This window comes from Serratia sp. CY43202, from assembly GCF_052168755.1.
GTDB lineage: Bacteria > Pseudomonadota > Gammaproteobacteria > Enterobacterales > Enterobacteriaceae > Serratia > Serratia bockelmannii.
The window spans coordinates 115,343-172,470 of record NZ_JBJNMB010000010.1; the positions used below are offsets into that span (position 1 = coordinate 115,343).

The window sequence follows — 57,128 nt, forward strand, 5'->3', positions numbered from 1 at the left end:
GCGAGGCACAGCAGCTAGGCGATCGTTTTGACACCATTCGCAGCAACTGGTGGGCAATTATGCGCATCACCCGGCGGCTGAACATTGCCACCAACTTCTACAGCCAGTTCGCCATCGTGTTTCCCCTGCTGGTGGCCGCGCCGCGCTATTTCTCCGGCGCCATTCAGATGGGCGGCCTGATGCAGATCGCCTCGGCCTTCGGCCAGGTGCAGGGGGCGCTGTCGTGGTTTATCGACGCGTTTAACGACTTGGCGACCTGGAAAGCCTGCGTTAACCGTTTGGCCGGCTTCAACGCCGCCGTCGATCAGGTTCACCATCAGCCGCGCGGCATTCAGCTGCGGGAAGAGGCCGCCCATCCGTTAACGCTGGATAATCTCAGCCTGAACTTACCCGACGGCCAGCCGCTGCTGGCCGGCGCCAAGATGACGCTGCAACGCGGCGATCGCCTGCTGATCGTCGGCCCTTCCGGCTGCGGCAAATCGACGCTGCTGCGGGCCATCGCCGGCATTTGGCCTTACGGCGCGGGCGCCATCGGGCTGCCGGCCAACGCCAATACCCTGTTCCTGCCGCAGCGCAGCTACATTCCGATCGGCACGCTGCGCGAGGCGCTGAGCTACCCGAGCCAGGCGACACAATACAGCGACGAGCAGCTGATGCGGGTGCTGGAAAACTGCCGCCTGAAGCACCTGCAGCGCTGGCTGGATACCGCCGCCAACTGGAGCCACCGCCTGTCGCCAGGCGAGCAACAGCGGCTGGCGTTCGCCCGCGCCCTGCTGATTCGCCCGAGCATCCTGTTCCTCGACGAAGCCACCAGCGCGCTGGACGACGAAACCGAGCAGCTGATGTACTGCCTGCTGGTGGATGAACTGCCGGACGTGACGCTGATCAGCGTGGCGCACCGTAACAGCGTGGCGAAGTACCACCAGACCTGCTGGCGCTTCAGCCGCAGCGAAGATCAACCGGCGCGCCTGGCGCTGAGCCCGCTGCCGGTATAACCCGCAGAGCCGGGCGCTACCGCGCCCGGCGTTCGTTCAGATGCCGTCGGTCTGCACGTCTTCGCACTTCACTCGGCGGCGCTCATGCCACAGGCTGGTCAGGCCCCGTTTGCCGCACGCCAGCGCCACCTCGCGAAACTCATCCAGGCTCAACCCGTCGCGCTCCAGCATCATTTCCGCCGCCAGCTGCATATTGACGCCGGTGAGCACTTCGCAATCGCCCTGCTCATCCGCCAGTTCGCAGGCGCTGCGAAACGGCGAACCGCCGAGCATATCGGTCAGGAACACCACGCCGTCCGGCTGCATCACCGCAGCCAGCGCCGAGCGTAGGGCGTCCCTGAGCTGCGCGGTACTCATCTGTTCGGGGAAATCAACCGCCGCGCAGTGCCGCTGCGGCCCCACCACCTGTTCCACCGCCTGCAACAGCCCGGTGGCAAAACCGCCGTGGCCGGTAATCACAATGCCTGGCATCGCTCGCTCCTCACAAAATGCCGATAAATTTGCCTACTACGCCGATCGCTACGGTGACGCCTATCAGCTTCACCGGTGAGAATCCGCGCTTCATCAGGAAGAAAATAAGCAGCGTGAAACACAGCGGCAATAAATTGGGCATCAACTTGTCCAGCACGTCGGTCTGCAAGGCCACGCTGGCCTTGCCGGCATGCATTACCAGCGGCGTGGACAGGTGCACATACGACGCCACCAGCGCGCCGATCACCGTCATGCCAACGATCGACGCAGCGTGAGAAATGCGCCGGGTGTGGGTCTTCAGCAGCGCCAGCGCGCTGGTGCCGGCCTGATAGCCGTAGTGCGCCAGCCCAAAACGCAGGCCGAAATGAAACAGGTTGAACAGCAGCAGGAAGACGATAGGCCCGAACAAGCTCCCTTCCAACGCTAGCGAAGCGCCTATCCCGGCACAGATCGGCAGCAGCGTCAGCCAAAATAACGCGTCGCCGATACCGCCGAGCGGCCCCATCAGCGCCACTTTCACCGCGCGAATGGTGGAGATTTTCTCCTTGTTCTGCTCCATCGCCAGCACCAGGCCGGACAGGAAGGTGACGTCGAACGGGTGCACGTTGATAAATTCCATGTGCATCCTCATCGAGTTGGCCAGATCCTGCGGGTTGCGGTGGATCTTGCGCAGCCCGGGGATCAGCTGATACAGCCAGCCGCCCGCCTGCATGCGTTCATAGTTGAACGACGCCTGCAGCAGCAGCGAACGCCAGGCCATGCGGTTGATGTCGCCGCGCGTCAGCGCCTCGGCGGGCTGGCTGTCCAGATAGTCGTCCTGCTCCACCTGGCTGGTGGCCAGCGCCTGCGCCATGCGCTGCTCGGCCTTTTGCGCCAGCAGATCGTCGGAATCGTTAAATGCCATCTTCGGCGTCCTCCTGCGGAGCGGGCCGGGCGGTCGCCTCTGCCGCGCCGCGTTGCGTGTTGAAGAAATCAATCAAAGCGATCGCCAGGGCGCCCAGCGCCACTGCCAGGATCGGCAGCTTGAGGAACGTGACCGAGATGAAACCGAGGATAAAATAAGCCACGTAGGTTTTTTTCATCATCACCTTCATCAGCAGCGAGAAACCGATCGCCGGCATCATGCCGCCCGCCACCGCCAGCCCGTCCAGCAGCCAGCCCGGCGCTTTCTGCACCATGGCGCTGGCCGCGTCGGCGCCGAAGTAAATCGGTAGGAACGCCACCACGAAATAGAAGATGAACAGGATGCTGATGCCGAGATAGTTCACCCGTTCGATGCCGCGCCAGTTCAGCTCTTTCACCATGCGATCGCAGCGGTGCATCATCGGTGAGAACAGCGTAAACAGCAGCGTGATGCAGCCCTGCACCGCAATCGAGAACGGCACTGCCACGCCGATCGCCACTTTAGGATCGGCCTTGGTCAGAATGGCGAACGCGGTGCCGATCACCCCGCCGATCACCACGTTCGGCGGTTGGGCGCCCGCCAGCGGCACCATCCCCATCCACACCAGCTCCAGCGTCCCGCCCACCAGCAAGCCGGTGTAGACGTCGCCCAAAATCAGCCCCACCAGCGGCCCCATCACCACCGGCCGGTGGAAGTGGGTTAGACCGTCGAACAGGTCAACCCCCGCCAATCCGGCCAACAGCGCAATCAATAACGCATCCGTCAACATGCTTCCCCCCAGGCTCAAAAGAGCAATTTGCCGATCGCCTCGCCCGCCTCATCCGGCACCCGGCGCACTTCGCACTCCACGCCCAGCGCCGCCAGCGCGCGGAACGCGGCCACGTCGCCGTCGTCCAGCGACACCGTTTTGTGCACCTGCCGCTTCCCCTCGGCGAAGTGCATATTGCCGACGTTGACGAAACGGATCGGCACCCCGCCGCGCACCAGCGTCAACACGTCCTGCGGTGTTTTGCACACCAGAAAAATCTTCTGCCTGTCCGCCGCCTTGTGGATCACGTCGATGGTTTTCTGCAGCGTGAAGTAGCGGGTCTGCACCCCTTCCGCCACCACCATGTCCATCAGGTTCTGCTGCACCGGATCGGCGGCGGCCTCGTCGTTGGCCACCACCACCAGGTTGGCGCCGAGGGTATTGGTCCAGGTCACACCCACCTGGCCGTGCACCAGGCGATTGTCGATGCGGGTCATTAAAATGTTCGGCATGTCAGCGGCCCTCCGGGTAACAGGCGGCGTGGTAATCGTCGAGCACCTGCGTCACTTTATGCAGCACCCACTCCTGCGGATCGGCGCTTAATTCGCCGGCGTTCAGCGCCCGCGCCTGATCCGGCAGGTACTGGCTGAGCAGCGCCAGCGGTGCCGGGCTGCGGCGCAGGTTGTCCAGCAACCCGTCGACGGCCTGCTGCACCTGCGGCTGCGGCCAGTAGTAACGCACCCGATCGCTCAGGCTGTAGTGGCGATCGAGATACTGCTGGTGCGGCGTGCCGTGGTAATAGCGGCTCCACTGCTGCGGCTGCTCGCGCATCACCTGCTCCAGCGTGGCGCACAGCTGCGCCGACTGGCGTTCCCCCAGCCATTCACGCTCGATGCGATCGAGGGCGAACAGCGCTTCGCGCAGCGCGAAGGTCAGCGCCGGCCCCACCTTCAGGATGGCGAAGTGATCGCGCACCAGTTGGCGGTAGGCCTGCGGTGGTTGGTAGTCCGTAGAGTGCGCTTCATAGATCATGCCCGGCTGCCTTTCGATGAAGTGGCTCAATGCGTCGGCGCGCTGCGGTTGGTAATGCTCAACGCTGTGGTGATCGAACTCGACGCCCGGCTGTACCACCAGCGCGATAGTTCGCTGCCAGGCATCGTTCAGCTCGGCTTTTTGCCAGGCGATGCGGTGCGTTTCCAGCGTTTGCGCCACCGCCTGCGGCGTGGTGACCTGCAGACCCGCCAGCGCCTCCTGCGCGCCGCCCGGGACCGGCACTTCGGTGCCGATTACATAGACCGGCGCTTCGCCGCCGCTCTGCGCCCAGGCCCACTCCGCCACCGCGCACAGGCGCGCCGCACGCTCGGCGACCGTGGCATCCCCCAGGGGCGAGGGATCGCCGGCGCACGACATGGAACAATCGAGGTGAATTTTGCGAAATCCGGCGCGAACGTAATCGTCGATCAAGGTTTCCGCCAGCGCCATCGCCTCCTGAGCCGGGCGATCTTGCCAAGCGTTGGGCCCCAGGTGATCGCCACCCAGCCACACGCGCTCGCGCGCCAGGCCCACTTCATCCGCCAGGCGCCACAGCGCATCGCGGAACTGGGCCGCCGTTTGGCCGGTATAGCCGCCGAATTGATTAACCTGGTTGGACGTCGCCTCCACCAATACCGGCGTGCCGCGCGCTTTGGCCTGCCGCAGCGCGGCCTTCAGAACCCAGGGATGGGCGGAACAGACGGAAAAGATCCCGACCGGCATACCGGCCTTGTGCTGCTCGACAAGCTGTAACAACTGCTGCATGAAGCCCCCATGCAGGCGCCCTGCTACCGATCGGCGATGATGACCTCCACGCCCAGCTCGGTTAACGCCCGCTCGTAATCGTCCGGAAGACGGCTGTCGGTGATCAGCCGATGGATTTGTCCGGCTTCGCGAATCATGCAAAAGCTCTTGCGACCGAATTTGCTGGCATCCGCCACCGCGATAATCTCGCGCGCCACCTCGCACATCACGCGATTGAGGTGCGCCTCACCGGGGTGAGGCGTGGTGATGCCGGCGCTCAGATCGAACCCGTCGACGCCCAAAAACAGTTTGTCGAAGCGGTACTGACGCAATTGCTGCTCGGCAGCCGGACCGTAGAGCGAGTAAGAGTTGCGGCGCACGCTGCCCCCCAGCACCATGACTTCCACCCCGTCGTTTCCCGAAAGCTCGTAGGCAATGTTCAGCGCATTGGTCATCACCACCAGATCGCGCCGCCCCTTCAGGAACGGCACGATCTGCGCGGTGGTGGAACCGGAATCGAGGATCAACGCATCGCCATCGCGCACATAGCCGGCCGCCGCGTTGGCGATCAGCGTTTTGACGTCGCGATTCAACCGCCCTTTGTCCCGTAACGGCCGATCGAAAGCGAATTGCTGATTGAGCATTGCGCCGCCGTAAGCGCGCAGCGCACACCCTTTTCGTTCCAGAAAGCGCAGATCGTTGCGGATCGTCACCGTGGATACCGCAAACTGCTTACTGAGCTGCTCCACGCGCACGCTGCCGTGCTCGCATAACAGATCGATAATGTGTTCACGTCGCTTTGCGGTATTCACTGGCATGAGCTGCGGTCCTCAGGTTTCCGGCATCGCCGGGGAGAAGATGGCTTTCGCTCTACTGCGCTGGCATTACAGCAAAGCGAAAGCAATGAAATTGTGATCGGGCTTACAGCCCCGTTTTAGCAAAAAAACCGCCAAAAAACCTTTCGAATCGAAACGAATCGAAAAGCAAAAAGTGGAATGGGAGAAAAATGAAATGCCATGACGAGCGCTAACCCCCGGAGCGCTGAGACGTGGGCTGCACGGAAAGCGAAAGCGGCGCATGGTGCGCCCCACGCCATGACTTTTAGTTCACTCAGTGACCAGGATCACATAATGATAATTATCCTGCGGCCGGCGGGGATTAACCGCCACCATCCCGCCGGGCCATCCCCTTGTCAGTACGAGCCATCTTCCCTACACTTGCGATCAGATATCGGCCCCTTGTCGGTACGTAAGCGTTAACGTCAATCAACGCATCACGCCATGCAGCGCTGATTGACTGCATGCCCTGGTGCGAGGAACTCATGCCGCAACCCGCTTCATCCACCGCGACCCCGCGTCGCCGGTTACACCGCCCTATTTTGCTGATCGTCGGCATTATGCTGATCGCGGCCAACCTGCGCGCCGCCCTGACCAGCGTCGGCCCGCTGCTGGAGCAGATCCAGCAACAGCTGGCGTTGTCCGCCACCGCCGCCGGCCTGATCAACTCACTGCCGCTGATCCTGTTCGCCATTCTCTCGCCGCTGACCCCAGCGCTGGCGAAACGCATCGGCATCGAGCGCACCCTGGGCCTGGCCCTCGCGCTGCTGGTCTGCGGTATCGTGCTACGTTCCCTGCCGCAAGACGCCATGCTCTGGCCGGGCAGCGTCCTGATCGGCGCCGCCATCGCCTTCGCCAACGTGGTGCTGCCAACGCTGGTGAAAAGAGATTTCCCACATCGCGCCGCCGCGATGATCGCTGCCTATGCGGCGGTGATGTCACTGGTTGCCGCCATCGCTTCCGGCCTGGCCGTGCCACTGGCCTCCCTGGCCAACCTCGGCTGGCGGTTCTCTTTGCTGTGTTGGGGTTTGCCCGCGCTGCTGGCGCTGTTGGTGTGGCTGCCGCAGCTGCGGCGCTCCGCCACCCCCGTCGCCAAAGAGCCGCAGCCAACAGAGCTGCAACGCTATCGCTCTCCCTGGGGCAGTGCACTGGGTTGGCAAGTAGCGATGTTCATGGGGCTGCAATCGATCGCCTTCTACACCATCATCGGCTGGTTCAGCGCCTTTGCCGCCAGCCACGGCACCTCCGCTCAGCAGGCGGGTTTCGAACTGTTCGTTTACCAGGTGGTGGCAATCGTCGCCAACTTTGTCATGGTGGTGATTTTGCCGCGTGCGCGCGATCAGCGGGCAATAGCGTTGGGCAGCTCGCTGCTGATCTTCATCGGCGTCGGGGGATTATTGGTGCAACCCGCCAGTTCACTGGTGTGGCTGACGTTTGCCGGGTTGGGGGCGGGGAGTTCGCTGGTGCTGGCGCTGTCGTTCTTTGGATTGCGCAGTCAGCATCATCATCAGGCGACGCTGCTGTCGGGTATGGCGCAATCCGTCGGTTATCTGTTAGCGGCGCTGGGGCCCACCCTATTTGGCTTACTGCACGATCTGACGGAAGGCTGGCGCTGGCCGTTGATCGCCCTGCTGTGCCTGACCGTCTTGCAAATGCTGTTCGGCGCGTTGGCCGGCCGCAGCCGCGTGATCAGCTAACGCTGCGGCGCGATGGGGGCCGCGCCGCCTCAGAGTCGGTGTCCTGCCATAAATCTTCAATAAAGGCGCGCTGCTCATCGCTCAGCACCCATGACGGCGGAATTTTGGACGGTGCGCGACGCTCAGCGCCCTCACGGTTTTTAGCCTGCTTTTTGTTCACGACTCGCCTTCCTGCTTAACCTGCTAACTCAGTAACCAGTAAATCACGGCGGCGGTTAACAGCCAGAATAGCCCGCTACCGATAAACACACACAGCCATGCTCTACGTTTGATATCAGATCCATCCTTGCTCACCACAGCGCCCTCAACCAATAGATTAAACCATTCAAACATTAATTATCGATCTGTTTTAACGATCAATAAAGTCGTTTTTTCCTATGGAAATTTAAAAAACAGCTGCTAGCCATAGATCTGCATTACCGCCCTGGTAAGAACGGCACCGTGGATATCACTGTTATCGGCAGGCGATAACTTGAATTGATAGGCGAACGAACGTGCAGTGTGTCATACCTTGAAAGGTCAAAATTAAACCACTGGTAAATAATTCAACTATCAATTATTTGACTGGCCGTAAGCCAAATCGACAACAGACAGCGCTAAAGGCGGGGGATAAAATGAAACGACATACTGGGATCATACGAAGAGAAGCACCGGCCCGCTTTGGTCTCGCCCGGGCCGGCGTGAGTTAACCGATTCTGCTGACGGAATCCCGGCTGGCATGTTCACGCTCGCTGCCGGTCAGCTCACGTAAATGACCCGAGCGCATCTCAAGCAACCGATCGGCGTATTCGAAATAGTGATCGTCATGGCTGATGGCAAACACCGTTTTGCCCAGCGCACGCAGTTCTGGCAATAGTTCACGATAGAAAATGCGCCGGAATTGCGGATCCTGATCCGCGGCCCATTCATCCAACAGCAAGATATCGCGTTGTTCCGCCACCGCCAGCAGCAAAGCCAGACGCTTGCGCTGCCCCTGCGACAGTTGCGGATTGGTCACCCTGGTGCCGTCGAACTGCAGTTTGCTTTTCATATTCAACCGCTCGAGCCAGGCGGCGACCAGCTTCGCATCGGGTTCACCGCCTTCCGGCCCTTGTAAACGATCGAACTGATGAAAATCGGTGAAAATCGCCGAAAATAGCCGGCGGTAGTCCGGCATATCCGCCGCGGTCTGGGCGACGCCATCCAGCACGATGTGGCCGCTCACCGGTCGGTACAATCCGGTCAACAGCATCGCCAGCGTTGACTTGCCGCTGCCGTTGCCGCCGATCAAAAAGACCAGCTCGCCACGCCGCAGCGTCAGATTAAGCGGCCCGACGGCAAAACCGGGCTGCTGTTCCTTATCTGCATAGTGAAAAACCACGTCACGCAGCTCCAGCGTCTGCCAGGAACGGCAGGCGGCGACAGGGAACGCCGGTTGGTACTCGGCCAAGTGCAGCGTCTTCAGCTTGTTGAAGGCGACTTCGGCGCTGACCAGCGTCGGAAACGCCCCCACCGCCTGCAGTAATGGCGTGCGCAAGAACAGCAGCGTCAGGGAATAGGTGGCAGCCACCGCCGAGTCCGCCCATCCCAGGCTGTTAGCCATAAAGAACACCAGCCCAATCGCGCCTAACATCATGATATTTGACCAGTTGAGCGCACTCAAATGGAAGGTATCGGCGCGAATGATATGGTGACGGTAAGCTTGCGCATCGGGTTGATAGGTCTGTTCGTACAGCGCCTGCGCTCGCTTGCGGTTTAACGTCAGTTCCTTGCGACCGTCAATCACCGATTCGTAATGATGATAGAGACGCTCTTCCGACTCGCGCAAACTGGCCATATGGCGATAAACCCGCGAGACCAGGCAGCCGCTGCCCACCACGGTGACGGCGACCCACACCGCCGTCACCGCCAACATTTTCGGCGATAACCACCCCAGATAGGCCGCCGACCCCAAGGTTAAAATCACCCCTTGCACCAGTTCGGGCAAGCGCACGAAGGCGACGGTGATATTGCGGACATCGCTGGACAGGCTCGCCAACAATGAGGCGCTGCCTAACTGTTCAAGGCGTTCAATATCGGTATCCAGGATGCGCTTCACTAACTGCCCGCGCAGGCGGTAGACGAAGTAATGGCCCAATGTCGTCAGCGCCAATTGCGATCCCAGCGTGACCGCCATCAGCAATGCCAGCAGGGCGAGAAACATTGGCAGTACGGCCAACGCATCGCCGCCGGCGTCCATCAGGTATTGATTGATAAACGCAATAATACCGATGCCTAAGCCGGCGCTGGTCATGGTCAATGCCATAACCGCCAGAAATGGCCAACGATACTGGTGATAAACCACCCGTAGCAGTTCCATGAAAAAACCTCTGAAGTCGCGATCTGGCAGGCATTGTAAGCGGCACGAGAATGAGATCAAGACGAATTCTCATTGCTCGCGCAGCCTCTGATTTCGACGCCAAGGGCATTTTGATGATTGCTTATTGAAACGAGAGACTTACACTGACGCCTCTATCCGCTGAAGGGAACAGCCGATTATGCTCGCCACTCACGAATACGCCAACGACCTGATTCTGTTCGCCCTGATTGTCGACTACGGCTCGTTCAGCAAGGCCGCGGAGAGCGCCGGCATCACCAGTTCGGTGGTCAGTAAACGCATCGGGCGGCTGGAGAAATCCCTGGGCGCCCGGCTGCTGTACCGCACCACGCGCAGCCTGACGCTGACCGAAAGCGGCCAGGCGCTCTACCAACAGGCCAAAGAGATCGGCGCCAAAGTGCAGGAGGCACTGTACGCCGTCAGCGAAAAAAGCGAAGAATTAACCGGTACCATCCGCATGTCGGTGCCGACCATTTCGGGCGAGCTGCTGCTGAGCGAGAGCGTGGCGGAGTTTTGCGCACTGCATCCCAGTCTAAAGGTCGAAATGCGGCTGGAAAACCGCTTCGTCGATCTGGTGGAAGAAGGCATCGATCTGGCGATCCGTACCGGCACTATGCCAGATTCGAGCCTGATTGCCCGGCCGATCTTCGATTCCCGCTGGGTGATCGTCTGCTCGCCGGGCTATTTGAAAAGCCACCCGGAACCGCGCAGCGCCGAAGACCTGCTCGGCCACAATTGCCTGACCTACACCTACCAGGAGAGCGGCACCGCCAACTGGCTGATGAAACGGCCGGGGCGCAACGAAATCTACGAGCTGCAGGTTAACGGCAACCTGTCGGCCAACAATGCGCGGGCGATCCGCAAAGCGGTGATCGGCGGCCACGGCATCGCCATGGTGCCGCGCTGCATGGTATATGAAGATTTGCAGGACGGCAAACTGACGGAGATCCTGGCCGGCCACTGCGGCAAGGTATTGGGTATTTATGCCGTTTATCCTTACACCCGTAATCTGCCGTTAAAAACTCGCCTGCTGATCGAACATATCATCGGTTCCTACCAAAATATCAGCCACTACTTCTGAATGGTCCTCTCTGATTATTTCCCCGCTGCCGCAAAAGACCGCGGGGATTACGGCATTTTTGGACATAATCTATTGAACATTAGCGCCTAATTAATGTGAGCTCGCGCACTCATCACACAGCAAAGATCCCTATCACACTGATTTTAAATCAATTAATTTAACCCCTTCTACCGGCGATTTTCTCACCGCCGACGCCGTTCGCCGATGTTAAAAAATTACCGCATGGCATCGTCACCAACGTTGTGATTAGAATGAAAATGTTGCGGTAATTAACCTTTCAGCTACATATCTCTGCCCATAAAAATAATAACCCTGAGGATCTTATGCCCCTGCTTTTTAGTATTGCGCCCATCGTCCTACTGATTTGGATGATGACCAAAAGGAATGGCGTGCCCTCTTATCTCGCCCTGCCGCTGACGGCCGCCGCGGTGTATGCCGTACAGCTCCTGTGGTTCGATGCCTCGCTGCGGCTGCTGCATGCCAATATCATCACCGCGCTGGTGTCGACGCTGACGCCGATCACCATCATCGCCGGCGCCATCCTGCTCAACAAACTGATGCAGGTAAGCGGCGCGGAAAACGTGGTGCGGCGCTGGCTGGAAACCATCAGCCCCAATCCCGTGGCTCAGCTGATGATTATCGGCTGGGCATTCGCCTTTATGATCGAGGGTGCCAGCGGCTTCGGCACCCCGGCCGCCATCGCCGCGCCGATTCTGGTCGGGCTGGGCTTCAACCCGCTGCGCGTCGCCCTGCTGACGCTTGTAATGAACTCGGTACCGGTCTCCTTCGGCGCCGTGGGCACCCCCACCTGGTTCGGCTTTGCCAATCTCGGCCTGTCGGACGCCAGCCTGCTGGAGATCGGCCGGCAAACCGCGCTGATCCACTTCATCGCCGGCTTCGTTATTCCTCTGCTGGCGCTGCGCTTTATCGTTTCCTGGCAGGATATCCGCCGTAACCTGCCGTTTATCCTGCTCAGCGTGCTGAGCTGCACCCTGCCCTATCTGCTGCTGGCCCAGGTGAACTATGAGTTCCCGGCGCTGGTCGGCGGCGCCATCGGCCTGGCGCTCTCGGTGCTGCTGGCACGCGGCGGCATCGGTCTCGCCCGCAGCGACAAACTGCAGAACGCCGGGCAGGCGGTGCCGTTCTTGCAGGTGGTCAAGGCCATGACCCCGACCCTGCTACTGATTGCTATTCTGATAGTGACGCGCGTGCATCAGTTGGGCCTGAAGGCGCTGCTCAACAACACCACGCTGCTGTGGCAGGAAAACCTCGGCTGGCTCGGGGAGCTGCGCATTAGTCAGGCGCTGATCGTCGAACTGCAGCAGGTACTGGGCACCTCCGCCGCCGCCGGCTACAAAACGCTGTATGTCCCGGCGCTGATCCCGTTCCTGTTGGTGGTGGTGCTGTGTATTCCGCTGTTCCGTCTGAATGGCGGCCAGGTGCGGCAAATGTTCAGCGAAACCGGCGGGCGCATCGCGCGGCCCTTTATCGCGCTTTTCGGCGCGCTGGTGATGGTCAACCTGATGATGCAGGGCGGCGACAACGCGCCGGTGATCCTGATCGGGAAAGCGTTGGCGGCGCTGACCGGCGAGAGCTGGCTGCTGTTCTCTTCGTTCCTCGGTGCGCTGGGCTCGTTCTTCTCCGGTTCCAATACCGTTTCGAACCTGACGTTCGGCGGCATTCAGCAATCGATCGCCCAGAGCAGCGGCCTTGACGTCAATCTGACGCTGGCCCTGCAGTCCGTCGGCGGCGCCATGGGCAACATGGTGTGCCTGAACAACATTATCGCGGTCTGTTCGATCCTCGGGATCGGTAACGCCGAAGGCAAAATCATCAGAAAGACCGTGCTGCCGATGCTGGCGTACGGAGGGATTGCGGCCGGTATGGCAGCGATCCTCACGCTCTGACTGAACACTCGTTATCGCAAGCAAGACAAGAAGGTAAACACTATGATCATCTCCGCGTCAACCGACTACCGGGCCGCCGCCCAGGCCAAACTGCCGCCGTTTCTGTTTCACTACATCGACGGCGGGGCCTACGCGGAGCATACGCTGAAGCGCAATACCGCAGATCTGGCCGATATTGCCCTGCGCCAGCGCGTGCTGCGCAATATGTCCGAACTCAGCCTGGAGACCACGCTGTTCGGCGAGCAGCTGGCGATGCCGGTAGCGCTGGGGCCGGTGGGGCTGACCGGCATGTACGCCCGCCGCGGCGAAGTGCAGGCCGCGCGTGCCGCGGCCAAAAAAGGCATTCCGTTCACGCTGTCCACCGTGTCGGTCTGCCCGATCGAAGAGGTAGCGCCGGCGATCGATCGGCCGATGTGGTTCCAGCTCTACGTGCTGAAAGATCGCGGCTTTATGCGCAACGCACTGGAACGCGCCAAGGCCGCCGGCGTGAAAACGCTGGTGTTTACCGTCGACATGCCGGTGCCCGGCGCCCGTTACCGCGACGCCCACTCGGGAATGAGCGGCCCTAACGCCGCCCTGCGCCGCGTGCTGCAGGCGTTTACCCATCCGCAGTGGGCCTGGGATGTCGGCCTGTTCGGCAAGCCGCACGATCTGGGCAACGTCTCGGCCTACCGCGGCAAACCGACCAGCCTGGAAGACTACATCGGCTGGCTGGGCGCCAACTTCGATCCGTCGATTTCCTGGAAAGATCTGGAGTGGATCCGCGAATTCTGGGACGGCCCGATGATCATCAAAGGCATTCTGGATCCGGAAGACGCCAAAGACGCGGTGCGCTTCGGCGCCGACGGCATCATCGTCTCCAACCACGGCGGCCGCCAGCTGGACGGCGTGCTGTCGACCGCGCGCGCCATGCCGGCGATCGCCGACGCAGTGAAAGGCGACATTACCCTGTTGGCCGACTCCGGCATCCGCAGCGGCCTGGACGTGGTGCGCATGATCGCGCTGGGCGCCGACAGCGTGCTGCTGGGGCGCGCCTTCGTCTATGCGCTGGCGGCGGCCGGCGAAGCCGGGGTGGCCAACTTGCTGGATCTGATCGACAAGGAAATGCGCGTCGCCATGACGCTCACCGGCGCGAAATCCATCACGGAGATCAACGCCGGATCGCTGGTCAGAAACGCCTGATTCACAGCGGCTGCACGCCCTCCGGGTACGCGTTGTAGCTCATCTTGCTGATGAATGCCCCGGCCGGTGACACCAGCACCCGGCCGGCGGCGTCCAGCCCGAGGAAGGTGCCGGTGCAGCGCCCGGAGATAAAGTCGAAGAAGAACACCGAGCACACCGGGATAATCTTTTCCCGGAAGGTGAACAGGAACATCTCATCCTCAAACTTGTAGTAAGTGGCGTAGTCCATGTCGCCGTGGCCGAACTGTTCGCCGCGCAGGTTTTGCCAGGCGTAGCGCTCGGTGTTGACGTAGAAGTGCTCGTAGTAATGGTTGGGGCTGTAGACGTTCAGCGTGCGATAGCCGATCAGCTCGCGGGTCAAATGCGGCGCGATGCCGCCCGGCGTGACGCCTGCAATCAGCCCAACGTGGAAGCTTTGCTTGAGGCGAGACCCCTTTTCTACCGCATGTTCGGGCAGCAGCGTGCTGCGCACCAGCAGCGCCCGGCCGCTGTCGCGGTTGAGCACCAGCGTCAGGCATTCGTTGCCCGGCGACTGCAGCGGAATATTGAAGAAATAGCGTGCGGCGGAGGTTTGCACCTCTTCGTAAGCGTCCTCGCCGCTCTCCCCGCCCCAGGCCCAGAGCACCCGTTGCCGATCGGCGCTGAAACGCAGCGTGAAGTCCCCGCCGTCTTCAAAGGCGATCTGCAACGTTTTGCCGCGCCAGTCCTGGGTGCCCGGCAGCCGGTTGGTGTCGATGCCGCGTGCGAAATCGTCGTAATTCTTCCAGTCCGGTTCGGCATTTTGATTCAGTACGGATTGTTCTGCTGACATCTTCGCTCTCCTTGATTGAATGGGATAAAACCGTCTTACACGTCGGCAACGCTCGCCGGTTTCACCGTTCTGCGGCTCACCACCGCGGGTGCAGTTTCATCGAGAAAACAGCTCAGTACGCCGGCGCAGACCGCGCCGGCAGCCGCCAGCCACATCACGCTGACCAGGCCATAGCGATCGGCGATCAGCCCGGCGATAAACGGCGCCAGGCAGCCGCCAATCACCTCGCCGATCCCCATCACCAGCCCTAATGCGGTGGCAATACGGGCTGGCGATACCGTTTCAGACGGGATGGTGGCCATAAACAGCGTGAAGCAGCCGAGGCCGGTATAAGACAGGAACACCAGCACGCCCAGCAGCCACGGGTTGTCGACGTAGCTCAGGAACAGCGGGCAGCACACCGCCAGCAGCGAAAAGAAAATCAGCGTCGGTTTGCGCCCAAGGCGATCGGAGATCGCCGGTACCGCCACGCCCCAGAAGACCCAGGCGGCGCCGATGGCGCTCATGATGCCGCCCATCGTGCCTTCACCGAAGCCACGGTCGGTCACCAAAAAGTTAGGGGTGAAGGTAATGATGATCATGAACCAGGTGACGAACACGCAGGAAATCAGAATGCACAGCGCCACGTTCTTGATTTTGAACAGCTCGCCGTAAGCGGCTTTGCCCGCCGCCTTACCGGTCGCCGGCGCGGCGATAAAGGCGGGATCCTTTTTGCCGTTCACATGGCGATAGATCAACCACGCCAGAATGATGCCCGGCACGGCGGTCAGGTGAAACGCCATGCTCCAGCCCCACTTCTGCGCCAGATAGATGATCAGCGGCGGCGCGATAATGCCGCCCAGCAGCCCCGGCGCCGCGCCCTGGATCAATCCCATGTTGAAACCGCGGCGCTGCGGCTGCGATTTTTCCACCATCAACGATTGCGCGATCGGCAAAACCGGCCCTTCGGCGATCCCCATCAGCGCCCGGAAGATCAATAGCATGGCAAACCCGCTGACCAACCCCGACAGCGCGGAGAACAGCGAAAACACCAGGATCGACAGGATCAGCATCGGTTTGCGGATATTAAAGCGATCGGCTATCGCCCCCAGCCCCGCGCCAGACAGCGCCCAAGTCAATGCCAGCACCGCCGACAGCGTGCCGAGATGCACGTTGCTGAGCTTGAGGTCGGCGGCAATCATCGGAAACAGAAACGAGATGGTCAGACGATCGACGAACACGCAGCCGAAGACGAAAAACAAAATAATCAGCAACCGGTTCTCTTCACTTAATGCGCGGTGAGGCCCTGGCGATGTATTCATAGCGTCATTTGTCCATAAGTTAACTTATGAATGGCGACCCGCCATGGCATAAGTGTATTAAGCGCTCGGCCAAGAGAAACATTGGCCCTCCGTCACGACAACAACTCATTAACATATTAATGACATAAAATTATCGCAAGCCGGCGGTCTGTCAACCGGCGCTTTCTTAGAGACGAATGAAGTTTTTATCCGGTACTATTTTAAAATAGAATTATCACAATCAGATATTTTATCACTTTGTTTTTACAGACAATAAAATAATAACGAGTATTTTCCCGCGGTTAAAAACGCCTATTTTCACGCCATCTGTGAATAATCTCACCATTAACTCTTCAGGTTTATTAATTTGTTATCCCCTTTCAGTTAACGATAGGCAGCATTCGGATTCGTTTTTATCTATTGAATCATTTCGTTTTATTTCATGACCGCGCAACAAAATAACTCTTACGAGGGAAAGGCTATTGGCAGGGTTACATCATTTAATCTGGACAATAACAAAAGCGCAGAGCGTGACGTAAATCACGGCAATCATGCCGTATCCTGCAAAGTAATTATGCTCGCAACAGCAATTATCTATTGCGATTAGGGCTGTTTATCTCAATTAAGCGCCATGCAACACTTCGTGCCATCGTTCGACACCGCGCCGCAAGGCCAGAGACGGAGTGACACATGAGCATCGAAAAACTAACCCGGGAGCCGCTTTCCATCGGCATCGAGTTGCCGCTGGACAACGATTGGTCCACCAGCGGGCAGCTGAAACGCCAGCAGGATGGGCGACCGTTCGGCGTGCCGGACATGAGCGAACACGCTGCGCGCATCAAGCTGGCCGATGAGCTCGGCTTTCGCGCCGCCTGGGTTCGCGACGTGCCGCTGTACGATCCGGACTTCGGCGACGCCGCGCAGGTGTTTGAGACCTTTACCTACCTCGGCTACCTGTCCAGCCTGACGCGCAATATTCTGCTGGGCACCGCGGCCGTGGTGCTGCCGTTGCGCCAGCCGTGGCTGGTACGCAAAGCGGCTTCCACGCTGCAAACGCTGAGCGGCGATCGTCTGCTACTCGGCGTCGCCAGCGGCGATCGCCCTGTGGAATACCCGCTGTTCGGCGCCGATTACGCCGCGCGCGGTGAACGCTTTCGCACCAGCGTCGGCATTCTCAAAGGGGAAGCCGACAGCGCGCTCCAGCCTGGATTGCGCCTGCTGCCGGCCACGCCGCCGCCGCCGCTGCTGGTCGCCGGGCTGGCGCAACAAACGCCTGAGTGGGTGGGAAAAAATATGGATGGCTGGCTGTCGTATCCCGGCACGCCTGCGGACCACGTTTCGCGGGTCAAACTCTGGCGTAACGTGGCCGGTGACAAACCCTACGTCAGCTTTATTCATCTCGACCTCACAGATAACGCCGACGCGCCGATTCAGCGCCATCGCTTCGGCATCAAGAGCGGCCGCAATGGGTTGATTCAGGAACTGAGCGCCATGCGTGACGCCGGGGTCAACCACATCGGCCTGCATTTCCGCCGCAACCAGCGGCCGCTGGAAGAGACGATGCAGGAGATCGGCCAACTGGTGTTACCGGAATTCCATCGCGCCTGACGCCCGCTTTAGCCCGCTATTCCGACCTGAGCTGGTCTTTGCCCCGTTACCGGGGCTTTTTTATTTCCGCCGCTGCTAGTTCATAACAACTCAGTCTAATCCCTACGGCCAAACGGCGGCATGATGACGGGGAAACGAGCCACTATGAGGAATGAGCAATGACGGCAAAACTGACAGAAGCGGGCTTTTGGCGCAAAACCGCCGACTCTTCATCGCTGCGCGAGCCGCGCGTACTGATCCGGGTCTACGTCGACGAAGGCGAGATTGACCGCGCCATCGCGTTTTACGAGCAACTGCACGGCGTGGAAGCGGATATGCGTTTCGACTTTCCCGAGCATCGGTTGGTGCTGGCAGCGGTAGGACCGTTTCTGATCCTGGAAGGCGCGGAAGAAAACCTACGCCCTTTTCGCAGCACCGTCGGCACGCTGCTGGTCGATGACATTTACCCTTACCACCAGCGGCTGCTGGCGGCCGGAGCCGAGATCTTCTTCGGCCCGGTGGAAGTGCCCACCGGCGCCTGTTTCAATGCGCGCCTGCCGGACGGCACGATTGTCGAGTACGTGCATCATCGGCCGCGCGCGGACGAATAAACCGCCTCAGGGGATCGCCGGCGTCATGGCGTAACCGCGCAGATCCTTGCGCAGGCTGACCATGTACAGCACGATCACCGCCGAGAACGGCAGGCCGCACAGCACCACTGCGGTCTGCATCGCGCTGAAACTGCCGGCGTACAGCAACCCGGCGCACACCAGCGTGGTGACCGCCGCCCAGAACACTCGCAGCCAGGCCGGCGCGTCATCGTGCGCGGAACCGCCCTGGCAGGAGAGGTTAGCTATCATCAGCGTGCCGGAGTCGACCGGCGTCAGGAACAGCACAAAGCTTATCACCACCACGAAACCGGCGGTCAGCTGGGTATAGGGCAGGTATTCGAACAGCTTGAACACCGCCATCGGCGGATCGCTTTGCGCTACCTGCCCCAGGATCGCCTGCCCGCCTTCCAGCACCAGGCTGATGGCGGTATTGCCGAAGATCGACAGCCACGCCAGCGTGAACCCGAGCGGGATCAGCAACACGCCGAAGATCAGTTCACGGATGGTGCGGCCTTTGGAAATGCGTGCGATAAACAGCCCGACGAACGGCGCCCACGCCACCCACCAGGCCCAATAAAACAGCGTCCAGGCACCCTGCCATTGGCGCGCCTTGCCGTACAGATACATATCAAAGCTGCGGCTGACGAGCGAGGTCAGATAATCCCCGAGGTTCTGCAACATGCCGTTGAGCAGGTTCAGCGTCGGGCCAGCCAGAAACACGAACAGCAGCAGCAGGCACAAGAAGCCGACGTTGATGTTCGACAGCATGGCAATGCCCTTCTCGACGCCGGTGACCGCCGCCAGCGTGGCCACCACCATCATCACCACGATCAGCGCCAGCAGTACGCCGGTGCTTTGCGGGATGTCGAACAGGTAAAACAGCCCCGAGTTCACCAGCAACGCGCCGATCCCCAGGTTGGTCACCATCGAGATAACCGTCACCAGAATGCCGAAGCTGTCCACCAGATGGCCGACGCCGCCGTGGATGCGCTCGCCGAAGATCGGGTACAGCGCCGAACGCAGCGCCAGCGGCAAACCGCGACAATAGGCGAAATAGGCGAGCGCGGTGGCGATCAGCGCGTACAGCGCCCAACCGTGCAGCCCCCAGTGCAAAAAGGTGAGCGCCATCGCCTGTCGCGCCGCCTGCACGCTGCCGCCGCCGCCTTCCGGTGGCGACAGGAAGTGATCCAGCGGCTCATAGGCGCCGTAATACACCAGCGCAATACCGATGCCCGACGAGAACAGCATCGCCACCCACGAGGGGTAGCTGAACTGCGGCGGCTCGTCATCCTGGCTCAGGCGAATATGGCCAAAGCGCGACAGCGCCAGCCAGAACACGAACGCCATGCAGGCGACCATCAGCAGCATGTAATACCAGCCGAACACATCGGCCACCCAGCTTTGCGCGACATTCAACCACTGTTTGCTGGCGGCGGGAAACAGCACAATCAGCGATCCCAGCAGCAGGATCACTGCCGCTGAACCGAAAAATACCGGGACATTTAATCTGACAGGTTCTTCGTCAAGCGATGGGGGAGTTTTCATTGTCATTGGCAGGCTTCCATGATGCGAAAGACAGACGATTTAAATGCAACCTTCAGTTAACATCTTATCGTCATTTATTTGACATTTTCGCAGCATATAGAGTATTGATTGACCGTTCAATCAATCAAATTCAAAGTGTGATTTGCCTATCAGTTGGGGAAAATATGTACCGCAGAGACATTCCTGAGCAGCGCAAGGAGCAGCTGATTAATGCCGCCTTCGAAACCATCAGCGTGGTGGGGCTGGCCGGCGTCACCCTCTCTCAGGTGGCGAAAGAGGCCGGGCTGTCGACCGGCATCGTCAGCCACTATTTTGGCGATAAAGAAGGATTGTTGAGCGCGACCATGCGCAAGATCCTGCGCGATCTGCGCGACGCGGTGGCCGAGTGCCGCGCTCAGGCGGCGAGCGACAGCCAGTCGCAGCTGTGCGCCATCATTCAGGGCAACTTCCACCCCAGCCAAACCAACGCTATTTCCATGCGCGCCTGGCTCGACTTCTGGGCCGCCAGCATGCACCAGCCGGTGCTGCGCCGCCTACAGCGCGCCAACGATCGGCGGCTCTATTCCAATATTTGCAGCCAGTTCCGCCGCGAGCTGCCGCTGCAGCAGGCGCGCGACGCAGCGCGCGGGCTGGCGGCGATGATCGATGGGCTTTGGCTGCGCGGTAGCCTGGCCGGGGATGACACCGATCTGCAGCAGGATTACCGCATCGCCTGCGACTACGTGATACAACGGCTCAAGGCCGCGCCATCGGCGGGGTGAACGGCAGCGTCAGTGCGGTTCCTGCTCTTCGCTGTACTGGGTTTGCCACATGGCGGCGTAGCGGCCGTTCGCCGCCAGCAGCGTCTCATGCCCCCCGCGTTCGACGATCTCCCCCGCCTCCAGCACGATGATCTCATCGGCGTCCACCACGGTGGAGAGCCGGTGGGCGATCACCAGCGTGGTGTGGTTGCGACTCACCTCGCGCAGGTGCCCCTGGATTTCGCGCTCGGTCTGGGTATCCAGCGCGCTGGTCGCCTCGTCGAACACCAGGATGGCCGGATTTTTCAGGATGGTGCGCGCGATCGCCACCCGCTGCTTTTCACCGCCCGACAGCTTCAGCCCGCGCTCACCCACCCGGGTGTCGTAACCGTCAGGCAGACCGACGATAAAATCATGGATATGCGCCAGCCGCGCCGCCCGCTCGATGTCTTCATCGCTGGAGCCGGTTTTGCCGTAACCGATGTTGTAGCGCAGCGTATCGTTGAACAGCACCGTATCCTGCGGCACGATGCCGATCGCCTGCCGCAGGCTGGCCTGGGTCAGTTGGCGAATGTCCTGGCCGTCGAGGGTAATGGCGCCGCCCTGCACATCGTAGAAGCGGAACAGCAGGCGCGACAGCGTGGACTTGCCCGCGCCGGAGGCGCCGACCACCGCCACCGTGTGGCCCGCCGGAATGGTAAAACTCACCTGCTTGAGGATTGGTCGGCGCGTGTCGTAACCGAAGCTGACCGCGTCGAATCGCACTTCGCCGCGCTCGAGGCGCAGCGGCTGCGCATCCGGGCTATCGACGATCTCACGCTTTTCCTGCAGCAGATCGAACATATTCTCCATGTCGATCAGCGCCTGGCGCACCTCGGAATAAATAAAGCCGAAGAAGTTCAGCGGCTGATACAGCTGCAGCAGGTAGGCGTTGACCAGCACAAAGTCGCCGACCGTCATCGTCCCCTGGGTAATGCCCTGCGCCGCCATGGCCATCATCACGATCAGCCCGATCGAGATAATGGCGGTTTGCCCCAGGTTGATCGCGGTAAAACTGAATTGGTTCTTGATGGCGGCGTATTCGTACAGCCGCCGCGACAGATCGAAACGCTCGGCCTCGAACGCTTCATTGCCGAAGTACTTCACGGTCTCATAGTTCAGCAGGCTGTCGATGGATTTGCTGTTGGCGTCGGCGTTGGCCTTGTTGAGCTCGCGGCGAAAACGGGTGCGCCAGCTCACCGCCAGCACGGTGAACAGAATGTAGCAGCCGACCGTCGTCAGGATCGCCAGCGCAAACCAGCCGTTCAGCATATGCCACATGATTGCCGTGACCAGCGTCAGTTCGAACAGGATCGGCACGATGGAGAACAGCAGCCGCGACAGCACCGTGGACACCGCCTGGGTGCCGCGCTCGATGGATAGCGACAGCCCGCCGGTCTGACGCTCCAGATGGAAGCGCAGGCTCAGCGCATGCAGCTGGCGAAACACCCGCACGCCCAACAGGCGCGTGGCGTTCTGGCTGACGTGGATAAACATCACGTTGCGCAGCTCCTCAAACAGCGCACCGCCCACCCGCGCCACGCCGTAGGCGATAATCAGCCCCAGCGGCACCGCCAGCATTTTCGCCGTCTCGCCGCTCAGCGCATCGACCATCGCTTTGTAGGCCAGCGGCACCAGCGTGGTGCTGACCTTGGCCGCCACCATAAACACGAAGGCCACCACCAGATACCCCCGCAGCCGCGGGTTGTCTTTCGGCCACAGGTAGGGCAGTAGGAATTTCAGCAAACGGGAACGGTCCATCATGTAATATTCATCTTCTCGGTCGGGCTCGCGGCGCATGGCCGCGCGGGGGTTATGAGTTTGGCCTGGCCGGCGGCGAACGCCGCAGCCATTCCGTTTTCCTGCGGTGGCAACTCAGCATCATCCGTCAGGAGAAGCAGCAGCGACTCGGGCAAAGTTCAGGCATGGAGGAGACAATCACATGACCCAGACGTATGCAAAGCGCTTTGCGCAGGTCTTTGACTATATCGACCGCCACCTGGACGAGGCGCTTACCGTCGACACGCTGAGCGAAGTGGCCCATTTTTCGCGCTTTCACTTTCAACGCCAGTTTAGCGCGTATTGCGGCATCTCGGTGTGGCGTTATATCCAGTGGATGAGGCTTAAACGCGCCTCTTACCGCCTGGCGTATAACCCGCTGGAGCCGGTGATTGACATCGCGCTGGACGCCGGTTTTCAAAACCCGGAGTCCTTCAGCCGCGCCTTCAAACAGGCGTTCAGCCAAACGCCGAGCCAGTTTCGCAAACAGCCGGCCTGGATCGATTGGCAGCAGCGCTTTCCCGAGCCGAAACACAAAAGGAAACAACCCATGAAGGTAGACATTGTCGATTTCCCGGCCACGCCAGTGGCGATGATCGAACATAGCGGCCCGCCCGCGCTGGTCAACGAAACCGCCGCACGCTTTATCGAGTGGCGCAAAACCAGCGGCCTGTCGCCGGTCAGAAGCAGCCGCACTTACGGCATTGCACCGCACGATCCGGCCACCACCGACGCGCAAGACTTCCACTTCTTCATTTGCGGCGAGGTCACTGCACCGATCCCGGAGGACAACGCCTCTGGCGTGGTGAACGGCACGCTGCCGGCCGGACGCTGCGCGGTGCTGCGCCATCACGGCTCGCTGGATGGGCTCTCGGAAAGTGCCCACTATCTGTACCGCGAGTGGTTGCCGGCCAGCGGCGAGGAGCTGCGTGACTTTCCGCTCTATTTCCACTACCACAACTTCGTGCACGAGGTGGCGGAATATGAACTGGTGACCGATCTTTATCTGCCACTGAAATAGCTGACATCCGGCCCCGTAAGGAGCCGGATTAATGTTAACAGGACGGCGACGATCCCTGCGGCGGCAGATAGCGCTGTGGATCGAGCGCGGTGGCGCGGTAGCGGATCTGGAAATGCAGGAACACCGAATCGGTGCCGGTGCTGCCCATGGTGCCAATCTTCTGCCCCGCTTTCACATCCTGGCCGTTGCGCACCAGCGTGGTGTCGTTGTGCGCGTAGGCGGTAATAAAGTCTTCACCGTGCTTAATCATGATCAGGTTGCCGTAGCCGCGCAGTTGGTTGCCGACGTACACCACTTTGCCCTTGGCGGAAGCATAGATCGGCTGGCCGCGCTTACCGGCGATGTCGATGCCCTTGTTGCCGCCATCGGCATTGGAGTACGCCTGCACGATCCGGCCGCTGGTCGGCCAGCGCCAGCAACGTGCGGCGCCCGGCGGCGGCGTTTGCTTGGCGATCGCGGAGGAAGACGTTTTACGGCGCGTGGCGGCGGTTTTGGTCGGCGCGCCGCCGCTCAGCCGCAGCTTTTGCCCCACTTCCAGGCTATAAGGCGGGCGTATCTTGTTGATTCTGGCCAGATCGCTGACTTCGCTGTCGGTGATCCAGGCGATGTAGTACAGCGTATCGCCCCGTTTGACGGTGTAAGACTTGCCGGTGTAGCTGCCCTTCGGCAGTTTGTCGTAGTCACGGTTGTAGGTATTTTTACCCGAACACCCGGCCAACAATAGCCCCAATGTCAGACACACCGCGATGCGGCGCCACCTCGCCAGCTTGCTTCCTGTGCTCAAATCCTGTCCCCAATCGTCTTTTCGGTTCTGATACGCGTCAGCCGCACAGTGTAACATTTGCGCCGGGTCAGTCAAAAAGCGGGAAAGAGGCAACTATCGGAAAACAACTGGCACGGAGGCCGCTGCGGCACGATCGGCGGGAGGAAAAATGGCGCCATAAGGCGCCAAATCATGCAGCGATGCCGGGGTTACTGTTTACCTGAGGTCAGCAAACTGAAGCTGGTCATCAGATTGCGATAGTCAGGGATATGTTGAGAGAACAGGTTCCCCAACCCTTCGATATCATTTCGCCAATCGCGGTGCAATTCGCACGCCGCGCCAAACCAACTCATCAGCTGCGCGCCGGCCTGGGACATGCGATCCCAAGCCGCATCGCGCGTAATCGCATTGAACGTGCCGGATGCGTCGGTGATGACGAAAACCTCATACCCCTCTTCCAACGCAGAGAGCGCAGGAAACGCCACGCAAACCTCGGTCACCACGCCGGCGATGATCAGTTGTTTCTTGCCCGTGGCCTTTACCGCCTTGACGAAATCTTCATTATCCCAGGCATTGATATTGCCGGGACGAGCAATATAGGGGGCGTCAGGGAACGTTTGCTTTAGCTCTGGCACCAAAGGGCCGTTCGGTCCGTTTTCAAAACTCGTGGTCAGTATCGTCGGTAAATTGAAGTATTTAGCCAGATCGGCCAGCGCCAAAACATTATTTTTGAATTTATCCGGATCCTGATCTCTAACCAGGGACAGTAGCCCCGTCTGATGATCGACTAATAACACGGCGGCCTGTGCCTTATCTAATCGGTTATATTTAAAAGTCATTCCCTTCTCCTTTATCATCAAAATCATCAAATTCCGATCGCCCCATGCATTCCAAGCATGTAGCATGCTTTCAAACGCTCCGACATCAGGCTAGCAATGAACCAGCCGGGTAAATAGAACGATTATTGGGAATGAGTATCTCACCACTGGGAAGGTCAAATTTATATGATAGATTTCAATGAGATGGTTATGTTTGCCAGAGTAGTTGAATGCGGTGGATTTCTTTCCGCCAGTAAGAAGTTTGGTATACCCAAATCGACGCTATCAAGACGAATATCCAATTTGGAAAAAAGGCTCAACGTCAGACTTATTCAGCGTTCAACGCGAAACCTCATGGTCACCGATATAGGAAAAGAATATTATCAGTACTGCCTGCAGATGATTAGCACCGCAGAGAAAGCGGAATGCCTCATTATTAACAAAAGCGAAAAACCCACTGGAAAAATAAAACTAACCTGCTCAAACATTCTCCTGGATCTTGGCCTAACGGAAGTCCTGGCGAAATTCATGCTGCAATACCCCAAGGTCAATTTGCATGTGAAAATATTTAATCGCAACGTGGATATTATTTCTGAAGGGTATGACCTCTCATTAAAACTCATCGCCGATGAACCCAAAAACAGCAACTTGGTGATGCGTCGAATTTGCGCTGTGCCCACCGCATTTATGGTCGCCCCCTCTGCAACTATTCAGTACCAAAGTATCAATACGCCCGAAGATCTCTCCAGTTTGCCAACGGTCGGGTGGTTATCGACCCATCTTCAGGCCGCCTGGACGTTTCAACAAGCCGATCGCGAAGTCAAAATAAACAACGAGTCGCGCATGGTGTGCGATGACATTCGCCTGATCAAGGAATCGATCGTAAAAGGCGTCGGTGTTGGCTGCCTGCCGCTGAAATTAGCCCGCCAGGAACTGCTCGACGGCAGCCTGAAAACGCTGCTCGACGACTGGACATTGGAACAACACAAGATTGTCGCGTTTTACCCTTCCAGACAAGGACTCCCCCCTTCGGTAAGGGCGCTGATTGATTTCATCGTTGATGAACTGGCCGAATAACACGCCGCTACCAAGCATAAACGCCACGCCGGATTTACCGCAGTGATTAAAAAGTGACTACTATAATAGAGCGTTCGGAAAAATAGAGTGCCCCCGAGGATCGCAACAAAGAGAATGGAGCTGTAACATGCTAAACCTTGATCGCAATAATCTGCCCCTCCTGAGCGAAGAACTGCTCAAAAAGCAACGCACCACCCTGCTGATCATCGCCTTCCTGCTGCTGGCGGGCGGTATAGTGTGCCTGGTTAATCCTTTCGCCTCCGGCGCGGCGCTGAGCATCGTGGTCGGCGTCCTGCTGCTGTTGAGCGGCGCCGGGCTGATTATCGCCATGATCGCCAACCGAGCGCAGAATACTTGGCCGATGATCGGCGGCATTCTGCTGGGCGTGGCCTACCTGATTATCGGCTATGTGTTCATCACCAGCCCGCTGGCGGGCATTCTGGCGCTGGCAGTGTACCTCGCCGTGCTGTTCGCGCTCGGCGGCATCGCCCGCCTGGCGGCTGGCTATATGCGCCGCGGATTGCCGGGCAACTGGCTGCAGTTCGTTATCGGCGTGCTCGATTTGATCATCGCCTGGATGCTGATCGGTTCAGGCCCGGCGGCGTCGGTCACGCTGGTGACGGCGATCGTCGGCATCGAGATGCTGGTCAGTTCCTTTGCGCTGTTCCAGGCGGCGAATCTGTTTAAACGCGCCTGACTCTACCGGCCCGCCATCGCGGGCCTCATCGCTTTCGTTGCTCCCAGACAAAACAAGGCGATACCCCCTCGGCTTGTCCGTGGTTATCTTCATCGGTAAGTGCCAATATAGGCGCAGACAAGGGAGCTGAAACCGATGACAACCCATTCCAACCCGTTGAACTCGCGGGAAGTCTGCCTGCAATTACGCCATTTTAATCAGGTAATCGGGCAACAATGCCGCAATATGGCGCGCCAAAAAACCACCTGCCCGTGCTGCCTGACGGACATCGCCACCGGCTGCGACGCCGGTATCAAACTGTGTGGACAGCAGTTGGCCAAACCCAACCCGCAAACCCCGTTATTCCGGCAGATTCGCAACTTGCTGCTCGATCTGCGCGCAGAAGCGATAGGAGTTCACAGAATAGACGTCCTGAACCGCACCAATAACGAAATATCCTGGCTGTTGCGCGAGCTGTATTTCGAGACGTTCTGACCCCGCATTTTGTCGGGGTCGCTAAAGCGAAAGCCGAAAGTGGGATACAGGCTTTTGGCGACGCGATTATGTTCATCAATCATTAACGTCACCGGCTCCACGCCCTACAAGCAGTCAGCAGGAGAGCCCGTTTAAAAGCGGCTCTGGCAAAAGAAACGTCCACCGACGCGGGGTTAACCGGCGGCAGCGGTTTTCGGCAACACGAAGTCAACCCGCCGATTCTTGGCCCGGCCCGTCGGCGTGTCGTTGGAAGCCACCGGTTCAGCCTCCCCTTTTCCCCGTTCACTCAGACGAGATTTTTCTACCCCATGTGCGATCAGCCAAACAGCCACCGCACGTGCGCGTCGCAGCGACAGATCCTGATTATATTTATCGCTGCCCACCGCATCGGTGTGCCCCTCGATCACCACGTTCCCTACCGGTTCGGCCGCGATAAATTGCGCCACCTGTTGCAGCGCAGGCTCCGCTTTAGCAGCAATCGCATCGCTGTCGAAAGCGAACAGCACATCGCTGCGCATCGATAACGTTACGGCATTTTTGCTGTCTCTGACGGAAATGTCGGCGGATTGTTTAGCCAAATCCGCTGCCTTACTCTGCAGATCAAGGACGCCGGCATTCAGCCCCGAAGGCAAACCAACCAAATCCAGCCGGGTGGCCTTAAGATCGAGTATCACCGGTTTCCCCACGGATGCCGGCTCTCCGCTGTCAGCCCATGAACCCAATGACACCAACCCAAAGGCTAACATCCCACCCACACAGGCGGCTTTCCTGAGGCCGTTCATCGCTCAACGATCCGTAATGGCTATCGGCCCGAGCGGCTCGACGTTGGCGATCGTCAGGTACACCTCTTTCACATCAGGTGGAGGCGCAGGGAAGCTGCCAAACCAGGTGGCGACATAGGGAATGCCTGAACTTGAGCTGAATGACACGCTGGGAGAGGCCAGTGGGACATTATTGCTATCGGTAAGCAGCAGGTATTTTTTATTACCCACCAGAATATAGAAGGATTTCTCAAGGCTGCTTTTATCCAGACTGCTATACAAGCCTTGCCCATTAAGGTTGTCTTTCAACCCTTTGAAACGCACTTTGATGGTCAGGATTTCACCGTGGCGCACGGCCTCGGTCACTTGCGCTTCGGCTACGCCGCTGCTGACGATCCCGGTAGCCAACGGTGTCACGGGGGGATCTTCCGCGAAGGCCATGCCGGGGAACATTATCGACGCAAACAGGCAGGAAATGACGAATTTTCTGACATGCTGCATGATCGGAGTCCTTATTCAGGGGGAATTGAAGATTGTTCTTTCAACAACCAGGCAATGCCACTGCGGTCACTCTGTCCCGGAATTATAGTAAAGCACCTCATATTCATGAGAGTTATCCCTGAAAGCGTAACCTTGGTCACGTTATGCTTGCGCATGAATTCTCCCCCCGTTAGCGCTTATTTTGCTGAATGACCCGCTTCATACCGGCATTCCCTTTCGCTCATCCTCTCTACTGTTCACCCCACTTTACGACCGCCGTCACACCGCGCCACCGCCAAATTGCGTTGGTTATAGAGTCGTCTACAATTCAATCGAATTACCCCCTACAACATCAGAAATTATTATTATTAGAGGTGATTATGTTACAGAAACACGAAAACGTAATAAGTATGACTGTACTAAGCCCGCAAGCCACCCAACAGCTGATGCCATCGTTCTCCTCCTTGCCCCACACGCAACACGCCGACGGAAAATATCGCCTGCGCCGTTACTCGGTCGTCAAATACCTCAACCCCAACGTCGCCGAAGTGGGGCCGCGCACTTTCATGCAGTCGGATCAGATCAACCACTTTCAGGGCAACGTGGTGCGCCGCTTCGAACCTATCGACAGCGCCGTGTTGCAGAGCGCCGGCATGGCAGAGATGTGCAACCTGTTTGCAGAAAGCAACGAACTGCCGGAAGGCGCCGAGATAGAGATCCACCAGATGCGCGTGGTCGCCATCGAGAAAGACACCCAGGTGGCGCCGGAAGGCATTCACCAGGACGGTTTCGACCACATCGCGATGATCGCCATTCACCGGCACAACATCGTCGGCGGTGAAATCATGCTGTATGACGACAGTCACCACGATCCCTTCTTTAAAAAAGCGCTGGCGGACGGCGAAGCCGTGCTGCTGGCGGACAGCAAACTGTGGCACAACGCCACGCCGATCAACGCCGTGAGCCCAACAGAAGAAGGCCATTTGGACCTCTTCGTCCTCACCGCGCGGGGAGAGAAAGCATGACCTTTACTCCCGAGCTCGCCCGCCGCCAGTTCAGCGCCCTGTCCCAGCTAATCGACGGCAAACCGGCGATCTTTTTCGACGGCCCCGGCGGTGCGCAGGTTTCACGGGGCGTGCTGGAAAAAATGACGGATTACCTGGGGGCATACAACGCCAACCTGGGCGGCCACTACTTCTCCAGCCGAGTCACCGGCGAGGTGATGGGCCTGGCGCGGGAATCGGTGCGCGCCTTGTTAAATGCCCCGTCGGCCGACACCATCGTCTTCGGCATGAACATGACCACGCTGACTTTTCATCTCAGCCGCATCATCAGCCGCGACTGGCAGGCCGGCGATGAGGTCATCGTCACCGCGCTGGATCACTACGCCAACGTCTCCAGCTGGCAGCAGGCCGCTGCCGACAGAGGGGCCGTGGTGCATCAGATACCGCTCGAGAGCGCCGACTGCGCATTGGATGCCGCGAAAGTGTGTGAGCGCATCAATGCCAACACCCGCCTGGTGGCGGTCAGCTACGCCTCCAACGTCACCGGCAGCATTGTCGATATCAAAACCATCGTCGAAGCCGCGCATCGGGTCGGTGCGCAGGTGTATGTCGACGCCGTTCATTACGCCCCGCATAACCTGATCGACGTACAGGCGCTGGGCTGTGATTTCCTGGTGTGCTCCGCCTACAAGTTCTTTGGCCCGCACATCGGCATGGCCTACATCGCGCCGCAGTGGCTGCAGCGCCTGCGTCCGTACAAAGTCGAGCCGGCCACCGACGTCGGCCCCGGCCGTTTCGAGACCGGTACTCAGAGCTTCGAAGCGCTGGCCGGCGTCGCGGCCGCTATCGAGTATCTGGCGCAGTGGGGCTCGCCCGGCGCGCCGTTAAGGCAGCGTTTGCAGGAGAGCTTCGCCGCCTACCACCAGCATGAAGAGGCGCTGTGCCGCCACTTCCTGCAGCGGCTGCAGCAGCTCGACGGGGTGCGGCTTTATGGCAATCCCCAGGCGGACAGCGCGCGCCGCACACCGACCTTCGCCCTGACCTTCAGCGGCCATACGCCTGACGCAATCGCCCGCCGCCTGGGGCAGCACAACATCTGCGCCGGCAGCGGGCATTTCTATGCGTTGGGCTTGGTGCAACAGCTGGGGTTGCAGGACGGCGGCGTGCTGCGCATCGGCATGATGCACTACAACACTCAAGGCGAGATCGATACGCTGTTCAACGTGATCGCCGAAGATATTCTCAGTTAACCCGGCCACATCGCCCGCTCACCTTATTGAGCGGGTGAGCGGACGAAAAGGAATCAAACTGCCCGCCTTTTCTTCCATGAGAGTCCACGGCACGCTGATGCGTGCCTTTCTTTCACTCCGTTACGAAATGCGGGGATAATGAACATACTCATGCTGGAACGGCAAAAGAAGCCGGGATCGGCGCATCGTGCGGTTGTCACCGGATACGCCGGAGGTAGCGCATTGCACGCATTCTCTTTTGACTCAGCAGTGGGCATAATGACAAACACGGTCTGGGTCAGATGAGTATGAATGGTGAAGTCGCAGCGAATTACGTTAAATGACATTGCTGTACTGGCGGGTGTAACCAAAATGACGGTCAGTCGCTATCTGCGCACGCCGGACAGGGTTAAACCGGAAACAGCTGCGCGCATTGCCGCCGTTATCGAGGAAGTCGGCTATCAGGCCGATCCCGACAATCCCGCCCTCTATTCCAATAGCCCTCCCCTCATCGGCGTTCTGGTTCCTTCTTTTAACAATCTGATATTTGCTGATGTCCTCGCCGGCATTGAATCCGTGACGTCTATACAGGGTTATCAGACGCTGGTCGTCAATTATGACTACAACAGCAAACGCGAAGAGGAGCAAATTGCCGCGATCCTGGCTTTTAAGATAAAAGGGCTGCTGCTGACCGAGTCGGTCCATAGTCTGCGGGCGGAAAAATTCCTGAAGACGGCAAAAATACCCGTTGCTGAAATCATGGGGCTGTCAGGCAATACAGATCGAATTAACGTGGGTTTTGATAATGTGAAAGCCGGCTACGATATGACCACCATGCTGCTGGCCAGCGGTAAAAAACGCATTATCTATTTTGGTTCAATGTCTGATATCCGCGATGAACAGCGTTATACGGGATACTGTCAGGCAATGGCTAACCATGATTTACCTACCGGTCGTATCTCCCCCAATAAGATCTCTTCCATTTCGATTGGAACAGGCATGATGACGCTTGCGAGCCAGATGTATCCGGATATGGATGGGATTCTCTGTACCAACGACGATCTGGCCGTGGGCGTGTTACAGGAATGTCTGGCAAACGGTATCAGCGTTCCAGCGCAAATTGCCATTGCCGGATTTCACGGTCTTGAGATCGGGCAGATCATTACCCCTCGGTTAGCCAGCGTATTGACGCCACGGTATGAGATGGGGAAAGTGGCGACAGAAATCATAATAAAAAAAATTAAAGGGCTGCCGACCATTGAACGTGTCGATCTCCACTTCCGCCTGTCGATGGGGGAGACAATATAACTTGCCCCTGCCAGTGACTTTATCACTGGCCATCATTGCCCGCTTCGCCAGAAGAGCATCACTCGTTATCCCGGCCAGAGATTCGGCCAGATGGCGCCACCCACCTGACCGAACGTCTCCTTAACGGGCCTTGCGGCGCCGGAGCCAGAATAGGACCAGCAGAATAATGACGACCGCCGCGACGGCCATGCCAGGCAGAATCATCGGCTGCGCGCGCGCCAACAGCGGTTTCGGGCCCCCGGCGCGGACTTCACTCACGTCCGCCTCAGTCACGCTCAGCGTGCTGTTGCCGTATTTCTGCAGCACGAAGTTAGCGATGTCGGCAACCTGCTTATCCGTCAGCTCTCCGACATAGGAACCGGCGCCAAAGCTCGGCATCAGTACGTGCTTACCGTCAACCCGGCGATCAACCCCCTGCAAAATGACGGCAATCAGGTTTGACGGATTGCTCGCGGCCGTGGTGGAGTTGTTGAATAGCGAAGGGTAGGCCTGGTTCAAACTGCCGCTGCCATCCGGCTGATGGCAACTGGCGCAGTAGCCGCTGTAGAGCGCCTCGCCGCTATTGAGCGTGTGGTTGGCGTTGGGCGAATTGATGCCGCGGAGATGGTGCTCAACGTTGTAATGCGCTTGACTAAAGCTATTGCCCTGGCGCTCATCGCCCTGTGACGGTACGGTCTTCAGGTAAGTCGCTATCGCCTGCAGCTGCCGGTCGGTCAGGTATTGGAAGCTGTGCTCAACGGCTTCAGCCATTGGCCCCGCCGCTTGCGCGCGCCCTTCCGCCCGACCGGTTTTCAGGTAGGCCACTAACTCCTGCTCGCTCCAGCCACCGATCCCTTCTTGGCGATCTGCGGTGATATTCGGCGCGTACCAAGAGCCCAACGATGCCCCCATCAGGAAGCGCGAATTGTCTTCCGCCATCAGCACATTACGCGGCGTATGACAGGTTCCGCAGTGAGCCGGGCCCTGCACCAGCGCGGCCCCTTCGTTCCACGCCTCACCTTTCGTCAGATCCGGGGTGAAGCGCCGATTGTCCAAATAAAGCCTGTTCCACACCGCCATGGAGAGGCGGATGTTGAACGGAAACGGCAGATCGGTTTGGTGCTTGGCCGGCTCATCGACCGGGGCAACGCCATGCATGAAATAGGTATACAGAGCGTGGATCTCGTCATCACTCAGACGGGTGTAGGCGGTGTAGGGCATGGCCGGATAGAGATACGCCCCATCTTTCCGGATCCCGGCGCGCAGCACGTCGGCAAACGCCGCTTCGGAATAGCCGCCGATACCGTATTTTACCGATGGAGTAATATTGGTGGCGTAGATAGTGCCCATGGGGGAAGCGATGCCGTCCCCCCCGGCAAAAGGTTTACCCTGCTGCTGCGTATTCGTATGGCAGGCCATGCAGTCCGAGGCGATAGCCAGCGCTTGCCCTTTAGCGATCAGATCGCCGTCCTGGGCATGCGCCGCAAAACCGCTTCCCAGCAGCAGCGTCGCTGCCAGCGCGTGGGTGATTTTATTCATTTGCTCTCCAGGGCTCGAAGTACGTCATTGGCCGCCTTGAGTCCAAGCGCCGCCATCGTCAACGTGGTGTTGACAACGCTGGCTGAAACCATGGCGCCTCCACCCGGGATCCAAAGGTTGTCGTGATCGTGAGCGCGGCAATTACCGTTCACCACCGAGTTCGTGGGGTCGCTGCCCATGATCGTGCCGCCCATAATGTGGTTGTTGGCATTCAGCTTGTCGTTAATCACAAACTCTTGCGCATAGAACAAGTCGCCAATCTGCCGTAGCTGGGTTTTGACCACTTCCAGCCCTTTGCGCACGTAATCGCCGACGTCGTAGTGGATGTCCGGGCAGGCCAGGCCATGCTTGTCTTTGCGAGTGGGGCTCAGGGTCAGACGGTTGTTCGGGTCCGGCAGCGGTTCCAGGCTGATGGAGAGATCCACCGAGCGGCTGGCGCGATCGCGCACTTCATCCTGCAGCGCCTTGCCGACCTTGCCCGTTTTCAGGACTTCAAGGGCGGAGGGGATCACCCGGTTGATGTTGTTGATGATGATCTTGTTGGCGGAGTGGTCGCTGCGGAACGCGCCGTCACGATACCCCACCATGCAGCTGCTCTGCGCCGGGCCGCGGCCAACCCACAGGGCCTCTCGCGCCAGGAAGGAGCAGTGCAGGCCCGAGTGATCCATCATGTTGCGTCCCACCTGATCCGAGCTGTTCGCGATGCCGTTCGGGTTCTTTTCGTTGGCCGCCAGCAGCAGCAAGCGCGGGTTCTCAATCCCATTGCAGGCCAGAACGAACGTTTTACCGATCGCCCGATGGGAGTTGTGCGCCGTGTCATACCAGTGAACGGCGGTGACGCGGTTATTGTCGTCGGTGTCAATTTTGTACACCACCGCTTCAGGGATCACCTTCGCCCCCTTGTGTTCGGCCCGTTCAACGTGGTGAATACCGTTGTACATCGCCCCGATCGGGCAAATCGGCTGGCAATTGTTATTGCCGCAGCAGGTGGGCCGTCCATTCCAGGGCCGGGTGCTGCGGCCTTGCGGAATGGGCACCGATTTAAAACCGTGAGGATTAACAATCTCAGCAATGCGTCTGTCGCCGTAGGCCCAGGGCACCATGTCCATCGGGTAAGGCCCGCTGCGTTCCGCAGGGGACTGCCACTCCGGATTATTCGGGCCGGCAACGCCTATTTCCTCTTCGGCTTTCGCGTACCACGGTTCGATATCTTCGTAAGAAATAGGCCAGTCTCTCCCCACGCCATAGAGAGATTTCATGCGAAAATCATTGGGATGGTTGCGCCAGCAAGAAGCGGCCCAGTGCCAGGTGGTTCCCCCCACCACACGCAAATAGCCCTGTTTAAAGCCAGAGCCATTGGGGCCGGTCAGTTTGATATAGTCGTTCTCCGGGAAATAGAGCGGCGCGGTGGCGTACTCCGATTGCGGGTAAAGCCCCTGAAAATCCGACCCCGCACGATTGTGCAGTGGCATATTGCGCCAGTTTTCCACAGCCTGTGCGCGCTCAATGCGCGGGCCTGCCTCAAGTACCAGCACCGAGTAGCCCTGGCTCACCAAAGCATCCGCCATCAGACCGCCCACAATACCGGAACCGACAATGACGACATCGGCCTCTGCATCGCCGGAAGCATTAATTATTGGGCTTTTCACACGCGGTCCCCATATTTTTTATCGGCTACGGCAGGCAAATCTGTTGCGGGAATGGAAGGTTGGCGAGTAACGCCCGGCGGCAAGCCGGTCCACCACAGCGGACCAAAATTGCACCAGGTCGGAACAATCAGGGCATCCTGAACCGTGCGATACATCAGCGCCTCTTTATAGGTAATCAACTGACCCTGCTCGGCGCTTGAAGGATCTACGGTTCCGGTATACCACGCGGTCACGATCGCCTGGATAAGCTCCCTCTGCCCCTGTTCAACCGCATGCCGGTTCAAGGTTTCCGCATCGGCGGCTTGCTGGCTCAGGGTGAACAGGGCGTTGAGCTGCGGGTTCAACTGCGGAAAATGTGCGCACAGTGCGGAAAAATAGCGGGCGGAGAGTGTGACGTCCAAATCGTCAAACTCGGTAATTTTTCTCGAAATTTGCAAAAATTGCGCGTATTCAACGGGCGAGGCGGCAATTTGTGCCCGTTCGGCATAGGTTATATTTGAATAAGGCAACAGGCTGGCGGCGACGATGACGCCCACCATTTTTCCCAGCGCCTCCCTGCGGGTAAGCACGATTTGCAACGACATTGTTAGCTCCGAAATAATTTATTTTTATATAGTTTTTTTAATATCTATCAGAACGCAGGCAAACCAAAATAAAAAATTGTGCCAATGGGGAGGAACCGCATTAAAAGATCAAGGCGTTATGAGATTGGCTACATCGACTACAGAGGTAAACTCACGGCCTTTAAGGATGTAATGTGAACCTGAAGAAAATATCCCTGTAAATAATACGGCGTAATCTCTGCCGTAAATTTATTCAACCCAACTCAATCTTTAAAAATTAGGGGCTATGGCTTTGACGGGAAAGGCGTATTCTTCGGAATCGCTGCAGACAGCGGATGAGCGAGGCTTTCCGCCGGGCAGCCTGAAGTCGCGATACCAGCCGCCGCTGAACGTCTTGCTACGTCAGCAGGGCGCAGTCGATTTTCGCCACAATTTTACGCAGAGCTGCCGGTGCCGTGCAGGTACTCATCGGGCGGTGCAACTCACCCGGGAAGAGAACGGCCAGTTCACCGGGTTGCAGGTGGATGAGAGTCTCACCGGGGATCGCCGGGCTAAACCCAAGATCGTGCGCCTCGTTAAACGGCTCACTCAGGGGCAGAGGTAGCCCCAGAACCCCGGCGCCAATCACTTCTTTCCCTTCCAGGACAAGATGGATATCCAGATACTGGCGATGAAACTCTGGCTTCTGGTCGGCCAATAGTTTGGTTTCCCCTTCAACGACGTTAAAGAACATCTGTTTACCCTGCACCTGATAGTGCCCGACAGGTAAATTGTACGGCTCATTTTCAATAATACTGGCCAGCATTTTACGGATGGCCGCCGGATAGAACCTATTATTTACGGCAGTGGTTAAAGCATCAATAATCATAATATTTTCTCTGGTCAATATCGGCTCGGTATTTCACCGACAAAAACAATGGTTGGATAGTGTTATGGCAACACGCAATCTCGGCGTAATTACGGCAGAATCACTATTAGATCGTTCTACGGGCGTCACTATGAATAAACAACAAAGAAAACCGCTTTGTTTCTAATATTTACAACCTATCACCACTGTGAGTAAACTCCACCTGAAAGGCCATTCGGTATGGTGAAATAAGTCATGGCCTATCTCACGGTTTTTAGTCGTTTAAAACTGTGACAAAAGTCACTTAATTAAGTGTTACGAAACAGCGTTACTTATCCTGTGATCCACGGCAGAAAATCACTGGCTATTCATCCTTTTCACCAGAATCGACCGATTTCACACTCTCCGCCTACGGGCATAACGGGCTATCGCCCCCGATAATAATCGACAGAAGCCACGAAATTGCACACGAGATCACGCCAGCAGTAACATGCTTTTTTAACACTCTTTGGCGTGATGTAGATCGCAATAATAAGCGGTAAAAAAACGTCTGATACAGGATATCCCCTATTGTTTTCAGACAGGATCGCAACGATGCACACTGACACTCAACCTACCATTTTACTTATCGCGCCGGTGATGGATGCTTTACAGGCCGCGTTGGACGCCAGTTACCGGGTATTCCGTCTCTATGAACAATCAGATATTCCAGCCTTCCTGGCTCGCCATGGCGCAGACGTTCAGGCGGTGGTCACCCGTGGCGACGTGGGGGTAACCCGGGAGACGCTGGAGCAGCTGCCGCAGGCGGGCATGATTGCTGTTTTTGGCGTGGGAACCGACGCTATCGACCTCAACTACACCCGGGAACGCCATATCAGCGTCGGGATCACCGCCGGCGTGCTGACCGATGATGTGGCCGATCTGGCGATGGGGCTCTTGCTGTCCGCCAGCCGCCGCCTCTGCCAAGGAGACCGTTTTGTACGCGAAGGCCGCTGGGAAACGACGCCGCCACCGCTGGCGACCAAAGTGAGCGGTAAGCGCATCGGTATTTTTGGCATGGGGAATATTGGCCAAGCCATCGCCCGCCGGGCGAAAGGCTTCGATATGACCATCCTGTATACTGACCGCCGGCGCAAAGACGACCTGGATTACCAGTGGTGCGCCGATCTGCACACGCTCGCAGCGCAGAGTGATTTCCTGGTGATCGCGGCATCTGGCAGTGCGGAAAACCGCGGGATTATTGATGCCAGCGTATTTAACGCCATGCCCGATCGTGCCTGGCTTATCAATATCGCCCGCGGCAGCCTGGTCGATGAGGCGGCGCTGATAAAGGCGTTACAAAATCATGTTATCGCCGGGGCCGCTCTGGATGTGTTTGAAAACGAGCCCCATGTCCCGACAGCGTTTTTTGCGCTCGAGAATGTTTTGCTTCAGCCCCACGTGGCCAGCGCTACCGTAGAAACCCGCCAGGGAATGAGCCAATCCGTTTTGGATAATCTCGCAGGTTATTTTTCCCATCAGGATATTCCTGGCTTAATTCAATAAAAATGATCGCCTGAATGGCGCACCATCATTTTTATTCAGCCTAACAAAATATCCGCTTATCGTGGCGGATATCATCGAGGCATTACTATGACCGATAAAATACCAGGAACTCGCTGGCTGCGGGTTATCGCGCCGATCCTTGTCACCTGCATTATTTCATTTATGGATCGCGTTAATATCAGCTTTGCTCTGCCGGGCGGCATGGAACAGGATTTAGGTATTACCAGCCAAATGGCTGGCGTGGCCAGTGGGATATTTTTTATTGGTTATTTATTTCTGCAAATCCCTGGCGGACGACTTGCGGTTTACGGTAGCGGGAAACGTTTTATCGCCTGGTCGCTCGTGGCCTGGGCGATTGTCTCTATCGCCACCGGCTTTGTCACCCATCAGTATCAGCTGCTCATGCTGCGTTTTATTCTCGGGATCTCCGAAGGAGGAATGTTGCCCGTCGTGCTGACCATGGTCAGCAATTGGTTCCCGGAAAAAGAACTGGGCCGGGCCAATGCCTTTGTCATGATGTTTGCCCCACTAGGGGGGATGCTGACCGCCCCAGTTTCCGGCGCGATTATTGCCACTCTCGACTGGCGCTGGCTGTTCATTATCGAAGGCTTGTTGTCGGTCGTGGTGCTGGCCATTTGGTGGCTGGTGATCAGTGACCGCCCGGAAGAGGCGCGTTGGCTGCCGGCGAAGGAACGCGACTATTTATTAACCGAGCTGGCCCGGGAGCGCAAAGCGCGAGAAGGGATGGTGCCGGCGGCAAAAGCACCGTTAAAAGCGGTGTTTCGCAACAAAGGATTGATGCGCCTGGTCGTGCTGAATTTCTTTTACCAGACCGGAGACTATGGATATACGTTGTGGCTGCCCACCATCTTGAAAAATCTGACCGGTGGCAGCATGGCCAATGTTGGGATATTGGCGATCCTGCCGTTTGTTGCCACTCTGGCGGGGATTTATGTGATTTCGATGTTCAGCGATCGCAGCGGTAACCGCCGTTTGTGGGTCAGGATCTCCCTGTACTGTTTTGCAGCGGCGCTGATAGCCTCGGTGATCCTGCATGAGCACGTGGTGGCCGCCTATATCGCGTTGGTGGTGTGCGGCTTCTTCCTTAAAGCGGCGACCAGCCCCTTCTGGTCTATTCCCGGTCGCATTGCGACGGCAGAAGTGGCGGGCAGCGCACGCGGGGTGATCAACGGGCTGGGCAACCTCGGTGGGTTCTGCGGCCCCTATCTGGTAGGCGTCATGATTTATGTGTACGGACAGAACGTCGCGGTTTGCGCGCTGGCGGCATCGCTGCTGCTGGCGGGAAGTATCACCTTCCTGCTGCCGAAAGAATGCGATCGCGCCTGCGAAGAAACGGATAACCGCCTGCCCTCCGGGGCTAAACAGAAGTGGAGTTAAGCGGCAATGGCGCGGTGTGGGCAGCAACGGTGGCTCACACCCGCATCAGGACTGGATGGCGCGTTGTGTTATCGCGGTAAGATGCCAGGCCAGCGGCTTGATCGTCTCACACGTCAACCCACACCAAACGGTGATGCAATCGTTGAGAATCAGCTTTTCTGAAAACGGTTATAGCTCAATGGGGTGATGTTTACGGAGGTTTTGGAGCGGGTGAAGGGAATCGAACCCTCGTATGCAGCTTGGGAAGCTGCCGTTACTCCATCTCTACATTGTACTTTTCTTGTAACTGATCCTGTGAGAATACAGGAACAGAATCATGGCGATCAAGGGTAATCAGTACCTATACCAAAACAGGGACGGCATTTGGATCTTTCAGGTGTTTGTCCCAAAGTACATGCGGGCCATCTGCGATGGGAAACGCGCCTTCAGGAAAAGCACTGGAACACGGGATTTGGTGCAAGCGCGTAATTTTCGTGACCACATGATCATTGAGTTCAACAAGATCAAAAATCAGCTTAAACCTGATACTCCTGAAATCCGTGTTCAACGAGGTATTGCCGCCATTCATTCTTTGACCGGAACACAGCCAAAAAGAACGGCGGTTATTCCACCCACAACGACAAATAAGCCACAACTTGAGCAGGCTCCTCTTGCCTTAGCTACGGTTAGGGACGAGTACCTAGCGGAATATCAGGACAAGCGTCAGCTTGCCACACTGTCTAAAACACTACTCAGCGTTAACCTATTTCTTGAAGCTATTGGCGAGCCAAATATCGCACTGAAGGAAATACGAAGAACACAGGTTTCTGGCTTCATCAAGGAACAGAAGCGGCAGAAATCCTCACAGACCGTCCAAAACTACCTATCGAGCCTCTCGGCGGTTTATGAGTACGCCCGGCGCTGTTATGACGATCTCCCTGCTGATTGCCCTTTCAAAGGCCATGCGTTGGAGGCTAAGTCCACTGTCGAAAGCTACGAACCCTTTACTATTGAAGACACAACAAAACTGCTAAACGCGGCAGACGATGAACTGAGGGATGTGATCTTAATCGGACTGTATCAGGGGATGAGGTTAGATGAGATCTGTAGCATCAGGTGCGTCGATGTGATCAGCGATGGCGGCGGACTATCGCTCCACATTAACAAGAGCAAGACAAAAGCGGGCATTCGCACAATTCCGGTGCATTCGCTCATTGTTGGAGTAATAGAGAAGTACCTGAGCAGGGGTAATGAATATCTATTGCCTAGCGCAAACAACGTTACTCGAAGCGATGGGAAGAAAGCGCCGTATTTTAGTCAGAAGTTTACCCGGTTGAGGAATCGTGTCTTGCCTGCTGCAAGTGATAGGCAGTGTTTCCATAGCTTGAGGGGAATGTTCATCACTTGTTTGGACAGGCAGAACATAGACGACAGCAGGATAGCCGCGCTTGTGGGCCACACACAGAAAACCATAGCAAAACAGGTCTACAGCCGAGGGGCCGGGCTGGATGATTTAAGAAAGATCATAGAGTTGGTGGATTATGATGGGGTGCCCCACCAAAACGAATAAACTTTTTCAGAAATGGAGCGCCCAAGGGGCGCTCCATTGAGTATAAATGTAACTATGGTTTTTTCTTTTGAGGCTTCGGATAGTTGATAGTATCCGTAACCGTAGTTTTAGGGTTTTTCTTAACTTCTTTCTCAGTCACAAATTGACCAGTAATCGCACTACGACCAACTTTGCGTTTTGACATCGATACAACCTCACTCAGATGTTTGGTGAGAGGGCGGAATAATCCACCCTCATTGTTTAGTCTCTTTTAACCAGCCTTCGAAGGCTTATCGTAAGACGCCATCATGCCGTCGTTATAACCTTTGGCATACGCTGCCTTAGGGCTTTTATGACGAACGGTCCCCGCTTGGCTTTCAGGTAGAGAATCTAGGTCAACCCAAGCTTGCGAACTGCGTTTAAAGCCTTGTTGCAAGCCTTGTTCATAAGCGCAACCGCAGCACTTATGACGACCTTCACCCCCCTGATCGTCAGGAAGTGATGTAAACAACTGTGAGTACCGATGACGGTTATAGCAAATTGCCATGTTGTAGAACCTTAGCCCTTTGGGCACAAAATGGTTTTACAAGGCCCGGCTAGACTGTCTACAATCCAACTTACCACAGTAAGAAAGTAGCTAGCTGACGGTTAACTAAGAGTCGCCAAACTCTTAGAGGCCTTGCTTCTAGGAAAGCCGAGTTCACAATGTGGATTCGGCTTTTTTATTGCCAAGGAGTTTCAAAACACTATATGTAGTGCCAATTCATTCCTTGGGTAACAAGATAGTGAGAAAAAACGGCGTTTGCAAGTGAACAAAACCGACCTAATTTGTGGATAAGTTGGGAGTGGAATGCAACTTGCAGCACCTAACCGCGCGCCGCAACTGGTTAATCCAGCTTGTCAATATTTAAGATAGAATTTTACTAACTTACTGAAAAAACCGATCGTTTGGCGATTTATTAAGCTCCATGAATCAAATTGCATAAATACAGTTAAATGCCATTTAATAGCCGACTAATAGTAACCAAAAAAGATAAAGGCAAGATTGGATGTATAAAAAACAACCTGAAATGTACCGTGGTCCTTCTGCATCCTCTTCAGGTATGCCCAAAAAGAGAGATTGATTTATCCAGTAAAAACAGTGCATTGACGTTTTTGTTATGCGTTCTGACGCTTTTTATGTGGGGGTGTGTTGCTAGGCCGATTTCATTGCCCCCATCTCGCTACGCTCGATAATTTTATTTTCGCCCAAAAGGGAGGCCTGAAGAGGCCCACCAGTCGGCCCCTCCGGGCCTCCTGTTGTCTGCCGCACAGCGGCAAGGTAATCTTGCCCAAAGAGGCGCAGCCGCGCCCAAAAGGCATTTATGGGCCTAAACATCCATTTCGGCCGGATGTTGGGTGAAGTGTCCAAAAGGTAGAATATCGGTATTTGTTAATGGACTTACCCACAGCCTGATAGAGTTATCCACACTCACAATCTTCTCTGTGAAATCTGGCGTGTTCTGCCCTTCGTTGTTGTCTCAGAATTGGCGTAGCGTTACCAAATGGATTGAGATAGAGGAAAGGGAACTAGTCGGAGTGGTTACAGTGGTGCGGATAACGGTCATTATGTTAAATAGCCCTGCCCAAACGCCCTTTGGGCCAATTCAAAACCCAGTGTTTACGCGGTCTGCACGGATTGGGGCCTGAAGAGGCGGACCGATTCATGTACCAATTACGCACCGGGTAACCAGTCAGCCAAACAGGCCCGTCAGAAAGCTCTGTATCGACTTCTGAGAGGCTTTAAATTTAAGGTAAATCTTTGTATTCAGATTCAAAATAGAATCAATCTGGTGGCGTACAGGAGACCTGGGGCTATCCAGTGGCATCGGAGAGGCCTATGATATTTCCAGAAGATGATTGGCAGGTGGTCAGACCAGAAGAGACCAGTCAAGCACCACTATCCGGGCACCGGGATATTTCTCCCACACACCAGCGTAAACAGGCACCCCTGATTTATCCGGGTATACCCAAAGAAAAAGGGCCGCCCTTTCGGGTAGCCCTTGTGTAGTTCTTTCATTGGTGGCTCTATCGGTGGTTATTTACTCACCACCTCCGGCCAACAGGTTGAACGTCATAGCCTGCTGATCCTGAATGGATGCCTCGATCAAGTCTGTGATCTTCCCATCGTTCACATTGAGATCAACCTTAACGTCTACCTCTTTAGGCTGCTCAAGTTTGACATTGACAGTCGGAGACTTGAATGTGTCCATTGTTGGGGATGCCGTCTGCTTCATGTAGTCGATGTGTCCAGTGTAAGGCACGTTAGGCTTGAGGTCATTCACCAGTGCCGGAGATGGGTACATTGATTCAGACAGCTGCCACATGCCGGCCTTTTGGGCCGCCTTATCGATGAAGCTCATAGGGCGCTTGCCTTCCTCACGGGCGGCGTTAATGTTCTCTGTCTGGTCACCAAACTGGGACTTGCCTACCTCGTAGGCCGTCAGAAGCTCACCAACTGGACCCAAGAACTTCATGAGTTTGGAAGCGCCACCAGTCGCGGCAGTCTGCCCACCTGCTACAACGCCTGCGCCCTTCACTGCCTTGGAGACTACACCACCGGTAGAGGTTGGAGCACCCTTAGCAGCTGCACCCGCTGTTCCTGCTGCTGCGGCTACCGCCTCAGAGGCCAGACCGGCTCCCGCCATAGCCTTGCCCAGTGCTTTAATGCCCGGCACCAGTCTGATCAGGTTCTTCAGGAGGTTGGTGATACGCAACAGACCCGAACCAAACAGCAGCGCCCCCGCCGTCCAGCCCACGAAGTTGAAAGCCTTGGAAATCTGATCTGCATCTAGACCCCATTTGGTGAGGTAATGCTCAATGACTCGATCAGCCAATACAAAGCCGTCGTGCACATAGGTAGCCATATCAACGAAGCCGTCAATCAATCCCCCCAACACGTCACCCAGTCGCCCGCCTGCAATGTCTGAGAGGTTCTCAAGTGCTGCGGATGCCTTATCGAATGAGTTAGTTAGTGCATCCCCAAACTTGGATTCAAAGATCTTATTCTTGAACAAGTTCCATTGGTTGATCATCCGGTTGTAAGAGGCGTTGATACCTTTGACGGCAAAGCTCAGCGCATCGCCCTTGCGGGCCATGTCACCAAAGGCCTTGCCCAGATGGGGAGCAATCTTCTCCATTGTGATCAGACCGTTCTCCATGTCTTTATCAAACATGCCTTGGGTCAGGTTTACATTGCCGGTAGCGTCCTGCCAAGCCTTCAAGAATGCCTGTTTGGCCCCAGGCATGGATTCCGCCAGCTGCTGATTGAGTTCAGAACTCATGACCTTGTTCTTTCCGAACATTTGTTGGATTGCAAAGTTAGCTAGGCTCATGCGGTTTTTATCAAGGTGGAGGGCCGTGCCGTATTCCTGAATGCCTGTTACAGCGTCCTGTACGGTCTGCTTGCTAAGTTTGCCTCTTGATAGGTTCATCTTGGCATACTGATCGGCAAGGTCCACCATGTCCACACCCAGACGGGAAGAGAGGCCCATTAGGTATTCCATCGACTGGGCTGCGCCGTCTGCGTCGTCTTCGGTCATCTTGAGGATCGAATGGATGCCTTGGAAGTCAACGCCCGTTTTCATGAGAGACTTACCGGCACCCAGAACACCATATGCACCCAGACCGGCACCGATAGCACCGGCTACAGGACTCAGACCGCCGCCCACAGTTGGAGGGGCCAGAGGCTGGCGAGCCTGTTTGGCTGTTGCTCTCATTTGTTTCTGAAGCTCGCCAAGTTTGGCCGTGTACGTCTGAGCACCGATAGCGCCTTTAGCGTACTCTTGGTTAATCTTGGCAAAGTCAGCCCGTAATTGAGCGCGTTGGGTGTAGTTCATCGCGCCTTTAGTGTTGTTGTACACCGGAGCAAAGCGGGCTTGGCGTGCGTTCATCTTGTCGATCACACGTTGCTGTTTAGCCAGCTCTCTGTTCTGTTGGCGCTGGGCCAGTGCTTCAGCCTTGGCGGCTGCTGCCTTCTCTTTAGCTGCCGCCGCTGCCTCTTTTCGCTCTTTGGCGGCTTTGGCCTTGGCTGCCGCGTCGAAGCGCTCACCACCTTTTGGGCGTGCCGCTCGCTCACGTGTAGAACGTGGGGCTGAGGTGGTTTTCTCCCATTCGCTTTTCAGCGAGTTAATCTTCTTCTTGGCATCGTTGAATGATTTCTGATCGACACTGAAGACCACTTCGTTTTTTGTCTGCGTAACTACTACATTACCGGCCATTATTCGATCTCCTCTTTGAGAATGCTAATCGCCATACCCACAGAGGCGGCAATCAGGCGGTTAATCTTGGTGTGGGTTCGGTTGTGGGTCAGGTCATGCCGGATCAACTCCAACCGCTTCAGGGTGGTTTTTTGGTTGTAGACTGCATCCACAATCTGATTAGGCGTCTTGCCCGCCACCAGAGGCAACCACGCATCAACACGCGGATCCGGTTGGGTCAGTTCGAACAGTTGGACAGGACAGGCGCTAGACTGCACTTTGGTGCTGATCGTATCTCGGATAGTGTTAATCTCTCGGGTGTTGATCTCTCGGATGCTCATCTATTACGCCTCGCCTTCGATAGTCAGCACCATGCCCACGCGTTCCATGTAATCAATCGTCGCCTGTGCAAGACGGTAGCCGTTGGGAGCCACGATAGAGCCATTTGCTTTGCGGATCAGAGTGACTTTCATCCCTTCAGGGTCGGCGGCTTTGTTGATCCACACACGGCGGCGACCGTTGGCACCCTTGGCTGATTTGGTCAGCAGACTGACCGGGCGATTGTTGGCGCTGTAGCCCTGGGCAGCTGCACACAGTGCGATCCCACGTGATTTAATGGTGCGGTCAGTTCGGTCAGTGCGATCAGTACGGTCAGCCTTACCGGCGGCCTGCGTGGTGTTCTGCGTGGTGTTCTCTGCGGCGCGTTTTGCGATCAGCTCTTCCAACACTTCCCCGGCGGCCTTGGCCTTCTCAATCTTGGTAGCGGCTGCTTTCTCTTTGGACTTTTCAACCTGTTCATTCAGGCTGTTCTTCATCTGGGCTTTCAGAATATCGAGGGTGCTGCTTTTCATTACTGGCTTGGTGCTCATTATTGAATCCTTTTATTTGGCTAGGTAATTGTGTTTATCTGTTGGCTTAACTGTGTGCGGTGTAAGCTCTGAATATTTCGTATGCTAAAATGTAGAGGGGCCATAGCTTAACTTTGGTGACCACATTCAGCACAATATCGAAAAGACGCCTAAAGATAAGGCTGGGATTAAGCACCTTTGATATTGAACTTCCACATTTGGAAATGAGTTGGCGAACCGTATAAGGCCCGTATGGGCCTATCGTCACCACAAGGGATCGGGACTTCATGGGAATTGCATTCGTTATTGTTGTTTGCTTGATTGTTGACTTAATTAATTCCCGTGTATGGAAATTCTTTCCAGTGCCTAGGCATTCCTTTACGTGGTGCAAGAGGAATATCAATTGTTCTTTCGTTCCAGATGAATCTAAATCCCTTGATTGTTAGATCGAGGAACTGGGCGATCTGCTCTTCTGTGTAACCTTCTTTGATCATCTGGTCAGCGTAATAGAGTTTATCGTATTTCTTTAGGTGGCGAGTTTTACGCAACTTGGGATTGTATTTCTTCTGAAGAGTCATAATAACTCGGGTGGGGACGCCGTATTTCTCCTTGATCTCTTCCATTGGCATGGAGATGATCAGCGCTGCTTTGACTTGATCCAACACACTGGGGAGGTACATAGACAATTGAGTCTTACGGGCCTTTCGTTCTTTTAGTTTTTCTTCCAACTCAAGGAGGGCGAATTCTTCATTGTCAGTCAGGCGGGCGGGTGTGTATTTTCCAGCTGTAACCAATTTCCGTTTAGCCAATATCTGATTCTCCTTATTAAAATGCTTCCCCGGCGTCATATTCAGCCGTTGAGTAACTCGGGGTGTGATGTGCATTGCTCGGGATGCTGTGGGATTCGCCGCAGGTGTTCCTGTGCGCCTCGTAGGCGGCTTTAAGTTCTACGGTGGCGTTGTGGGTTGTCACCCATCCAGAGAGAGCCACAGGGGCCGCCATAGCGGCGTATGAGTTGAAGTCTGGCTCTTCCTCTTCTTCCTCTGCTGACTGTTCCTCAACGATTACAGGAGGAAGCTGTGAAGGCTGTGCAGGTTGTTCAGGCTCGGCGCTGTGACTATCGTCAATCCCAACAGGGCGAGCGTCGTGTGTATTCTCAGGCGTGCTCTCTGTTGGGCTATTTGGATGCTTAACGCTTTGTGCTTTATTTCCAACAGTAGGACCTGATTCATTTTTTACTTCCCCCGAGTTGCCGATAATTTCCATTGCTTCCTGAAGACTCACCACTGTATATAGATTAACTTGCTGCGTTGCAGTGACCTTTTTACCAATGGTAATGAATCCGTGTTTCTTGAGGAATGCCACAGCCTCCGCAACCACTGTGCGGGAGTGTCCAACCATTTCCGCAATTCTCGGGAGGCTCGGAAACACTTCCTCTGTTTTCCAGCTCATGAGATAGAGCAATGTGTCACGCGCGGCAACTGGGAATTTAACCGCGCCTTTCGGGGTTTGGATATTCAATGCTCCCTTGATGCCGTAATAAGACATGAAGAAAGTTTCAGTGTTTGGGGTGGTGTTATTTACTGCTGTGATCATTGTTTGTTTCTCCAGAAACTAAGTAGGAGGCAAGCGCCTCGCGGATGATTGATTGGGTAGATCGGCCTTCTTTCTCTGATTTTTCCAACAGGAGGGCCTTTAACTCTTTATTGAGAGTAATTTCGAAATGCTGGCGTTTATCTTTCATTCTGTTCTCCTGTTAAGAAAAGACCGGGTACATAGTCAGCCTGACTATGCCCAACTCTTCAATCTCGGCGTTGTGCTTCTTAATCTTCTCCACAATTCGATGAGTCTTAATTGCTGCCTCAATATTGGAAGATTTTCCGTTTCTGTGTTGCCAGTTGATAAGACCGTTAACGGTAATATTTCCGATTCCCAACAGCGAGATAATTTCTTTTGTTGGGACTGCTGCCCAATCTTTAGGGGCGAACCGGTTTTCTTTATTTGGGTTTGGATTGCTCATTATTTCGTTGTCTCCTCGTTAATGGGCCTTGCGGCCCGTCATTCTGTCTGTGCTGCCTTAAACGCTGGCTGCTTGCTGGCTCTGCGCCATGTGGAAGACGGCAAGGCTAATTGCCTGTTGCATCGTCATATCCACGCCATACGCGATTGACGCAAAAGTGATCTGGTTGTGCAGCTCATCTAACACGTAATCCGACAAGTCGTTAGGATCGCCCGGGTGAATGGTTGCCAGTACCGCAGCCAGATCGTTGTTTTGGGCTTCGCGTGCTTTCTTCAGTTGGCGGGCCAAACGGTTTGCAGCTTTCAGCGCTCGGCCAGTTACTTCAATGCGATCCTGTGTTGCCTCATCGCAACGGAACCGGTAGACGCGATCCTTATTGATCTCGCCAGACACCAACGCATCAATGATTTCGTCTTCAGTGCCGAAACGCAGCAAGTCGAGGCCTGAAGAGTAGTAGGCGGCGGCGGTGCTGCTGTTGTAGTTGGTGGTGCAGTTTGTTTCGTGATTCATGGCTTGACTTCCTCTCGTTGATTGTGTATTATCATCATTCAAATCCCACCGGGGTTATTACATATTTTGTAATCACCTTCCGGGAATTCTCTACGCATTTAACATGGCATGTATATATTTTACCACGACCTACAGAAAAGTACAAGCTTTTCCTCAATCTTTTTGTTGACGGGTGTTTTGTAGTGTGCTAGCCACCGATTGACTGACTGCCCACAAGTTGAAGGGCCAACAGGTAAGCTACTCCACAGGTAGGCCAGTTTTGAATTGTTGGAGAGTTGCCACAGGTGAGGCGGGCCAGTGTGACCCTTGCAGTAGAGTGCACCCCCTATCTTCTGGGATACCCCTCCCCTACAGGGGAGGCTCTATCTGACCCCGGACGGGGGGTAGTACGGAATCCGGACGGGGGGTAGTACGGAATCCGGACGGGGGGTAGTACGGAATCCGGACGCTACTATATCAATCCACTACATCAAACACTAAATCACCCTACTCGCTTCGCTCGTAGGGTCGCCTGCGGCTCCCGGCGCTCCGCTAACCTGCTTCGCGTTTGGCGTGCTCCTCTGGAGGAGCGCGAGTATTAACTATAGATTACTTGCTCACCCTGTTCGCATAAGATCTTATTCATTTCATTCATAAGATCTTTAAAACACTGTCTTTATGTTTTTATCGCGTCCGCTCTCCTCGCTCCCCGCTCGGAGAGCGTCCTCATAAAAACATGGCGACGGCGTCGCATTCCACAGGGGTAAACCATTCCACAGGTAAGGGATTGATCGGAGATTGATCGGAGTTAAATTGAGTAAGTAAGTGGTGATCAGCGTTAGCTGTGGAGTTGGTTGTGTGTTCTCTGGTTTCGTAGACAGGCTAGCCAGCCTGTTTACACAGTGTGGGATCTGGAGCTGTGCTCCATGTACGTTAACAGGCACGTCAACAGACGCCCTATTTTGGCAGCGCTCAACGAACAGTTGAGCAAGACATTTTGGATATTGTCACGAGGCCGACAGCCGAGAGTCTAGGGGGGCAGCCCCAGAATTGAATACAGATAACAACCCCACCCAGACCCCCGCTAGAATCGCCTGTACGCCTCCCTGTGACGTTTTCTCGGGTCAACCCACCCAACCATAGCCACAAGGCCATAGAACCGCTTAGAATCGATTACAGAGCGCTTTACGGAATGGTATAATTCCCTCTCGCCAAAATTTACCACACACCAATCACAACGCATACCCCACCTAGGCAACTTTTCAGAGAAAAACTGAAACTTTTTATTGATAATGATTCTCATTCGTGTTAAAATATATCTTGTAGTGAAGCGTTAAGGGGTTTACTCGCATTTACCCTTCGATAGCAACTACACAAGCCCGGGCCTCCTGTCCCGGCAGTCGATAGCCATTTCGACAAAAAGACCGGACTTATCACCCGGCACCAAGCGCACCCCGCCGCGATGTTTCTCACAGGTTTCAGACCGGCGGGCGCTTCAATCTCTTTTCAGAACATTTAGCTGAACAATCTAGCTGATCAAGTGTATCTCCCGTGAGTCTCCTCTCACACACAGCGCGTCACAGTTATCCTGTTGACGTGCGGGAATAAAGCGGACCGGCCTCCGCTGCATTCCTCATGCTCTTTGTCCGGTTGCCCGTAATGATTTCGCCCCGTGAGTCATTATCTGTTTCCGGTACTCAACAGAGAGCATGAGGAATGTGATTGCGTTACCTGCTCATATTCCTTCTCACTCGTTGACAAGGTCCCCGGCCCTTCATCTGGCCGGGCCTTTCTCGAATCTCATTTTGTTTGATGGGGTTGGAGAAAGGCTCTTACCCGATTAACGAATCGATGAGCCGCCCTCACCAATGGTTGGATCTATTGGTAAACGGAGAGCATGTTGGTGCGTGTGAGTTTGGACCCCGCAGGCAAGTTTATGGACCTAAGCCCTTCATTCCTGCCTGTGGGTCTCCATTCTTTTCCATATCCCCACCTCGTAACCTGACTAACAGACCACCTGACCAACCAACTGATCAACAAACAGATCAACCCCCAATTGAACACGTGTTTCTACGGCCTCCCCGGCCCGTGGTGACGCGCTGCTGTGCAGCCTGAGCAATCAGGTTAGCCGAGTCTAGCCACTATCAGAGAGCCTCTCAGGCGTTCCTGTGGCTTGCCTCAAACACACCCCAGAGGTGCAACGCCGCACCCCTCCCAAAAATCCAACCATTCATAAGGATATCAATAAGATGAAACTTGAAGGCACTCAAGCCAAGAGCTTTACCGATGTTGTCGCATACAGCGTTGACCCAGTTTTTGACAAGCGCGAAATCGTGATCGAAACACTGGCCGCCGATCTGGTTCCCGGCGACGTTATCAAAGCCGACGGCACCAAATTTGGCGCAGGCGATGCCGAATCCCCGTTGGTGGTTATCCACCCTGCAAAAGCTGGCGCTAAGGTTCACGTGATCATCGCTGATCGTGGTGTGGTCCTGAAACGCGACGCCCTGAATGGCGCAGACGCAGCAGGCACCGCTAAAGCCATTGCCGCTATCGAAGCATCCGGCATCAACCGTCTGACCATTAACTAATAAAGGATAATAAAAACAATGGCTAAGCAAGCATTTGAAAAGCTGGATATGGTAACCCCATATGCGGATAAGAAAGTAGACGGTAACCTGTTGACCGATCTGGGCCTGTTCGACCGTGAAACCTCGCAGACTGCAAAGGTTGAGGTTGATTACCTGTTGGGTGAACAGTCCAAGTTGCTGAACACTGTGGAACGCTATGGCTCTGAGGTCAACGATGTTTCCCGTGACCGTGCCAAAAACTTCACTGTGGAAATCCCACACGTAGCCACCAGCGGTAAAATCTCGAGTTCCGATTTCCAAGGCCATCGCGCCTTTGGTACAGACCGCGAAACAACCGCATTGGAACTGATCGCAGCTGAAGGCGACCGTCAATTCGGAAGTTTCGCCCGAAGCCGCGAAAAGATGTTCGCTCAGGCTCTGTTTGAACACAAAGTGATCGACCCGCATACCAATGACGGCGTGATCGACTATGCGGACGTGTTCGACAAGCGTCAGGGCAATGAAACCCTGAAGACTGCACAGGGTGAAATCGCTCTTGAGCAGTTGGACGCCTTTAAGCGCCGCATCCGCCGTCTGATGGGTGCATCAACCCGCAACATGCCGGGCTTCATCCTTGTGGCAGATGACGATCTTTACAGCGCTATCAAATGGGACTCCGCAACTTTGTCCCTGCTGAAAGACGGCTTGGTTTCTCCTAATATGTTGTTCAACAACAAAGAGAAAACACCGGGTTTTGAATGGTTTACAGTTAATGGCTTGACTGTGGTACAAAATCCTAACAGCGACTACGCGATCGGCGAGGGTGAAGGCTTCTTGTTCCCAATGACTCATCGCAGCGTTGGTAGCTATGCCCGCAATATTGTAGGCCCTGCATCTCGTAACTTTGATCAAGCGGCATCTGGTCAAGTCCGCGATTTCTATGCCTATGTGCTGGAAGATAAGCTGAATAATCCTGAGGTTTACTCTGAGTGGTCTTCCCTTCCCGTGGTATACCGCCCGGACTTCGTGAGCAAAATCACACTGGGTTAATATCTGGGTTAATACAGAGTTCAGCCTAAGCAATGGCGGGAGGCACTAGCCCCCGCCTTTGTTGTTTAAACAAAAGGAAAACACCATGAAGATTGTAATGCTAGACGCAGTAGGCCGCCCGGTTATGCACCTTGGGATCGAGGACCTGAAACTGTCGGCACTAGCCCGCAAGCTGAACGTGCCCCGCCCAACTTTGCATAGCTACGTAGAGCGCCAAGGTTTGGTAGAAGCTATTCGCCACTTCTCCGAGAAGAATAAGGGCTAACCAAATCACCTTTGGAGCAATACCCAATGGTATTTGGATTAGCCTTGCCTCCTTATTCTTTGAACTCAATTTCCTGATCGTCAAACTCCCCATCACGGGAAATATAGATTGAAAAACGCTTGAATGTTTTGAAAAACTCTTCGAGCGTTATCTCAATACGCTCCCTACGCAAACCATATTCCTCGTCAGTAATAAATGCTGAAACACTCAGGAAATGTACCCCTGAGTAGAAGGAAATGCCCTTAACAACCTCCCCTTCTTTGAGAATACCTTTAGCTCTCAGAAGGTCGCTAAAATCCTCCTGATCTGCATCATCTGCTGCGGCGCTACCTTTCCAATCGTCATACTGTGCTGAAGCTTTAAAGCGTTCTTTTTCCATTTTATTTACTCCTTACTATTTGAATGGGTAAGGGATAACCTTAGCCTAAACCTTTCAAAAAGCAATAGAAGCCATAAAGCCCCGTTGGTGGTAACACACAAAGCGGAGCGACAGTGACAGCATCCGTGATCTACTCATAGCAAAGACTTATCAGGATAACCGTGTATCCCATTAGGGAAGCGTGGCCGAAACGCTGGCAGAGCCTGCATATCGTGTGCAGGGACGAAAACCACCATGAACCTGTTTAGAGACATCGGGCTTAAATGCGCCTTGCTATGAGCTTTCTGTGAGTATTTAAAGCCTACAGTGGGGCTAAGTTTTCTTGTTTTGCTATCGCGGTAAGACGCTGGAACGACCGCCAACGGTTTGATATGCTCACAGATCAACCACACACCAAACAGTGACAGTTACGGGTGTAGTTCAATGGGGCTGAAAGCATTGTAGGTGAGAAATCACCTATGCTGGAAGCGCTTATAAATCAATTAGTTGATTTATAAGGAGATTTTGGAGCGGGTGAAGGGAATCGAACCCTCGTATGCAGCTTGGGAAGCTGCCGTTCTACCATTGAACTACACCCGCATCGGTGTGCGACAGGCATTATAACCGGTTATCGGCGGCGGGCAAGCGGAGATGGCGCGTAACTGTCGATGTTTTAAGCGGTTAAGTCCCGTAGACGAAAAAAAACCGGCGCAGTTGCCCGCACCGGTTGTTTCACGCTAAACGCGATTATTTCTGTGGGCGCATCGCCGGGAACAGAATCACGTCGCGGATGGTGTGGCTGTTGGTGAACAGCATGACCATACGGTCGATACCGATGCCCAGACCGGCGGTCGGCGGCAGGCCGTGCTCCAGCGCGGTGACGTAGTCTTCGTCGTAGAACATCGCTTCGTCGTCGCCGGCGTCTTTGGCGTTCACCTGATCGGCGAAGCGCTGCGCCTGGTCTTCGGCGTCGTTCAGCTCGGAGAAACCGTTGCCGATTTCACGGCCGCCGATGAAGAACTCGAAGCGGTCGGTGATTTCCGGGTTCACGTCGTTGCGGCGCGCCAGCGGCGACACTTCAGCCGGGTACTCGGTGATGAAGGTCGGCTGAATCAGATGGCTTTCCGCCACTTCTTCGAAGATCTCGGTCACGACGCGGCCCAGACCCCAGCTCTTCTCAACCTTGATGCCGATGGATTCGGCGATGGCCACCGCTTTACCCATGTCGGCCAGGTCAGCCAGATCGGTTTCCGGACGGTATTTCTTGATCGCCTCGGTCATGGTCAGCTTCTCGAACGGCTTGCCGAAGTCGAACACTTCGTCGCCGTACTGCACCTGAGAGGTGCCCAGCACTTTCTCGGTCAGGGTGCGGAACAGGGTCTCGGTCAGCTCGATCAGGTCTTTGTAATCCGCGTAAGCCATGTAGAGTTCCATCATGGTGAACTCTGGGTTGTGACGCGGAGAAACGCCTTCGTTGCGGAAGTTGCGGTTGATTTCGAACACGCGTTCGAAGCCACCGACCACCAGGCGCTTCAGATACAGTTCCGGCGCGATGCGCAGGTACATATCGATATCCAGCGCATTGTGGTGCGTGATGAACGGACGCGCGGATGCGCCGCCCGGGATCACCTGCATCATCGGGGTTTCGACTTCCATGAAGCCGCGTTCCACCATGAAGTTACGGATAGCCGACATCACCTGCGAACGCACTTTGAAGGTGTTGCGCGACTCTTCGTTGGCGATCAGATCCAGGTAACGCTGGCGGTAACGGGTTTCCTGATCTGCCAGGCCGTGGAATTTGTCCGGCAGCGGGCGCAGCGCTTTGGTCAGCAGACGCAGCTCGGTGCAGTGGATCGACAGTTCGCCGGTCTTGGTTTTGAACAGCTTGCCGCGCGCGCCGAGGATATCGCCCAGGTCCCACTTCTTGAACTGCTCGTTGTACACGCCTTCAGCCAGATCGTCGCGCGCGACGTACAGCTGAATGCGGCCGCCCACGTCCTGCAGCGTAACGAAGGATGCCTTGCCCATAATGCGGCGGGTCATCATACGGCCGGCGACGGTCACTTCTACGCCCAGCGCTTCCAGCTCTTCGTTGTCTTTATCACCGTACGCGGCGTGCAGTTTGTCGGAGGTGGAATCGCGACGGAAGTCATTCGGGAACGCAATGCCGTTCTCACGCAGGCCGGCCAGTTTCTCGCGGCGGGACTGCAGTTCGTTATTGAGATCCAGCGCCTGATCGGCGCCCTGTACTTGTTGTTCAGACATTTCTATTCCTCATAACCCGGCTTTCAAACTTGCCTCAATGAATTTATCCAGGTCGCCATCCAGTACGGCCTGCGTGTTACGCGTTTCGACGTTGGTGCGCAAATCCTTGATGCGGGAGTCATCCAGCACGTAAGAACGGATTTGGCTGCCCCAGCCGATGTCGGACTTGTTGTCTTCCATCGTCTGCTTATCAGCATTTTTCTTTTGCATCTCAAACTCGTACAGCTTGGCTCGCAGCTGTTTAAACGCTTGATCCTTGTTCTTATGCTGAGAACGATCGTTCTGGCACTGCACCACGATGTTGGTTGGCAGGTGAGTAATACGTACGGCGGATTCGGTCTTGTTGACGTGCTGACCGCCCGCACCGGAGGCGCGGTACACGTCGATACGCAGATCCGCCGGGTTGATTTCGATATCGATATCGTCGTCCACTTCCGGGTAGATGAACACCGAGCTGAACGAGGTGTGGCGACGGCCGCCGGAATCGAACGGGCTCTTGCGCACCAGGCGATGCACGCCGGTTTCAGTGCGCAACCAGCCGAACGCGTAGTCGCCGATGATCTTGATGGTGGCCGATTTCAGGCCCGCGACGTCGCCGTCGGATTCTTCGATCACTTCGGTCTTGAAGCCCTTGGCTTCGGCCCAGCGCAGGTACATGCGCAGCAGCATGCTGGCCCAGTCTTGCGCTTCGGTGCCGCCGGAGCCGGCCTGGATATCCAGGTAGCAGTCGGCGCTGTCGTATTCGCCGGAGAACATGCGGCGGAATTCCAACTGATCCAGCTTGCTCATCAGTTGATCCAGCTCGGCGACCGCTTCGTTGAAGGTCTCTTCATCGTCGGCTTCCACCGCCAGTTCCAGCAGCCCGCCGACGTCTTCGCCGCCCTGCTCCAGCTGATCGATGGTTTCAACGATGGCTTCCAGCGCGGCGCGCTCTTTGCCGAGCGCCTGTGCGCGTTCCGGCTCGTTCCAAACGTCCGGCTGCTCCAGCTCGGCGTTGACTTCTTCTAGGCGTTCCTTCTTGGCATCATAGTCAAAGATACCCCCTAAGAACCGCAGTCCGCTCGGACAGGTCCTGAATTCGGTTTTTTACCGGGTTAATTTCAAACATGGTTTCGTTCTTTTACGTTGATGTCGTCGATGGCGGAATGCCATTGGAACCGCTAATTCTAACGGATCCGGGCGGCAGTTTATAGCGAGTTGGTCAGTTTTTGTGGCGATCGGGCGACAAAGCGGGTGGCAGGAAGAGCAGGAATTTCACCAGCGTTTTATTACCGGTGCCCCTCACGCCGCCAAGCTGTTCAAGTATTGAGCAATGTGGTCATTGAGACTATAGTCGCTATGATGACTCACAGGGACAGGCGGTGCCAAAATGGACATTTTCGTCACGGATGATTTCGACAAATTTATGAAGAAAAATCGCATCGTCGATCAAAAGATTTGCACCGCGGCTCACGAACTCGCACACGGTAACCATGACGGCGATCTGGGCGGCGGCGTCTACAAGAAACGTATTTCGCTCAATCGGGGTAAACGGGGTGGCGCTCGATCCATCGTGGCGTTTAAACGCGGTCGTCATCAGTATTTTATTGATGGATGGCTGAAAAACACCGTAAAACAGAACGGTGCAAAAGAAATCAACGATGATGAATTGGCAACCTAGCGCGAGCTCGCCAGAGATTTTCTTGTCATGCCGCCGGAAATTATCAAACGAGCCATCGATAGCGGCTACTTGCGAGAGGTGAAATGCGATGACTGATAATCGCCTGCTCAGACTGCAAAAAATGGCACAGCGTTTTAATGAGATCGGTGCGGTGTCAGACGATACCGTACGCAACATCGCCACACGAGTACAGGCGCAGGAACAACATGCCCAGCGTGAGCAGCATGATCAAATGGACGGCGCACGCATCAAAATGCTGCGCAGACGGCTCGGCTTGAGCCAGGCCGATTTAGCGGCCGTGGTCAACATGTCGACCACCAGCGTACAAAAATGGGAACGT

Annotated in this window: 53 protein-coding genes, 1 tRNA gene and 1 pseudogene (2 of these 55 running past the window's edge); 22 read left to right on the forward strand and 33 right to left on the reverse strand. The window is 56.2% G+C overall.

Annotated features, from left to right (window positions below):
- Positions 1-995, forward strand: the 3' portion of a protein-coding gene (locus tag ACJ8J5_RS20385) for an ABC transporter ATP-binding protein/permease (RefSeq protein WP_025304085.1). The gene continues 733 nt to the left of window position 1, outside the view; only the last 995 of its 1,728 coding nucleotides appear in the window; its start codon lies off the left edge, out of view; the stop codon is at positions 993-995.
- Positions 996-1,031: 36 nt separating this feature from the next.
- Here ACJ8J5_RS20385 and agaF read toward each other — a convergent pair whose 3' ends face one another.
- The 6 genes from agaF to agaR are packed head-to-tail and all read right to left on the reverse strand — an operon-like array spanning position 1,032 to position 5,712.
- Positions 1,032-1,466: a PTS galactosamine/N-acetylgalactosamine transporter subunit IIA gene (gene agaF / locus ACJ8J5_RS20390; protein ID WP_025304086.1), complete on the reverse strand. Its 435-nt coding sequence runs from the start codon at positions 1,464-1,466 to the stop codon at positions 1,032-1,034.
- Between the two features lie 10 nt (positions 1,467-1,476).
- On the reverse strand, positions 1,477-2,370 hold the full coding sequence (locus ACJ8J5_RS20395; RefSeq protein WP_147823273.1) for a PTS system mannose/fructose/sorbose family transporter subunit IID: 894 nt from the start codon (positions 2,368-2,370) through the stop codon (positions 1,477-1,479).
- Positions 2,360-3,139 carry a PTS N-acetylgalactosamine transporter subunit IIC gene (agaW, locus tag ACJ8J5_RS20400; protein ID WP_019455697.1) on the reverse strand — a complete coding sequence of 260 codons (780 nt, stop codon included), beginning with the start codon at positions 3,137-3,139 and terminating at the stop codon, positions 2,360-2,362. The genes ACJ8J5_RS20395 and agaW overlap by 11 nt, the downstream gene beginning before the upstream one ends.
- 14 nt (positions 3,140-3,153) lie before the next feature.
- Positions 3,154-3,630: a PTS N-acetylgalactosamine transporter subunit IIB gene (gene agaV, locus ACJ8J5_RS20405; protein WP_019455696.1), complete on the reverse strand. Its 477-nt coding sequence runs from the start codon at positions 3,628-3,630 to the stop codon at positions 3,154-3,156.
- A 1-nt stretch (position 3,631) separates the two neighbouring features.
- Positions 3,632-4,915 (reverse strand): D-tagatose-bisphosphate aldolase, class II, non-catalytic subunit, encoded by a 1,284-nt coding sequence (locus tag ACJ8J5_RS20410; protein WP_049208171.1) that lies wholly within the window; start codon positions 4,913-4,915, stop codon positions 3,632-3,634.
- 23 nt (positions 4,916-4,938) lie between these two features.
- Complete coding sequence (agaR, locus tag ACJ8J5_RS20415) at positions 4,939-5,712, reverse strand: transcriptional repressor AgaR (protein ID WP_004931804.1); 774 nt, start codon at positions 5,710-5,712, stop codon at positions 4,939-4,941.
- 503 nt (positions 5,713-6,215) lie between these two features.
- On the opposite strand from agaR, the gene ACJ8J5_RS20420 reads away from it, so the two are divergent.
- Positions 6,216-7,427 (forward strand): CynX/NimT family MFS transporter, encoded by a 1,212-nt coding sequence (locus ACJ8J5_RS20420; RefSeq protein ID WP_173888465.1) that lies wholly within the window; start codon positions 6,216-6,218, stop codon positions 7,425-7,427.
- Between the two features lie 183 nt (positions 7,428-7,610).
- Here ACJ8J5_RS20420 and ACJ8J5_RS20425 read toward each other — a convergent pair whose 3' ends face one another.
- Complete coding sequence (locus ACJ8J5_RS20425) at positions 7,611-7,724, reverse strand: YmiA family putative membrane protein (RefSeq protein ID WP_049232362.1); 114 nt, start codon at positions 7,722-7,724, stop codon at positions 7,611-7,613.
- A gap of 388 nt (positions 7,725-8,112) precedes the next feature.
- Positions 8,113-9,765, reverse strand: coding sequence for a multidrug ABC transporter permease/ATP-binding protein (locus ACJ8J5_RS20430; protein WP_025304090.1), 1,653 nt, complete (start codon positions 9,763-9,765; stop codon positions 8,113-8,115).
- 178 nt (positions 9,766-9,943) lie between these two features.
- On the opposite strand from ACJ8J5_RS20430, the gene ACJ8J5_RS20435 reads away from it, so the two are divergent.
- The 3 genes from ACJ8J5_RS20435 to lldD all read left to right on the forward strand — a co-directional run bounded on the left by ACJ8J5_RS20435 (position 9,944) and on the right by lldD (position 13,953).
- Positions 9,944-10,864: a LysR family transcriptional regulator gene (locus ACJ8J5_RS20435; protein ID WP_025304091.1), complete on the forward strand. Its 921-nt coding sequence runs from the start codon at positions 9,944-9,946 to the stop codon at positions 10,862-10,864.
- A 323-nt stretch (positions 10,865-11,187) separates the two neighbouring features.
- The gene (locus ACJ8J5_RS20440) at positions 11,188-12,771 is read left to right on the forward strand and encodes an L-lactate permease (protein ID WP_043139775.1); all 1,584 of its coding nucleotides are present in this window, start codon (positions 11,188-11,190) and stop codon (positions 12,769-12,771) included.
- A gap of 42 nt (positions 12,772-12,813) precedes the next feature.
- Entirely contained in the window at positions 12,814-13,953 is a 1,140-nt protein-coding gene (gene lldD, locus ACJ8J5_RS20445; RefSeq protein ID WP_025304093.1) for an FMN-dependent L-lactate dehydrogenase LldD, read from the forward strand.
- A gap of 1 nt (position 13,954) precedes the next feature.
- Here the strand turns inward: lldD and ACJ8J5_RS20450 are convergent, their stop codons facing one another.
- Entirely contained in the window at positions 13,955-14,764 is an 810-nt protein-coding gene (locus ACJ8J5_RS20450) for a MoaF C-terminal domain-containing protein (RefSeq protein WP_038629879.1), read from the reverse strand.
- A gap of 35 nt (positions 14,765-14,799) precedes the next feature.
- Positions 14,800-16,017 carry an MFS transporter gene (locus ACJ8J5_RS20455; RefSeq protein WP_043139766.1) on the reverse strand — a complete coding sequence of 406 codons (1,218 nt, stop codon included), beginning with the start codon at positions 16,015-16,017 and terminating at the stop codon, positions 14,800-14,802.
- A 717-nt stretch (positions 16,018-16,734) separates the two neighbouring features.
- Between ACJ8J5_RS20455 and ACJ8J5_RS20460 the strand changes: the two genes are divergently transcribed.
- Positions 16,735-17,652: a TIGR03571 family LLM class oxidoreductase gene (locus tag ACJ8J5_RS20460; RefSeq protein ID WP_025304096.1), complete on the forward strand. Its 918-nt coding sequence runs from the start codon at positions 16,735-16,737 to the stop codon at positions 17,650-17,652.
- Between the two features lie 158 nt (positions 17,653-17,810).
- The gene (locus ACJ8J5_RS20465; RefSeq protein ID WP_049206127.1) at positions 17,811-18,242 is read left to right on the forward strand and encodes a VOC family protein; all 432 of its coding nucleotides are present in this window, start codon (positions 17,811-17,813) and stop codon (positions 18,240-18,242) included.
- A 6-nt stretch (positions 18,243-18,248) separates the two neighbouring features.
- Here ACJ8J5_RS20465 and ACJ8J5_RS20470 read toward each other — a convergent pair whose 3' ends face one another.
- On the reverse strand, positions 18,249-19,793 hold the full coding sequence (locus ACJ8J5_RS20470) for a BCCT family transporter (RefSeq protein ID WP_060435028.1): 1,545 nt from the start codon (positions 19,791-19,793) through the stop codon (positions 18,249-18,251).
- Between the two features lie 158 nt (positions 19,794-19,951).
- Between ACJ8J5_RS20470 and betI the strand changes: the two genes are divergently transcribed.
- Complete coding sequence (gene betI, locus ACJ8J5_RS20475) at positions 19,952-20,548, forward strand: transcriptional regulator BetI (RefSeq protein ID WP_173888456.1); 597 nt, start codon at positions 19,952-19,954, stop codon at positions 20,546-20,548.
- A gap of 9 nt (positions 20,549-20,557) precedes the next feature.
- Here betI and ACJ8J5_RS20480 read toward each other — a convergent pair whose 3' ends face one another.
- Positions 20,558-22,327 carry an ABCB family ABC transporter ATP-binding protein/permease gene (locus ACJ8J5_RS20480; RefSeq protein ID WP_414104945.1) on the reverse strand — a complete coding sequence of 590 codons (1,770 nt, stop codon included), beginning with the start codon at positions 22,325-22,327 and terminating at the stop codon, positions 20,558-20,560.
- 181 nt (positions 22,328-22,508) lie between these two features.
- Between ACJ8J5_RS20480 and ACJ8J5_RS20485 the strand changes: the two genes are divergently transcribed.
- On the forward strand, positions 22,509-23,366 hold the full coding sequence (locus ACJ8J5_RS20485; RefSeq protein ID WP_043142553.1) for an AraC family transcriptional regulator: 858 nt from the start codon (positions 22,509-22,511) through the stop codon (positions 23,364-23,366).
- Between the two features lie 34 nt (positions 23,367-23,400).
- Here ACJ8J5_RS20485 and actS read toward each other — a convergent pair whose 3' ends face one another.
- A complete protein-coding gene (gene actS, locus ACJ8J5_RS20490; RefSeq protein WP_049206129.1) occupies positions 23,401-24,150 on the reverse strand; it encodes an amidase activator ActS in 750 nt (249 codons plus the stop codon).
- Between the two features lie 188 nt (positions 24,151-24,338).
- Positions 24,339-24,968: an isochorismate family cysteine hydrolase YcaC gene (ycaC, locus tag ACJ8J5_RS20495; protein WP_025304103.1), complete on the reverse strand. Its 630-nt coding sequence runs from the start codon at positions 24,966-24,968 to the stop codon at positions 24,339-24,341.
- Positions 24,969-25,157: 189 nt separating this feature from the next.
- On the opposite strand from ycaC, the gene ACJ8J5_RS20500 reads away from it, so the two are divergent.
- From ACJ8J5_RS20500 to ACJ8J5_RS20510, 3 genes are all read left to right on the forward strand, one after another.
- Entirely contained in the window at positions 25,158-26,024 is an 867-nt protein-coding gene (locus tag ACJ8J5_RS20500; protein ID WP_158523427.1) for a LysR substrate-binding domain-containing protein, read from the forward strand.
- A 127-nt stretch (positions 26,025-26,151) separates the two neighbouring features.
- Positions 26,152-26,721, forward strand: a complete 570-nt coding sequence (locus ACJ8J5_RS20505; protein ID WP_043142563.1) for an HdeD family acid-resistance protein — start codon at positions 26,152-26,154, stop codon at positions 26,719-26,721.
- 135 nt (positions 26,722-26,856) lie between these two features.
- The gene (locus ACJ8J5_RS20510; RefSeq protein WP_025304105.1) at positions 26,857-27,195 is read left to right on the forward strand and encodes a hypothetical protein; all 339 of its coding nucleotides are present in this window, start codon (positions 26,857-26,859) and stop codon (positions 27,193-27,195) included.
- A 173-nt stretch (positions 27,196-27,368) separates the two neighbouring features.
- On the opposite strand, the gene ACJ8J5_RS20515 is transcribed toward ACJ8J5_RS20510, so the two are convergent.
- Positions 27,369-27,977: an OmpA family protein gene (locus ACJ8J5_RS20515; RefSeq protein ID WP_043142565.1), complete on the reverse strand. Its 609-nt coding sequence runs from the start codon at positions 27,975-27,977 to the stop codon at positions 27,369-27,371.
- Positions 27,978-27,980: 3 nt separating this feature from the next.
- On the reverse strand, positions 27,981-28,457 hold the full coding sequence (locus ACJ8J5_RS20520) for a hypothetical protein (protein ID WP_004931717.1): 477 nt from the start codon (positions 28,455-28,457) through the stop codon (positions 27,981-27,983).
- Between the two features lie 389 nt (positions 28,458-28,846).
- On the opposite strand from ACJ8J5_RS20520, the gene ACJ8J5_RS20525 reads away from it, so the two are divergent.
- The 3 genes from ACJ8J5_RS20525 to ACJ8J5_RS20535 all read left to right on the forward strand — a co-directional run bounded on the left by ACJ8J5_RS20525 (position 28,847) and on the right by ACJ8J5_RS20535 (position 31,977).
- A complete protein-coding gene (locus ACJ8J5_RS20525) occupies positions 28,847-29,461 on the forward strand; it encodes a 2OG-Fe dioxygenase family protein (RefSeq protein WP_225735536.1) in 615 nt (204 codons plus the stop codon).
- Complete coding sequence (locus ACJ8J5_RS20530; protein ID WP_197781408.1) at positions 29,458-30,690, forward strand: cysteine desulfurase-like protein; 1,233 nt, start codon at positions 29,458-29,460, stop codon at positions 30,688-30,690. The genes ACJ8J5_RS20525 and ACJ8J5_RS20530 overlap by 4 nt, the downstream gene beginning before the upstream one ends.
- Before the next feature lie 294 nt (positions 30,691-30,984).
- Positions 30,985-31,977, forward strand: coding sequence for a LacI family DNA-binding transcriptional regulator (locus tag ACJ8J5_RS20535; protein ID WP_043142708.1), 993 nt, complete (start codon positions 30,985-30,987; stop codon positions 31,975-31,977).
- A gap of 120 nt (positions 31,978-32,097) precedes the next feature.
- On the opposite strand, the gene ACJ8J5_RS20540 is transcribed toward ACJ8J5_RS20535, so the two are convergent.
- From ACJ8J5_RS20540 to ACJ8J5_RS20555, 4 genes are all read right to left on the reverse strand, one after another.
- Positions 32,098-33,495 (reverse strand): c-type cytochrome, encoded by a 1,398-nt coding sequence (locus ACJ8J5_RS20540; protein WP_414104933.1) that lies wholly within the window; start codon positions 33,493-33,495, stop codon positions 32,098-32,100.
- Complete coding sequence (locus ACJ8J5_RS20545; RefSeq protein WP_414104934.1) at positions 33,492-35,144, reverse strand: GMC family oxidoreductase; 1,653 nt, start codon at positions 35,142-35,144, stop codon at positions 33,492-33,494. The genes ACJ8J5_RS20540 and ACJ8J5_RS20545 overlap by 4 nt, the downstream gene beginning before the upstream one ends.
- Positions 35,141-35,728, reverse strand: a complete 588-nt coding sequence (locus ACJ8J5_RS20550) for a sugar dehydrogenase complex small subunit (RefSeq protein ID WP_414104935.1) — start codon at positions 35,726-35,728, stop codon at positions 35,141-35,143. Before ACJ8J5_RS20550 ends, ACJ8J5_RS20545 begins: the two co-directional genes overlap by 4 nt.
- Positions 35,729-36,104: 376 nt before the next feature.
- Positions 36,105-36,575 (reverse strand): YhcH/YjgK/YiaL family protein, encoded by a 471-nt coding sequence (locus tag ACJ8J5_RS20555; RefSeq protein ID WP_414104936.1) that lies wholly within the window; start codon positions 36,573-36,575, stop codon positions 36,105-36,107.
- 573 nt (positions 36,576-37,148) lie between these two features.
- Between ACJ8J5_RS20555 and ACJ8J5_RS20560 the strand changes: the two genes are divergently transcribed.
- The 3 genes from ACJ8J5_RS20560 to ACJ8J5_RS20570 all read left to right on the forward strand — a co-directional run bounded on the left by ACJ8J5_RS20560 (position 37,149) and on the right by ACJ8J5_RS20570 (position 41,046).
- Positions 37,149-38,099: a 2-hydroxyacid dehydrogenase gene (locus tag ACJ8J5_RS20560; protein ID WP_089196229.1), complete on the forward strand. Its 951-nt coding sequence runs from the start codon at positions 37,149-37,151 to the stop codon at positions 38,097-38,099.
- 87 nt (positions 38,100-38,186) lie between these two features.
- Positions 38,187-39,497 (forward strand): MFS transporter, encoded by a 1,311-nt coding sequence (locus tag ACJ8J5_RS20565; protein WP_414104937.1) that lies wholly within the window; start codon positions 38,187-38,189, stop codon positions 39,495-39,497.
- A 316-nt stretch (positions 39,498-39,813) separates the two neighbouring features.
- The gene (locus ACJ8J5_RS20570; RefSeq protein ID WP_442520489.1) at positions 39,814-41,046 is read left to right on the forward strand and encodes a tyrosine-type recombinase/integrase; all 1,233 of its coding nucleotides are present in this window, start codon (positions 39,814-39,816) and stop codon (positions 41,044-41,046) included.
- 52 nt (positions 41,047-41,098) lie between these two features.
- On the opposite strand, the gene ACJ8J5_RS20575 is transcribed toward ACJ8J5_RS20570, so the two are convergent.
- The 9 genes from ACJ8J5_RS20575 to ACJ8J5_RS20615 all read right to left on the reverse strand — a co-directional run bounded on the left by ACJ8J5_RS20575 (position 41,099) and on the right by ACJ8J5_RS20615 (position 48,641).
- On the reverse strand, positions 41,099-41,230 hold the full coding sequence (locus tag ACJ8J5_RS20575) for a hypothetical protein (RefSeq protein WP_254901115.1): 132 nt from the start codon (positions 41,228-41,230) through the stop codon (positions 41,099-41,101).
- Positions 41,231-43,106: 1,876 nt separating this feature from the next.
- The gene (locus tag ACJ8J5_RS20580) at positions 43,107-45,284 is read right to left on the reverse strand and encodes a tape measure protein (RefSeq protein WP_442520490.1); all 2,178 of its coding nucleotides are present in this window, start codon (positions 45,282-45,284) and stop codon (positions 43,107-43,109) included.
- On the reverse strand, positions 45,284-45,604 hold the full coding sequence (locus ACJ8J5_RS20585) for a hypothetical protein (RefSeq protein WP_442520491.1): 321 nt from the start codon (positions 45,602-45,604) through the stop codon (positions 45,284-45,286). The genes ACJ8J5_RS20580 and ACJ8J5_RS20585 overlap by 1 nt, the downstream gene beginning before the upstream one ends.
- A 3-nt stretch (positions 45,605-45,607) precedes the next feature.
- On the reverse strand, positions 45,608-46,132 hold the full coding sequence (locus tag ACJ8J5_RS20590) for a hypothetical protein (protein ID WP_442520492.1): 525 nt from the start codon (positions 46,130-46,132) through the stop codon (positions 45,608-45,610).
- A 308-nt stretch (positions 46,133-46,440) separates the two neighbouring features.
- Positions 46,441-46,920, reverse strand: coding sequence for a hypothetical protein (locus tag ACJ8J5_RS20595; protein WP_442520493.1), 480 nt, complete (start codon positions 46,918-46,920; stop codon positions 46,441-46,443).
- A 16-nt stretch (positions 46,921-46,936) separates the two neighbouring features.
- Positions 46,937-47,707, reverse strand: a complete 771-nt coding sequence (locus ACJ8J5_RS20600) for a hypothetical protein (RefSeq protein WP_442520494.1) — start codon at positions 47,705-47,707, stop codon at positions 46,937-46,939.
- Complete coding sequence (locus tag ACJ8J5_RS20605; protein WP_174158127.1) at positions 47,688-47,855, reverse strand: CopG family transcriptional regulator; 168 nt, start codon at positions 47,853-47,855, stop codon at positions 47,688-47,690. Before ACJ8J5_RS20605 ends, ACJ8J5_RS20600 begins: the two co-directional genes overlap by 20 nt.
- Before the next feature lie 12 nt (positions 47,856-47,867).
- Entirely contained in the window at positions 47,868-48,131 is a 264-nt protein-coding gene (locus ACJ8J5_RS20610) for a hypothetical protein (protein ID WP_442520495.1), read from the reverse strand.
- A gap of 57 nt (positions 48,132-48,188) precedes the next feature.
- Entirely contained in the window at positions 48,189-48,641 is a 453-nt protein-coding gene (locus ACJ8J5_RS20615; RefSeq protein ID WP_442520496.1) for a hypothetical protein, read from the reverse strand.
- Between the two features lie 2,228 nt (positions 48,642-50,869).
- Here ACJ8J5_RS20615 and ACJ8J5_RS20620 point away from each other — a divergent pair.
- Together ACJ8J5_RS20620 and ACJ8J5_RS20625 are read left to right on the forward strand one after the other, a co-directional pair.
- Positions 50,870-51,211, forward strand: a complete 342-nt coding sequence (locus ACJ8J5_RS20620; RefSeq protein ID WP_442520497.1) for a hypothetical protein — start codon at positions 50,870-50,872, stop codon at positions 51,209-51,211.
- An 18-nt stretch (positions 51,212-51,229) separates the two neighbouring features.
- Complete coding sequence (locus ACJ8J5_RS20625; RefSeq protein WP_442520498.1) at positions 51,230-52,240, forward strand: major capsid protein; 1,011 nt, start codon at positions 51,230-51,232, stop codon at positions 52,238-52,240.
- Positions 52,241-52,557: 317 nt separating this feature from the next.
- Here the strand turns inward: ACJ8J5_RS20625 and ACJ8J5_RS20630 are convergent, their stop codons facing one another.
- The 4 genes from ACJ8J5_RS20630 to prfB all read right to left on the reverse strand — a co-directional run bounded on the left by ACJ8J5_RS20630 (position 52,558) and on the right by prfB (position 56,236).
- Positions 52,558-52,884, reverse strand: a complete 327-nt coding sequence (locus ACJ8J5_RS20630) for a hypothetical protein (protein ID WP_284598064.1) — start codon at positions 52,882-52,884, stop codon at positions 52,558-52,560.
- 505 nt (positions 52,885-53,389) lie between these two features.
- Positions 53,390-53,463: transfer RNA gene (locus ACJ8J5_RS20635), tRNA-Gly, on the reverse strand.
- 147 nt (positions 53,464-53,610) lie between these two features.
- The gene (gene lysS, locus ACJ8J5_RS20640) at positions 53,611-55,128 is read right to left on the reverse strand and encodes a lysine--tRNA ligase (protein ID WP_004931697.1); all 1,518 of its coding nucleotides are present in this window, start codon (positions 55,126-55,128) and stop codon (positions 53,611-53,613) included.
- A 9-nt stretch (positions 55,129-55,137) separates the two neighbouring features.
- A protein-coding gene (gene prfB, locus ACJ8J5_RS20645) for a peptide chain release factor 2 (RefSeq protein ID WP_096242572.1) occupies positions 55,138-56,236 on the reverse strand; the annotation gives its coding sequence in 2 pieces (ribosomal slippage) (positions 55,138-56,160 and positions 56,162-56,236; 1,098 coding nt in all).
- A gap of 261 nt (positions 56,237-56,497) precedes the next feature.
- On the opposite strand from prfB, the pseudogene ACJ8J5_RS20650 reads away from it, so the two are divergent.
- Both ACJ8J5_RS20650 and ACJ8J5_RS20655 read left to right on the forward strand, forming a co-directional pair.
- Positions 56,498-56,884, forward strand: a pseudogene (locus ACJ8J5_RS20650) (type II toxin-antitoxin system RelE/ParE family toxin).
- A protein-coding gene (locus ACJ8J5_RS20655) for a helix-turn-helix domain-containing protein (RefSeq protein ID WP_025304117.1) crosses the window boundary here: on the forward strand, positions 56,877-57,128 show its 5' portion. Its footprint extends 93 nt past the window's final position; the window shows 252 of its 345 coding nt (coding positions 1-252); its start codon is at positions 56,877-56,879; its stop codon lies beyond the right edge, outside the window. Before ACJ8J5_RS20650 ends, ACJ8J5_RS20655 begins: the two are co-directional and overlap by 8 nt.

Coding starts and splice junctions, on each gene's coding strand:
- agaF (WP_025304086.1), bottom strand. CDS start 1,466: ATGCCAGGCATTGTGATTACCGGCCACGGCGGTTTTGCCACCGGGCTG.
- ACJ8J5_RS20395 (WP_147823273.1), bottom strand. CDS start 2,370: ATGGCATTTAACGATTCCGACGATCTGCTGGCGCAAAAGGCCGAGCAG.
- agaW (WP_019455697.1), bottom strand. CDS start 3,139: ATGTTGACGGATGCGTTATTGATTGCGCTGTTGGCCGGATTGGCGGGG.
- agaV (WP_019455696.1), bottom strand. CDS start 3,630: ATGCCGAACATTTTAATGACCCGCATCGACAATCGCCTGGTGCACGGC.
- ACJ8J5_RS20410 (WP_049208171.1), bottom strand. CDS start 4,915: ATGCAGCAGTTGTTACAGCTTGTCGAGCAGCACAAGGCCGGTATGCCG.
- agaR (WP_004931804.1), bottom strand. CDS start 5,712: ATGCCAGTGAATACCGCAAAGCGACGTGAACACATTATCGATCTGTTA.
- ACJ8J5_RS20420 (WP_173888465.1), top strand. CDS start 6,216: ATGCCGCAACCCGCTTCATCCACCGCGACCCCGCGTCGCCGGTTACAC.
- ACJ8J5_RS20430 (WP_025304090.1), bottom strand. CDS start 9,765: ATGGAACTGCTACGGGTGGTTTATCACCAGTATCGTTGGCCATTTCTG.
- ACJ8J5_RS20435 (WP_025304091.1), top strand. CDS start 9,944: ATGCTCGCCACTCACGAATACGCCAACGACCTGATTCTGTTCGCCCTG.
- ACJ8J5_RS20440 (WP_043139775.1), top strand. CDS start 11,188: ATGCCCCTGCTTTTTAGTATTGCGCCCATCGTCCTACTGATTTGGATG.
- lldD (WP_025304093.1), top strand. CDS start 12,814: ATGATCATCTCCGCGTCAACCGACTACCGGGCCGCCGCCCAGGCCAAA.
- ACJ8J5_RS20450 (WP_038629879.1), bottom strand. CDS start 14,764: ATGTCAGCAGAACAATCCGTACTGAATCAAAATGCCGAACCGGACTGG.
- ACJ8J5_RS20460 (WP_025304096.1), top strand. CDS start 16,735: ATGAGCATCGAAAAACTAACCCGGGAGCCGCTTTCCATCGGCATCGAG.
- ACJ8J5_RS20465 (WP_049206127.1), top strand. CDS start 17,811: ATGACGGCAAAACTGACAGAAGCGGGCTTTTGGCGCAAAACCGCCGAC.
- ACJ8J5_RS20470 (WP_060435028.1), bottom strand. CDS start 19,793: ATGACAATGAAAACTCCCCCATCGCTTGACGAAGAACCTGTCAGATTA.
- betI (WP_173888456.1), top strand. CDS start 19,952: ATGTACCGCAGAGACATTCCTGAGCAGCGCAAGGAGCAGCTGATTAAT.
- ACJ8J5_RS20480 (WP_414104945.1), bottom strand. CDS start 22,327: ATGGACCGTTCCCGTTTGCTGAAATTCCTACTGCCCTACCTGTGGCCG.
- ACJ8J5_RS20485 (WP_043142553.1), top strand. CDS start 22,509: ATGACCCAGACGTATGCAAAGCGCTTTGCGCAGGTCTTTGACTATATC.
- ycaC (WP_025304103.1), bottom strand. CDS start 24,968: ATGACTTTTAAATATAACCGATTAGATAAGGCACAGGCCGCCGTGTTA.
- ACJ8J5_RS20500 (WP_158523427.1), top strand. CDS start 25,158: ATGTTTGCCAGAGTAGTTGAATGCGGTGGATTTCTTTCCGCCAGTAAG.
- ACJ8J5_RS20505 (WP_043142563.1), top strand. CDS start 26,152: ATGCTAAACCTTGATCGCAATAATCTGCCCCTCCTGAGCGAAGAACTG.
- ACJ8J5_RS20510 (WP_025304105.1), top strand. CDS start 26,857: ATGACAACCCATTCCAACCCGTTGAACTCGCGGGAAGTCTGCCTGCAA.
- ACJ8J5_RS20515 (WP_043142565.1), bottom strand. CDS start 27,977: ATGAACGGCCTCAGGAAAGCCGCCTGTGTGGGTGGGATGTTAGCCTTT.
- ACJ8J5_RS20520 (WP_004931717.1), bottom strand. CDS start 28,457: ATGCAGCATGTCAGAAAATTCGTCATTTCCTGCCTGTTTGCGTCGATA.
- ACJ8J5_RS20525 (WP_225735536.1), top strand. CDS start 28,847: ATGACTGTACTAAGCCCGCAAGCCACCCAACAGCTGATGCCATCGTTC.
- ACJ8J5_RS20530 (WP_197781408.1), top strand. CDS start 29,458: ATGACCTTTACTCCCGAGCTCGCCCGCCGCCAGTTCAGCGCCCTGTCC.
- ACJ8J5_RS20540 (WP_414104933.1), bottom strand. CDS start 33,495: ATGAATAAAATCACCCACGCGCTGGCAGCGACGCTGCTGCTGGGAAGC.
- ACJ8J5_RS20550 (WP_414104935.1), bottom strand. CDS start 35,728: ATGTCGTTGCAAATCGTGCTTACCCGCAGGGAGGCGCTGGGAAAAATG.
- ACJ8J5_RS20555 (WP_414104936.1), bottom strand. CDS start 36,575: ATGATTATTGATGCTTTAACCACTGCCGTAAATAATAGGTTCTATCCG.
- ACJ8J5_RS20560 (WP_089196229.1), top strand. CDS start 37,149: ATGCACACTGACACTCAACCTACCATTTTACTTATCGCGCCGGTGATG.
- ACJ8J5_RS20565 (WP_414104937.1), top strand. CDS start 38,187: ATGACCGATAAAATACCAGGAACTCGCTGGCTGCGGGTTATCGCGCCG.
- ACJ8J5_RS20570 (WP_442520489.1), top strand. CDS start 39,814: ATGGCGATCAAGGGTAATCAGTACCTATACCAAAACAGGGACGGCATT.
- ACJ8J5_RS20575 (WP_254901115.1), bottom strand. CDS start 41,230: ATGTCAAAACGCAAAGTTGGTCGTAGTGCGATTACTGGTCAATTTGTG.
- ACJ8J5_RS20580 (WP_442520490.1), bottom strand. CDS start 45,284: ATGGCCGGTAATGTAGTAGTTACGCAGACAAAAAACGAAGTGGTCTTC.
- ACJ8J5_RS20585 (WP_442520491.1), bottom strand. CDS start 45,604: ATGAGCATCCGAGAGATCAACACCCGAGAGATTAACACTATCCGAGAT.
- ACJ8J5_RS20590 (WP_442520492.1), bottom strand. CDS start 46,132: ATGAGCACCAAGCCAGTAATGAAAAGCAGCACCCTCGATATTCTGAAA.
- ACJ8J5_RS20600 (WP_442520494.1), bottom strand. CDS start 47,707: ATGATCACAGCAGTAAATAACACCACCCCAAACACTGAAACTTTCTTC.
- ACJ8J5_RS20605 (WP_174158127.1), bottom strand. CDS start 47,855: ATGAAAGATAAACGCCAGCATTTCGAAATTACTCTCAATAAAGAGTTA.
- ACJ8J5_RS20610 (WP_442520495.1), bottom strand. CDS start 48,131: ATGAGCAATCCAAACCCAAATAAAGAAAACCGGTTCGCCCCTAAAGAT.
- ACJ8J5_RS20615 (WP_442520496.1), bottom strand. CDS start 48,641: ATGAATCACGAAACAAACTGCACCACCAACTACAACAGCAGCACCGCC.
- ACJ8J5_RS20620 (WP_442520497.1), top strand. CDS start 50,870: ATGAAACTTGAAGGCACTCAAGCCAAGAGCTTTACCGATGTTGTCGCA.
- ACJ8J5_RS20625 (WP_442520498.1), top strand. CDS start 51,230: ATGGCTAAGCAAGCATTTGAAAAGCTGGATATGGTAACCCCATATGCG.
- ACJ8J5_RS20630 (WP_284598064.1), bottom strand. CDS start 52,884: ATGGAAAAAGAACGCTTTAAAGCTTCAGCACAGTATGACGATTGGAAA.
- lysS (WP_004931697.1), bottom strand. CDS start 55,128: ATGTCTGAACAACAAGTACAGGGCGCCGATCAGGCGCTGGATCTCAAT.